This is a genomic window from Microcoleus sp. OTE_8_concoct_300 (assembly GCF_031383065.1).
Lineage (GTDB): Bacteria > Cyanobacteriota > Cyanobacteriia > Cyanobacteriales > Microcoleaceae > Microcoleus.
The window spans coordinates 1-54,229 of the sequence record NZ_JANMZH010000202.1; the positions used below are offsets into that span (position 1 = coordinate 1).

The window sequence follows — 54,229 nt, forward strand, 5'->3', positions numbered from 1 at the left end:
TATTCTTTTTATCATCATAAGTATTGTTTATTTTGCTTTACATTCCGAAAATACTTGTAACATATCTTATAAGATGTAAGCGACGAAGGATGCAGGAGGAAAGGCTGGGGATCGCTGAGCCGGGGCGGGAATTTCGATCGATCGAAATATATTGTGCAGCGAGCCGAACAGCGGATAGAGAGGGTTTGTGTAAAGAATTTAATACTTAAAAATCAGAATTGGTAAGTGGTAATGGGGCAGGAGGAATTAGTTAGAAATACCTAAAGTTGTGGTTGGGAGTGGAGATCGATCGCCCGATCGATCTCCACTTCCATTCAGTATGTAGCAATCTAAAAACCAAAATCTCAAATCTAAAATCCCGTGAATCTGAGACCGCTAACTCAAAAATCGACAGCATACAACATAATATGGACAGGGCTTGTGCAGCAAGAGCAAGCTCGTTTCTCAAACCAAATCCGTCGTTACAGCAATTTAACCTCGCTGAAAACCTGGTTTCTGCGTTAACTGCGCGTAAGTCTAGTATGGATATTTAGCCCCATTCTTACTCTGGTTGTGCCTCACCCCCCTTCAAAAGCCGTTCACTGCATCAATCCAGATTGCCCAAGGCCCTACCCTCAGACTTGGGGCAACAATTTTTGTCATAGTTGCGGGGCTCCCCTGCGGCTAAAAAATCGCTACGTCCCTCTACAAGGCCTCGGTTCCGGCGGTTTTGCAGCGATTTTCACAGTTTGGGACACAGAAACTGAAACCGAGCGCGTCCTGAAAGTGTTGCTCGAAACGGCCCCGAAAGCGCTGAAACTGTTCGAGCAAGAAGCTTGGGTTTTGGCACTTTTGCGGCACCCTGGCGTCCCTAGAGTCGAGCCTGACGGTTATTTTCACGTCCAAACGCAAAATTTTGCAGGCGGCGAGGGAAATCCTGCGGCGAGGCGGCTGCCTTGTTTGGTAATGGAAAAAATTCACGGCAAAACTTTAGAAGAGGTTCTCGACGAGCACCCTCAGGGATGTCCGCAGGAATGGGTGTTTAGTTGGCTGAGTCAAGCTGTGGAAATTTTAGAGGAGTTGCACAGGTGTCAGATTATTCACCGCGACATTAAACCCTCAAATTTGATGCTGCGCGACCCGGAATCGCCCCAAGTATTGCTGAGCAAGGGTTTGGGCGGACTGCAATTGGTGGCGATCGACTTTGGGGGAGTTAAACAGATGGGCGGTGTCGAATCCGTGGGGAAAGATTCTCGGAGTTCGACGCGGTTGATTTCGCCCGGGTACAGTCCCCCGGAACAAATTATGGGCGGCGGTGTGGTGCCGGCGACGGATTTTTATGCGCTGGGGCGGACTTGCATTCATTTGCTGACGGGGAAGTATCCGGCGGAAATTGAAGATCCGATGACGGGTGAGTTGCGGTGGCGCCACATTGTATCTGTGAGCCCGGCTTTGGCGAATTTGTTGGACGATATGGTGCGATCGAATGTGCTGCAGCGTCCGGCGACTGCTGCTGATGTTCGGGCGCGTTTGCAGGAGATTTATGCTAGGAGTAAGGGCAAAATCGCCATCGCCCCTGCAGGTCAAGCTGTTTTGGAATTCTGCCGACAAGTAGTGGTGGGCGGGGCGCAAAAAACTGCAAGTTTGATGGTTTTGCTGTTCGGCGCGATCGCCCAAATGGTGGTAGCTTCTCTGGATACCGGCTGGGAAATGCTGCTGGGTGGCGTTGGTGGAAGTGCGGGGGCGATCGGCGGTTTGGTTTTGGGCTATGCTTCGCCTATCGGCCCGCAAATTGCCAGTTTTCTGAATGAAGGTTTGCAGCAATTAATTCCTAACATGACTTTCGCTGTCGGGCCCGAAGTGCTGCTGTTTGGGTTGGCGGGGTTCGGAACTGCGATCGGTTTGACGGATGCGGGGAGTTTTCGCCAGCAAAAACAGTATTGGCTGTCTGGATTGATGGGAGCTCAGGGCTATTTGTTGGCTGGTTTGTGTTGGATGGAAGCAACAGCTTCTAGTGGTGTGCAGGGGGTTATTTTGGGAGCTTTTGCGATCGCCTCTCTGACGGTGGGAATGGGTTTGCGCAGCCATCAATTAGTTCACGCTTTGGTAGTGGCTGTTTTCTCTACGGGAATGTTTCTGTTTCTGAATGCTTGGAACATTTTTCCGGGGAGTTTCTTGGGGATTTTATCACTGTCTAACGCTAGCTTCGGCTGGCTGCAAGTTTGGGGTTCAATTGTGTTTTTTGGTTTGTTGGGAAGTGCGATCGGGCTTTGTTTGGGAGTCAGTCATTATTTGGTTGTGCCTTTGTTGCGGTGGTTGGGATGGAAGTAATTATTGCATTGATGATTCGGCGGTTGAAACCGCTTCTACACAAACGAAGTCCGCCTGCGCGGACTAAAGGAAATTAGTTGATAATCATAAATAACATTAAATAATAGCCTCAGAGTGCCATGTCAAAAATATTATTAGAATCCTTTCGCACAGCCTATGCAAATATGGAGTTATCGCCCCTAATAACTCCGAAAGAAGTGGAGAACTTCCGAGTAGAATACGGGACAGAAGTGCTTGAAGAATTAGAGCAATTAGTCGAAGATGACCCTTCCGGTAGCGGTAAAATTATTTTTACGGGACATCGCGGCTGCGGTAAGTCTACACTGTTGGCTGAGTTTTGCCGCCAGATGGACGATCGCTATTTTACAGTCTTTTTCTCGATTTCCGACTTGATCGAAATGTCGGATGTTAATCATATCAATATTTTATTTGCGATCGCAGTTCAGTTGATGGATGCAGCCGAAAAACAGGAAATCCCTATCAAAAAATCAATTAAAGAATCATTTTATAACTGGTTTGCCACTAAAACTAAAACAACAATTGACGAATTGGGCGCCAGCGGATCGGTGGGGTTTGACCTGTTTAAGATGATTCAAGGCAAGTTAAAAGCTGATGCGACGATTCGCGAAGAAATCAAACAAGAGTTTATTCGCAAAGTTTCGGATTTGGTTGCAAGAATTAACGAGATTGCTGCCGTAGTTAGACAAGGGGCGAACAAAGACGTAATTGTAGTGATCGATGACTTGGATAAATTGGATTTAGGTGTAGTTCGCCAACTTTATCAAGAACATATTAAAGCGCTTTTTTTGCCAAGTTTTAGGATTATTTTAACAACTCCTATTTCGGCGATGCGAGAGGTCTCTTTAGCCGCTACCGTGGAAACAGAAACTAACAATCAAGTCGTGTTTATGCCAGTAACTAAGCTGTTTAAACGCGGGGAAAGCCGGAAGGCTGATGCTGTTGCAATGGCGGAACCGGCGGCGAGATTGAAAGAGGTTTTAGCTAAACGCTTGGGAAGTGAATTGATCGAACCCGAAACACTGGATCGCGTTGTCGCATACAGCGGTGGAGTATTGCGAGAATTGATTAGAATTGCAAACGAATGCTGCCGCATTTGTTTGCGGTTGGTGCGACGGAATCCAGAAGCTGCGATTAAAATTAATGCTGAGGTGTTTGAGGAAGCGATTAATAAATTGCGGATCGATTTCGATACCCGTTTAGGAACAACTGATTATGAGATGTTGATGGCAACTTACAGAGATTTTAAACCTGCTGACCCGAAAGCACAAGGCTTTTTGGACTTGCTGCATGGGTTGTATGTTTTGGAATATCGCAATGCTGTTTTGTGGTACGACATTCACCCGATCGTGCTAGAATTGTTAAAGCAGCGAGATGATTTTCCGCGTGAATAATTTCTTTTATACTCAACAATTAAACTCGGCGGTTGAAACGGCGGTTGAAACCGCTGCTACACAAACAAAGTCGGCCTACGCCGACTAAGGTAATGTCTGAGTCCAAAGTCGATCCCCCCTAACCCCCCTTAATAAGGGGGGGACAAGAGTGTTCTCTTTCGTTTCCCTTATTAAGGGGGATTTAGGGGGATCGAGACTTCGATAGTATTCTCAAAGTCCCCCTTATTAAGGGGGATTTAGGGGGATCGAGACTTTGATAGTCGATCCCCCTAACCCCCCTTAATAAGGGAAAAGAGTGTTCTCTTTCGTTTCCCTCCGGCGGGAGAGTTAGGGGGATCGAGACTTCGAGAGTCTACTCTCAAAGTCCCCCTTATTAAGGGGGATTTAGGGGGATCGAGACTTCGATACCAATGACAATTAATTATGTCGAATCTCAACAGTCAAAACCAAGATAATTATGAAGATTTACTCGTGTCAATTGAAGCGGGTAAAGATATTCTCAACTTGCTAATCGCGGTTTGCGATGATAGCGACTGTCGCGATCGCCTGATTGCGGATTATGAAGCAGATCTCGAACCGGATATCCGCCGCTATCGCGTAGAATTGGCGAGGGGTGAACCGAGTTTGCGATCGGCGATCGCCAATTTAGTCGAACAAGAAGCATATTTGCAGCAGCGGGGAAAAGCCGTGATCACGGTGACGGGTGTGGAAAAACTGCGGTTTTTTAAACAATTTGGCGAAAGTCGATCGGAACAACAAGTGTTTTTTGGCTATTTGCAATGGACGCGGGAAGCAATGCGGGAGTTTCCGTTTTCGATTGTCTTGTGGGTGACGCGACAAATTGAAATTCTGATTAGTAACGAGTCTCCTGATTTTTGGAGTTGGCGGAAAGGTGTGTTTCGCTTTGATACGAAAAAAACTGCGGCTGTTCCCAAAACGGAATTTGAACCGTTTCGATGCCTAGTTGAAGAGGACGATCGCGAACCGCCGAGTTTGATTCCGCTGGAAGATTTGCAGGATTTAATCGCGCGAACCGAACAGAAAAAAGGACTCCAAGACCCCAGTTTGGCAAGTCTTTATGCGAGTATGGGGAAGATTTATTACAGAAGGATAGAGTCTGGAGAGTGCGAAAATTTTCAGGATGAGTATGAATTGGCGATCGATTATTTTCAAAAGGCGATCGGGCTGCAACAAGAGTTAGAGATGGAACTGGAATTATCAAGTAGCTTGAATTACCTCGCCCAACTTTATCAATCTCAAGGAAGGTACACGGAAGCGGAACCGCTGTATTTGCAAGCTGTGGAAATAGACAGGCGATCGCTTCCTGAAGACCATCCCAGTTTAGCCAATCACCTCAATAATTTAGCCGAACTTTATTCTTCCCAAGGTCGGTACTTGGAAGCGGAACCGCTGTTTTTGCAAGCATTAGAAATAGACAGGCGGTCGCTTCCTGAAGACCATCCCAGTTTAGCTAATCACCTCAACAATTTAGCCCAAATTTATAAATTCCAAGGAAGGTACTTGGAAGCGGAACCGCTGTATTTGCAAGCTGTGGAAATAGACAGGCGATCGCTTCCTGAAGACCATCCCAGTTTAGCTACTCACCTCAATAATTTAGCCGGACTTTATGAATCCCAAGGCAGGTACTCGGAAGCGGAACCGCTGTATTTGCAAGCTGTGGAAATAGACAGGCGATCGCTTCCTGAAGACCATCCCCGTTTAGCTACTCACCTCAACAATTTAGCCGGACTTTATGAATCCCAAGGCAGGTACTCGGAAGCGGAACCGCTGTATTTGCAAGCTGTGGAAATACACAAGCGATCGCTTCCTGAAGACCATCCCAGTTTAGCTATTGACCTCAACAATTTAGCCCTACTTTATCAATCCCAAGGAAGGTACTCGGAAGCGGAACCGCTATTTTTGCAAGCTGTGGAAATTTTTCGCAGCAAGTTGCCCGCAAACCACCCCAACATTCAGATTGGGTGGAAAAATTATGTTGGGCTGTGGCGTCAAGGAATTAGTAAAGGACATTTGACATTTGAGCAATTGCAAAAACATCCTTTCGGGGAACAGTTATTAGCGGAAATTCAGGAATAAATAAAAATATCGCTCTGAGTTACAAATTTTGTTAAAATGTCCAATATGCAGCATAAATTGTAGATTATTTAGTCGATCGCTCGCAGCTTATACCTAGTGCTGAAGCGCATCATTGCAGGGGTGCATTGAGTTTTTGCTGGTGCGTGAGGCGCTGAATTAATTTGCTCGATTTGTGACAATTCCAGGACTTACGCACTCCGACAAAGAAACCGGGTTTTTTACCTAATCTTCGAGTACGAACGAAGTATTTTCGTAAAAAAACCCGGTTTCTGGGTTCCCATGCGTAAGTGCTAAATTCTTAATCGCCGCGCCTCACACACCCTACAATATGGATTGTATATAATTTATTATATTTGATATCATAAGTAATACCCACAAATAATATTATATTTTTGCACTAAAATGTCAGTCACTACTCATCAATTAATTCAGTGGAAACAACAAGGGCGATTAATTGTCGCGCTGACAGCTTATGATTATGCGATCGCCCAACTACTCGACCAAGCAGGCGTAGACATCATCCTAGTCGGCGATTCCTTCGCAATGACAGTCTTAGGCTACGAAACAACCCTACCGCTAACCCTCGATGAAATGCTGCACCACGCTAAAGCAGTGCGCCGCGGTGTTAAACAAGGATTAATTGTGGTCGATTTGCCGTTTTTGACTTACCAAGAAAGTCCCCAGCAAGCCATGCACTCGGCCGGGAGAGTTTTGAAAGAAACTGGCGCTCAAGCTGTAAAATTGGAAGGTGGATATCCAGCAATAGCCGCCACAGTTTCGCAGCTAACATCCGCCGGAATTCCCGTGATGGGACACGTCGGTTTAACTCCGCAGTCCGTACACCAACTCGGCTACAAAAAACAAGGAAAAACAGCCGAAGCAGCCGATCGCATCCTAGCAGAGTCGATCGCCCTTCAAGAAGCAGGTGCCTTTGCGATCGTCTTAGAACACATTCCCGCAGACTTAGCCGCTCAAATTACCCAAAAATTAACTATTCCCACCATTGGTATCGGCGCCGGGCCGCACTGCGACGGCCAAGTTTTAGTTACTTCCGACTTGTTGGGACTTTCTGAAAAACAGCCGCCTTTTGCGAAAGCTTACGCCAATTTGCGAGAAACAATTACCCAAGCTGTGAAAGATTATTCCCTCGAAGTTAGAGAAGGCAACTTTCCCAAATAGGTTCTTAGTGAGGACTTTCCTTCTTAAAAATGAGGAATAAAGTCCTCACTACCAACCTAATTTACACTTTCGGCTGGCCCTCTTCTTCTTTATCCTTCTCCTGATCAACAGCATCATCATCAGATTGACTGATGCCATCCTTAAAACTACGCAAGGTTTTCCCCAAGGCATTTCCTAACTCCGGAATCTTCTTGGGGCCGAAAATTAAAATAGCGACTACCGCAACAATGCCCATTTCGGGCAATCCCAGACCAAACATACAAAATCTCCCGTAAAACTTGCTCGATCGGCAAGTCGATCTGCTGATATCCTTAAAAGTATCTACCTTTTTTCCTGCATCGTGCAACAGTAGAATCAAGTTTTATTAAGCTATCGGCTGCTAAATAGGAATGTTAGAAATATCCCAGCCTTCTCTGCGCGACCAACAGCACCATCTCATCCGCGATTTAGCAGATCGGATGGAAGCAGTATGGCATCGCTATCTCGACCTCGAACCCTACCACCTGCCCGCTGAGTTGGGATACGTAGAAGGGCGCTTGGAAGGAGAAAAACTGATCATTGAAAACCGCTGCTATCAAACGCCCCAGTTCCGCAAAATACATCTAGAACTCGCTAAAGTCGGGCCGCTGCTGGATATCCTGCACTGCGTGATGTTTCCCAGACCGAATTATGCTTTGCCGATGTTCGGTACGGATATAGTAGCAGGCAAAGGCCAAGTTAGCGCCGCGATCGCAGACCTTTCTCCCCTCAATTCCGATCGAACTTTGTCGGAAACCTACCGAACCCAACTAGAAAGTTTGCAGATCAACCAATTTTCTTGTCCCCGCCAAATTCCCGAATGGGGGGATATTTTCTCAGAATTTTGTCTGTTTGTGCGGCCAGAGTCTCTCGAAGAAGAAAGCCGGTTTTTGGATATTGTTCAATCCTACGTTGAAATTCACTGCCAACAGGCAGTCGCTTGCCAGCCAGTCTCTGCCGCCGAAGGATCGAAAATTCTAGACGCTCAAATTTACTATTGCACCCAGCAGCAGCAAAACGACAAAACCCGCCGCGTACTCGAAAAAGCTTTCGGTCAAGATTGGGCCGAACATTACATGACCGAGGTGCTTTTTGATTTCCCTAAATAGCTTAAATGTGTTTACAATACTTCACAGTGGGTGAAAAAAACTTAATCAGAAAATCACCTACTTTATAAGTCATGGGCAAGGAATCACGGGTCAAGGATAAATCATTTTTAAAACCCCCTGGGCGAGGAGTCATCGGTTTAGCGATCGCCGCTACTGTTATTACCACAGGAGTCGGTTTTTGGCAAGTATCTCAAATTAGAAAAGCCGAAGAGTTAAAGGCGGCTGCTGCAACGGCTGCTGCAACTCCCGCCGCCACCCCCACCAGCGTTACCGCTTTGGGTAGGTTGACTCCACAGGGGGAAGTGATCAAATTGTCAGCCCCTTCGGCGTCGGAGGGAGCAAGAATAGAACTGTTGCAGGTGGAAGAGGGCGATCGAGTCAGTAAAGGACAAATCATAGCAGTTCTCGATACGCGCGATCGGCTCCAAGCAATCCTCCAACAAGCCGACAAAGAAGTCAAAGTCAAACAAGCAGAATTAGCGAAAATTCAAGCAGGCGCAAAAACAGGCGTTGTCGGTGCTCAAAAAGCAGAAGTTGCCAAGTTTGAAGCACAAGTGCAAAGAGAAACCGAAGGCGAAGCAGCCAATGTCGCCCGCTTAGAAGCTCAACTGCGAAGAGAAACCGAAGCCGAACAAGCTAACGTCGCCAAATTTGAGGCCGCGCTGCAAAGAGAAACTGAAGCCGAACAAGCTAATCTTGCCAAATTTGAGGCACAACTCAAAAGAGAAACAGAGGTGCAGCAATCAAAATTGGCGAGGCTAGAAGCTCAATTGCGCGGCGAAATTGCCTCTCAAAACGCTACAGTCGATCGGCTAAAAGCAGAATTGAAAAACGCCGAAGCCGAGGAACAACGCAATAAAGAACTCTCAGAAACAGGCGCAATTTCTGCTTCCGCCTACGACACCAAACGCTTAGTAGTAGAGACGGCTCGCCAGAGAGTCAAAGAAGCTCAAGCTATCTTAAATAAAACCGTACAAACTTTACAAGAGCAGATAGTTGAAACGCAAGCCACATTCAAACAAAAATTAGAAACAGGCAAGCAGGAAATCAATCAATCGCGAGCCAATCTCAAACGCAAGTTAGAAACAGGCAGGCAGGAAATTAACCAAGCTAGAGCCACCTTAAATCAAAAGATAGAAACTGGTAGAGAACAAATCAATCAAGCCGAAGCAATACTCAAACAAAAAGCAGAAACCGGCCAAGAACAAATCAATCAAGCCAAAGCAAATCTCGACCAAATTGCCGAAGTCCGTCCCGAAGACGTGCAAGCCGCCCAAGCCGCCGTCGAAAGTGCGATCGCCACAAAACAAAAAGCTCAAGTAGACTTAAACTTAAGCTACATCAAAGCACCCGTATCCGGCTACATCCTCAAAGTTCACACCCGACAAGGAGAAGGCATCAACACTCAAGACGGCATCGTAGAACTAGGCCGCACCGACCAAATGTATGCCGTAGCAGAAGTTTACGAAACCGACATCGCAAAAGTGCGAAACGGCCAGCGCGCTACCGTCAGCAGCCCCGTATTTGCAGGCACTTTGGAAGGAAAAGTCGCTCGCATCGGCAAACAAATCGGCAAAAAAGATGTCCTCAATACAGACCCCGCAGCCGACACCGATGCTAGAGTTGTCGAAGTAAGAATTCGCCTCGATCCCGAATCCAGCAAGAAAGTTGCAGCCCTAACAAACTTGCAGGTTGAAGTCAAAATAAATATCTAAATTTTACGTTGACAGGACTTACGCATGGGGGATCAAGAAATCGGGTTTTTTACCGAAATTAAGGGTTTGAATCAAATATAAGGGTAAAAAACCAGGTTTCTCAACACCCGCGCTTAAGTCCTAAAATTATTCAATCCACTGCCCAAAATCTCAGATATAAAATCGACTGTTATGGCAAAAATACCGCTAGCTTGGGCACAGTTAACCCGCGAAAAAATGCGATTAGTAATCGCCCTAGCCGGCATTGGATTTGCCGACTTGCTAATGTTTATGCAGTTCGGATTTAGAGACGCGCTATTTGAAAGCTCTATCAGCTTTCACTCGAAGTTAAAAGGGGATATTTTTATCATCAACACCCAGTCTACGGCTTTAATAGCCATGAAAAGTTTTCCCCAGCGGCGCTTGTATCAAGCCTTGAGTTTTAACGGCGTTACATCAATTAGTCCGGTATATTTAGGCTTTGGATTGTGGAAAAATCCCGATCCAAACCAGCGCAATACCCGCCAATTGATGGTCATCGGTTTTGACCCAACTCATCCGATTTTGGATATACCGGAGATCCAAAATAATTTGCACAAAATCCAAATTTCGGATGTGGTTTTATTTGACCAAGCTTCTCGCCCGGAGTTTGGGCCGGTAGTGGAATATTTCAAGCAGGGAAAACCTGTTGAAACTGAAGTTGACAACCGCCGCGTTAGGGTAGAGGGGCTATTTACTTTAGGCGCATCTTTCGGTGCCGACGGCAATCTTGTTACTAGCGATTTGAACTTTCTGCGGATTTTTGGGACGCGGAGGACAAGAGGTTTAATTGATATAGGTGTTGTTAAGTTGGAGCCGGGAACGGATGTTAAGGCAGTTGTTGATAAAATGACGGCAACTTTTCCGAAAGACGTGATAATTTTTTCTAAAGAAGAATTTGCAGATTTTGAAAAAAAATATTGGCAGGAAAGTACCTCAATCGGATTTATTTTCACTCTCGGCGCGGCAATGGGATTTATCGTCGGGATAGTGATTGTTTATCAAATTCTTTATACTGATGTTACCGATCACTTGCCGGAATACGCTACGCTCAAGGCAATGGGATATAAGGACATTTACTTTTTGGGTGTGGTGTTTCAAGAGGCTATGATTCTGGCAATTCTTGGTTATTTGCCGGGGTTTGGGGTTTCTGTGGTGCTGTACAATTTAGGGAGAAGTGCTACGAGTTTGCCGATGTATATGACTTTGACAAAAGTTATAACTGTTTTTGTAATGACAGTGATCATGTGTTCTGTGTCGGGGGCGATCGCAGTTAGGAAGTTGCAGGCGGCTGACCCGGCGGATATTTTTTAACGAAGGAGGTTCGGCAACGAAAAAAAGCAACTGGGTTTTTCATCGATAATTTGATATCCTCAATTCTTTTCTCCATAAGGAATTGGATAGCTGTGCAGATCGAGCGCTATGCTGTAGGAGAGCATCCGTCTCGCTCTCGCTCGCGCTCTCCCTCGGTTCTAGGCTATGACCCAAAACCTCAACCCCACAGCTTTGCCTCCCGCCTTTCCCGACCACACGCAACTCCCAGAATCTGACGGCACGTTTGTGAAAAACTTTCAAGAACATCCCCAGAGTATCCTGCTCACAGACTCCCTGGAAATTACGCTGCAAAATCTTCATCCTGACGGACAATATGCGATCGGGCAAGATTGCGGTATCTACTGGCGCGAAACCGACCCTCCAGAAAAGGGTGCCGAAGCGCCTGACTGGTTCTACGTCCCCAGCGTCCCGCCGAGATTAGACGGGCAATACCGCCGTTCTTATGTGCTGTGGCGAGAGTATATTGTGCCGCTGATTGCGATCGAATTTGCTAGTGGCGATGGTTCTGAAGAACTCGACAACACTCCCTTATCTGCTTTACCATCTGGGGGAAATCAGAAACCGGGAAAATTTTGGGTATACGAGCGGATTATCAGGATTCCCTACTACGCAATCTACAAGATCCAAACCAGTGAATTAGAAGTCTATAACTGTGTGAATACTCGATATCACCGCTTGGAACCGAACGATCGCGGACATTACCCGATCGACCTGATGGGAGTAGAGTTGGGTGTATGGTCGGGTAGCTATCAAAATCAGACACAGCAGTGGTTGCGCTGGTGGGATAACCAAGGCAATTTGTTGCTGACGGGGAGCGAGCGAGCTAGACTGGAACGCCAACGGGCCGACGCTGAACGAGAACGGGCCGACGCTGAACGAGAACGGGCCGATCGAGAACGAGAACAAAAAGAGCGATTGGCGACTTATTTGCGATCGCAGGGAATCGATCCCGATCGTATATGAGCCTGGGCTGTTGCTCTATATGGCATTAATTTTATATTTTTAAATATAGTCATTACTATGAACACTTTACCAGTTGTCTCAATTAAAAATCTCAATCATTCCTTCGGCGAAGGACAACTTCGTAAACAGACATTATTTGACATCAACCTAGAAATTTATCCGGGCGAAATTGTGCTAATGACTGGACCTTCTGGGTCTGGTAAAACAACATTGTTAACCTTGATTGGAGCTTTGCGATCGATCCAAGAAGGTAGTCTCAAAATTCTAGACCAAGAATTGCGGGGAACCGGGAAAAATAAATTAGTTAAAGTTCGCCGCGACATCGGCTATATTTTCCAAGGTCACAATTTGCTCAAATGCTTGACAGCTAGGCAAAACGTCCAAATGTCTTTAGAACTGCACAGCCATCTTTCTCGCCAAGAAACTAAGGATAAAATAGAGGGAATGCTGGAAGCTGTGGGCTTGGGAGAAAGAATGGATTATTACCCCGACAGCCTTTCTGGCGGACAGAAACAAAGAGTTGCGATCGCCCGGGCGTTAGTGGGCCAACCTAAATTAGTATTAGCAGACGAACCCACAGCAGCACTAGACAGTAAATCAGGTCGAGATGTGGTAGAAATTATGCGAGGTTTGGCCAAAGAACAGCAGTGCACTATTTTGCTGGTCACCCACGACAACCGCATTTTAGACATAGCCGATCGCATTATTCACATGGAAGACGGCTACCTCGCACAAGATTCATCAACAGCGGCTGCCACAGGCGTTCTTTCGGGAAAATAAAATTAATCCACCTCAACTTATTTCCGAGAACCGGGACGCTTTCCTCCTACCTTAGCAGGACTTTTTGTCCCACTTTTGGCTGGACTTTTAGAACTACTTTTGCCGCTTTTGGGGCTTTTCGCTACTGGCAACTGGCCCTCAGTCTCATTTGTAGGTCTACCGGTAGGCGTTCTCGTAGTCCTAAAGGTAACATTCACCCCTTCATTCGACTGTTCCAGCACCAACATCGGCGTCGGCTTTGCTTTTTGATCCCACTCAATATGAACTATCCGACCTTGAATTGTCGGCTGCCAACTGTCGTGGTCGTCTGAAGGACTCAGATAAGTTTCCAAACAGTCAATAATTTGATTAATTGTCGCCGATGTTGCCTGAGTCGGCAGTTTCATCAGCTTAATTTGAATCCGAAACAGCACTCGTTTTTCTATTTTTACTGCGGGGTCGCCAGTTTCGTATTCGATATCAAACATCGAATCCACTTGCCTGCCGCTGCCGGCATTCCCGTTTTTATCTCCCACTGCACCCTGAGTCGGACGCAGGGCAATACTAATTTTTTCTTTGACTTTTACCTTGATCTGGTTCACAATGGCAAAGTGAAAGACTTCTTCCGCCATCCGCATTCTCAGGTAGTCTAAATTAAAGTCTCGCGAGTGGATAAGGTCGGGATTCTTTTCCATCTTTGATATGGTTTCCAGAGCCATTTTGTATTTTTTCTGGAGTTCTCGAGTTCTAAACTCCTCAAATTTAAGCTTTTTGCTCAAATCGCCGAGTTTTAGCTTGGTAAACAGTGCTAAACCGAGAAGCAATACCAACAGTAATCCCGACGCTCCCATGAAGAGTTGGTCTGAGGACGGATTTCCGGGTTTAGCCTGTTTAGGTTTGGGAGAGGCTACTGCCAACCTTGGTTCTACAAGGATTATTTGGGTTGACATGGGCTTTTAAAGGGTAAAATTTGACGCTATATTTATAACAGGAGTCCAGAGTAGAGCTGGTAGTGCAACTGGCTCAACCAACATTGACATCATTCCACCATCATCTTGGTACAACTGGATTTCTGCAACAGGAGTACGCACCCTCTAATTGATACTTTATCTTTAAGTGCAAGCAGGTTCCCGAAATATCGGAAAATCCCGCCATCGCATGGGCAATAAGAAATCGTGAATTCTCTGTAATATATTATACCAATACAGCTAAAAAAAAATGTTTGTTGGGCGGTCTCCGTTTCTAGCAAAATAAAAAGAAATACACATAAATTAATAGTAACTCTGGGAGCGAGCAGCGGAAAACATCAAGGACAACAGCCGATCGCCCGGACGATCGAGGGGCGGAGGTTGGGAGGGTGCTAATTCCTACTGTGCGCTCGCGGACGCCCTGCAAGCCCACCGGGTGGCTGGCTGTGAAAGTCGAGCTCTCTTTGCGATCGAACAACGTCTCCTTAGCTAAGATTACAGCTAATACCACCCATATTCGATCGTGACTTACGAACCCCTGCACCACAAATATCGCCCTCAGACATTTGCCGAATTAGTCGGTCAAGAGGCGATCGCCCAAACCCTCACCAGCGCCATCCTACAAGAGCGCATAGCACCAGCATATCTATTCACCGGCCCCAGAGGCACCGGTAAAACCTCTAGTGCCAGAATTTTCGCCAAATCTCTCAACTGTATTTCTACGGTTGCCCCCACCCCGACACCCTGCGGCAAATGCAACGTTTGCCAAGAAATTGCCCGAGGTTCGACACTAGATGTCATCGAAATTGACGCCGCCAGCAACACCGGAGTAGATAACATTCGGGATTTGATCGAACGAGCTCAATTTTCCCCCGTACAGTGCCGCTATAAAGTATATGTAATAGACGAGTGTTTGAGCGGTGATTCTCAGATAAAAACTAGCGAAGGTCTGATGCGGATCGACAATCCCAACATCAAAGGAAAACAAGTTCTCAGCTATAACGAAACTTCAGAAGTTTGGGAATTTAAAAAAGTTTTGAGGTGGTTAGACCGAGGGGAAAAACAAACACTGGTGATTAAAACCGCCAACCGAGAAATCAGATGTACTGGCAATCATCCAATCAGGACAGAACAGGGATGGATACAAGCAAAAAACGTAAAAGAAGGAGTGAAGATACTATCCCCTGTGAATGTGGGTGCGGCACCGTCATTCACAAAATTGGAACAGATGGACGCTTGCGGAGATTTGCCAGAGGACATCAATTTTACGGGAATACCTACGGACAAAAATCCTACGACTTGGCCTCTATTCTCGGACAGGCTCAAGCTATCCGGCCTCTCTGTGCGTGTGGCTGTGGAGAACAACTCGAAATACCAGACTTTTTACAAAAAAAAGGCAAAGGGATTAAGAGCATTCAGTCTCATTGGCAGCGACATCCGTATAAAAAAGGACATGGACTTTGGGATGCAAGAACGGAAAAGTTCTTGGCAAATGCCGAAGTTTTGCAACCAGAAACACTCGGACTCATCTACGGAACATTGCTTGGAGACGGTTTTATCACCTACCCAAATAAATATAGCCGATTTCCAAGATTGGGCTGGACACACGGAGAAAAGCAGCGGGAATGGTTGGAATACAAAGCTTCTTGCCTTTCGACACTGCGACCAAAGTTACGAGTTACACCTAACCGAGGATACGGAAATATATCAGTCTGTTGCAACACAGTCTGCCATCCCCAACTTAGAGATGTCTTTGACGCTGTTAAACCCAACGGAAACGGAAAATACGTCACAATGGATTGGCTCGATCGCGTCACTCCCGAAGGACTTGCTTGGTGGTACATGGATGATGGCTCGCTCAGCATTTCCCCAGAAGGAAGTCCAAGCATCCAAATTCATACAGAAGGATATTCTAGGGCAGAAAATCAACTCCTTGCCAATTGGCTTACAGGTTTGGGATACCCAACAACAACTAAATTTTACAGAAGGTCTAACACCTGTAAAACCTACGACTACATACACATGGGTGCTGAAACCAGTAGAAAATGGGTATCAGACTTTAAAAAGTATTCAATCCCTTCAATGGATTACAAGTTTGGAGACAGTCGAATCTGTAAAAGTCGCTGGGGTCGAGAGAGTTTATGATATTGAAGTAGAAGACAACCACAATTTTGTCGCTAACGGTCTTCTGGTTCATAATTGCCATATGCTAAGCACCCAGGCATTCAACTCTCTACTCAAAACCCTAGAAGAACCGCCCGATCGCGTTGTATTTGTCCTCGCCACAACCGACCCACAAAGAGTCTTACCAACCATCATCTCTCGATGTCAAAAATTTGATTTTCGCCGCATACCCCTCGACTCAATGATTGCTCACTTACATAAAATTGCCAAATTAGAAAATATTAACATTGCTAGCGATGCAGTACAAATGATTGGTCAACTCGCCCAAGGAGGTTTACGAGATGCCGAAAGTTTGCTCGACCAACTGAGCTTGTTTTCCGGGCAAGTAACAGTCGAAAAAGTTTGGGATTTAGTCGGTGCCGTCCCAGAGAATGACTTAATGGAGTTGCTGCAAGCTATTAAAAATGATAACCCTACAGCATTAATAGACATGACCCGCCACCTCATGGATCGCGGTCGGGAACCGCTAATCGTGCTGCAAAGTCTCGCGAGCTTTTACCGAGATTTGCTAATAGCCAAAGCGGCACCAAAGCGGTCAAATTTAGTAGCTTTAACCGATGCAACTTGGGGCAAACTTTGCAATTTTGCCCTGAATTGGGAGACCGAGTTAATTTTGGCCGGTCAGAAACATTTGCAAACCCATGAAGTGCAAATAAAAAATACCACTCAGCCGCGTTTATGGCTGGAAGTAACGCTATTGGGATTGTTGCCCTCAGCAATTAGAACTCAGCCACAACCAACAGCCGAACCAGGTAGAAATATTGCTCCATCACAAATTCACCCCCCCCAACCCCCCCTTGCTTCGGGGGGGAGCCAGACATCTAATATTGAACAACCTCCGGCTGCCCAACCTCAAAATCCTCCACCGACTTCGCAGCCTGTGGCTAATCGAACAGAAAGCACACCTCCTGCAGCGATTCCCGCACCTGTACCAATTGCTGAAACGAATCAAACAAATTATTCACCGACTAATTCAGCCGATGAAATCGATTTAAATCGAGTGTGGGAACAGGTACTTGCCCAAGTGCAACCGTTCAGCACTCAAGTCCTGCTTCGCCAACACGGAAATCTAGTAATTTTTACCAATAATACTGCCTATGTTAAGATCCGAGCGCCGAAGCTGCTCAATACAGCTAAAGACAAAGTAGGTAATATTGAAGAAGCTTTTTTGAAAGTTTTTAACCGACAAGTAACAGTAAAAGTTGGATTAACAAATCCCGCTGACACTAATAGTTCCCGCCCCAAGGATTTGCCAACTTCTAACGGACCTGTTGGCGAAAATCCCAGGAATTCTCATCCTGCGGATGATGCGGGCCAACAGGTGCCAAACTCGGCGGGTTCTGAGATTACAGATGATGTTTTGGGTAATGGGGGAGAAGAACAAAAACACCCACCAGCGGCTGAAAATACCGCCGTTAATGTGCCCCTAATTTCCGAATCGCGATCGCCGACCAACGGCTCTACAGACTCTCAGAATGACTCTAAAGCTCAGGCTGTAGCGGTGCGTGATGACGCGCGAAATGTCGCAAATTCGGCTAGGCAATTGGCTGATATATTTGACGGGGAAGTAGTCGATTTGTCCGATGACTTGGAGATTTGGGAGTCGGAAACTTTTAGATTGGAATCTCAACCGGATTCTTCCGAGTTATCTTCTGAGTTAGGTGAGGATGATTTTATAGACTGGTAAATGAGAATTGGGAATTGGGAATTGGGAATTGGCTTGACATATAATATTAAGTCCAGTTGATCTTACATCTTGCACTATTCTTAGGAACGGGCTCTCCGGCCTATTCCACCACGCTCCGCAGTCAAAATCCAGTTTATGCCATAACCGGCTTCTTGGCGGTTATGGCATAAAACAGTTTTCAGGGTTTGGGGCGAGTATGTCGCTCTCCGCTATTTTGATTTGGGTAGGTATAATGCTGTGGATATCTGTTGGTGTCTGGGATTTTCTGGCTTTGGAACTTACAGAAACCGTGTTTTGGGCTAGGCTGGCAGCACCAGTTATCCTTATTGCTATACTAATACTTGCCCTCCTGTTGAGGTAGAGAAAAAATGAGAGAACTTTTGAGCGAATACGATTTTCCTTTTTTATTAGGTATCGATTTTGAATCAGAATGGAAGAGAGTTTTGACCGTAGTTGAAAAACATCCTTGGTTAACTGTTGATGGGTATTTTCAGAATGAACAACAATACCGCCGTTACAAAATTAGAATGGGGACAGTGGCGAGTGAATTTAAGCTTTGGCAAATCGAAAATTGGAATGATAAATATTATATTGACCAAATTTATCGCTCTAGATATTGGCTGAGTCAAATAGACTCCATCAAATCATTTAATTATCGACATACAAGTTATGGGTTAAAACACGCTTGTGAATATTGGTGGGGTAGAAAACAAAGTAAATTTGGTATTAAAGACACTGGAGCTTATGTTGCTAACGGTTGCTTGATTGTAGCAGCTTTAATTTTAGAATGGAAATTCACGGATACTTACCAAGGACATCGATCCCTTAATGTGTATTTCCCGATTAGTGAAAAAAGTCTGAAACGATTGAAACCCGATTATCTAGGTGAAACCCGAAATGACTAAAAATCAACTTCTTTCGCTTCCTAGTTGGGAATTGGGCAATTTTATATTTTAGATATTCATCTGCGTTAATCTGTGTTTATCTGCCTATATCTGCGGTTAAAAAAAAGAAAATTTCTTAACCGCAGATGAAAATTGACAATACAAAAACTTTTAAGCCGACTCCGGTTTTGGGAGGGAAGACGGAAGTACCAACAACTCAGCAGTCGATCGCTTCTCGACCATTTCCTTAGTAATCGTACACCGGGCAACATCCTTGCGCGACGGCAACTCGTACATCACATCCAACATCAATTCTTCGACAATTCCCCGCAGCGCCCGCGCTCCAGTTTTGCGGCGGTATGCTTCCTGGGCGATCGCCCGAATCGCATCCGGCTTAAAGTCCAACTGCACATTATCCATCTTCAGCAGCTTTTGATACTGCTTAACCAAAGCATTGCGCGGCTCAGTCAAAATCGCCATCAGCGTTTCCTCATCCAGCGGCTCTAACACCGCCGCCACCGGCACCCGCCCAATAAACTCAGGAATCATCCCAAACTTCACCAAATCATCTGGTTCCAGTTGCTTGAGTACATCAGCAGCCCGCTTTTCCTTCGGCACAGCTTCTCCTGGCTGAATAAAACCCATTGACTTTTTACCCGTTCTCTGCTCTATCACTTTCTCTAGACCGACAAAAGCGCCGCCGCAAATAAACATGATATTGCTGGTATCAATTTGGATGCAGTCTTGATAGGGATGCTTGCGGCCGCCTTGGGGAGGTACATTCGCGATCGTCCCCTCGAGCATTTTCAACAGCGCCTGCTGCACGCCTTCCCCAGAAACATCCCGGGTAATCGAAGGATTTTCGCTCTTGCGGGCTATTTTGTCAATTTCATCAATATAAATAATTCCGCGCTGCGCCTCTTCCACGTCCATATCTGCCACTTGCAGCAGCCGCAGCAAAATATTTTCCACATCTTCCCCGACATAGCCCGCTTCCGTCAGCGTCGTCGCGTCAGCCACCGCAAACGGCACGTCTAGCATATCCGCCAAAGTCTGAGCCAGCAGAGTTTTTCCGCAGCCCGTCGGCCCGATTAACAAAATATTCGATTTTTGCAGTTCTACTTCTTCCGGCGGGTGCTTGCCGCTATTTTTGGCATGGATAAAGCTAAGGCGCTTGTAGTGGTTGTAAACTGCCACCGAGAGCACCTTTTTCGCCTCATCTTGCCCGATGGCGTTTTCGTCGAGGTAATTTTTAATTTCCCTCGGCTTCGGAATTTGGCTCATCGACATACTTTTGCCCGAGGTAGCGCGGCGCTTTTGCGTCGTTTCCTGCTTCGGAGCCACCGCCGCTGGGGGCACTGCACTTGAGTCAAACAACTCCTCATCTAAAATTTCATTGCACAAGTCCACGCATTCGTCGCAGATATACACCCCTGGGCCTGCGATCAACTTGCGCACTTGCTCTTGAGACTTGCCACAAAACGAACATTTTAGATGGGAGTCGTACTTAGACATAACAGCCTCTTAATTCAGTGCAGTGACATTCTCTCCCGCCGCCGGAAGGTTTTCCTTTTCGATAACTCGATCGACCAAACCGTAATTTTTGGCTTCCTCTGCCGACATAAAAAAGTCGCGCTCTGTATCAGCCTCTAATTTGTCGAGTGGTTGACCTGTGTGGTGCGCTAGCAGTTCATTCAGCTTACGCTTATGATAAAGGATTTCCTTGGCTTGAATCTCAATATCAACTGCTTGACCTTGAGCGCCTCCGAGTGGCTGGTGAATCATAATCCGGGAACTCGGAAGAGACATCCGCTTACCGTGGGCTCCTGCTGTCAGCAGAAATGCGCCCATACTCGCTGCCAAACCGTAACAAATCGTCACCACATCCGGGCGGATTTGCTGCATTGTGTCATAAATTGCCATGCCGGCCGTCACCGAGCCGCCGGGGGAATTTATGTACATTTGGACATCTTTTTCTGGGTCTTCGGCATCTAGATACAATAGCTGAGCCACTATCGAGTCAGCAACTTCGTCGGTTACGGGAGTTCCTAAAAACACAATTCGCTCCCGCAGCAAGCGCGAGTAAATGTCAAAAGCCCGCTCGCCCATCCCCGACTGTTCTAGTACCATCGGCACTACATTGCTGGGGCGGTCGCTGACATCAAAATCGTTATAGCTTGTAATTAGGTAATTGGAAGATTGAGATACAACCATAAGACACCAGTCAAGGATTCTAGACAATTTACTGCTGCTGATGAAAGCTTTAAATTAAGCCGCCAGCTTTTAACTATTATGCCTCGGATGAACGGATATCGGGGGAATGCCTAGTTTTGAGTGTGTGAGATTGCTTTCTGTGTTCGGCTTGGGCGCGGGCGTGACTCTCTCCGCGAGCGGGGTGAATCAGTTAAAACACTCACTTGTCAATCATCACTGTTTCTAGCGGACACTTGAAGCTTGTAGTAAGGATCCTGTGCGCGGTGCGCACCTGGAGCTTGTAGTTAAGGATCAGGTGCGCCGTTAAAATCACGGTTGATTTCATGCCCCCAATTAGGACATTTGAACAGATTAAGTTCTATTCTTCGCCTAGGACTTCCACTTCGACGCTCGTGGCTGCTTCTGCTGAATCTTCAGCGTCTGATTCTTCTGATTCTGCTGCGGGATTCAGAGAGCCTTCAGGTACGAGTTCGATTGTCCCTTTTTCTTCCAACCATTTCAGGGTTTTTTGTTTGAGCAAGTCTTCTCCTACAAATTCCATCAATTTTAGAGGATCAAAATTTCCTTTGGGAAATTGTTTTCTGACTTTTGCTACTTCTTCTAATACTTCTGCGTCTTCCACAGATAAGGATTCCAGCTTGGCTACTTCTGCCAGAGCTAGAGACTGCTTAAGTCGCTCGACTGCTTCCGGGCGCGAGCGTTCCCGCATCGGGCCCATATTTTCTTCAGTAAACAGTTGGTTGATATCTATGCCGTAATTTTTCAATTGGAGGGCTTGTTGATTCAGCAAATAATCGATTTCGCGATCGACCATTGTTTCGGGAATTTCCACTTCTATTAGCTGCACGAGTGCTGCTGATATAGCTTTTTCCTTATTAGCTGATGTCTGGTTTTCTTTGTCTGCTTTAAACCGAGTTTCGAGCGATTCGCGCAGTTCTGCTAAAGTTTCAAACTCGCTGACTTCTTGGGCGAAGTCGTCGTCCAACTCCGGCAATTCTTTTTCCTTAAGTTCTTTGAGAGTAATGGTAAAGACTGCAGGTTTTCCTGCTAGTTCTTCACTGCTATACTCATCTGGGAACTGCACAGAAACTTCTCTAGTTTCTCCTGGATTCATCCCGATCATGCCTTCGATAAAGCCCGGTACAAACTGATTTTCCGACAATTCTACTTGAAAATCTTCTGCTTGACCGCCGGGAATTTCTGCGGGAGTTTCGCCTTCGGGTGCTTCCGCAAATCTACCGGAGAAATCAACCAAAGCCGTGTCTCCCAACTGAGCCGGCCGGCCTTCTACGGGGATTAAAGTAGCTTTGTCCGATCGATATTTTGCCAATACCTCATCTACCTGAGCCTCATCATACTTAGCTTCTTCTGCTTGAAGCTGCAAACCTGTGTACTGACCCAATTTCACTTCGGGTTCTACGTCAACCTTAGCCGAAAAAATCAGAGGCTGTTCTGGATCGAATTTAGCTAGTAATTCTTCAAACTCGCTGCGCAATTCAAAACTGCCAATTGCCGGAATTTTTTCTTGTTCGAGGGCTTTTTGCAGGGAATCATTAATCAAATTTTCCAAAGCCGTCGCCTTCAAGCGAGTCTGGCCCAGGCGCTGCAGCAAAACTTGGCGGGGAACTTTGCCTTTGCGGAACCCAGGAATATTGACCTCGCGAGCAAATTGTTTAATTACTTGCTCGTAAGCTTGTTTTGATTTTTCTGATGGAATTTCGATTTCCAGACCTACTTGGCTGGCTGGAAGTTTTTCCTGGGTTACTTTCATCGGCTTTTTTGATATTTAACAATAGTAATAAAACACATACAAATCTGACTTTGCCTGCATTTTAATTTTGTACGCTTTGACTCGTAACGGCACAACTACAACACCTTTACCGGATGAGACAGTAAGTCATTGCCGGCTACTTTTTTGGCTCTTGCCAAATAGTTTTGGTTTGAGGATACTAGCTTTTGCTGCTAGGAATGTGGAGGTTAAGTCCACTAATTGCCGATGCACCATAGCACATATCGCCCTGTGATGTCAATCTAGTCGGCCGGAGCGGCCAGTTAAAGGCAATGGATGCGCCTGCTAAAATGCAGATAGATCGCAAAACCAAAGCGGATGGGGATTGGGCGCGGGCGATCCTCTTCTGCAAGCTTCGTTAACGGCAAAAGATGCTAAACTGGCATTGGGTATGATCGCACGGATCCATCGGGAAGTCCGACTCGCCCGTTTCGGTTAACTGCACCATGGCTATCCTCTCATGCTCCTGATGTCGCATAACATTAATTAAGTTTGATATTGAGAATTGCAGTTATTTAAATTTTTGATTTCGATCGTGGAAACTATAATTTGTGGAGGAAACTAATTTGTCTCAATCCTATCGAGTTGCCATTTTAGGAGCCACCGGCGCAGTCGGGGCCGAGTTGCTAGAACTCTTGCACAGCAGGAGTTTTCCGATTTCTAACTTGAAGCTTCTGGCTTCGGAGCGTTCAGCAGGCACTACCTTGCCTTTTGGCGGCGAGATGCTGCCGGTCGAAGCAGTTTCGGGGCGATCGTTTGATAATGTAGATCTGGTGCTCGCCTCTGCCGGCGGCTCTACTTCTAAATTATGGGCTCCGCAAGCGGTGGCAGCCGGAGCAGTGGTCATTGACAATTCTAGCGCTTTCCGCATGGATGCGACCGTACCGCTAGTGGTTCCCGAAGTCAATCCCCAAGCGGCGGCAGCTCACCGAGGTATAATTGCTAATCCCAACTGCACGACGATTTTGATGGCAGTTGCCGTTTGGCCACTTCACAAAGTTAAGCCGGTACAGCGGATAGTTGTAGCGACTTACCAGTCAGCCAGCGGGGCGGGGGCGAGGGCAATGGAGGAAATGAAAGCTCAAGCAAGAGCAATTTTGCAGGGGGAAACGCCCAAAACCGATATATTTCCCTACCCCTTAGCATTTAATTTGTTTCCGCACAATACGCCGATTAACGATTTGGGGTATTGTGAAGAAGAGATGAAAATGGTAAACGAAACTCGGAAGATATTTGGTACGGACGAGATTAAAATTACGGCAACTTGTGTGCGGGTTCCCGTACTCCGCGCTCATTCGGAAGCAATTAATCTAGAGTTTGCAGAGCCTTTTAGCGCGATCGAGGCCAGGGAAATCTTAAAGCAGGCAAGCGGGGTTAAGGTGGTAGAAGACTGGCAAGCTAATTATTTCCCGATGCCTGTGGAGGCCAGTGGTAAGGATGAGGTGTTAGTCGGCAGGATTCGCCAAGATATTTCTCACCCCTGCGGGTTGGAGATGTGGCTGTCTGGCGATCAAATTCGCAAAGGGGCGGCTTTAAATGCGGTGCAGATAGCTGAGTTGCTGGCCCAAAAAGATTTGTTGCGCACCCCAGTGGCGGCGGCTTCTAATTAGCGGGAACCCAGGTAAGTGGAAAATTGAAATTGGGGATTTTAGATAAACCTTTGATCTGAAATCAAAAATTTAAAATCAAAAATCAACAGTCTAAAATCGGAGAAAGTGTGGTAAAGTTTGGACGGGTTCTGACTGCAATGATTACGCCGTTTAAGGAAGACGGCAGCGTTAACTATGCGGTAGCAGAACAATTGGCAGTTCATTTAGCCGATCGCGGTACGGATAGCTTGGTAGTGTGCGGCACAACGGGCGAGTCTCCCACTATGACCTGGGATGAAGAGTACCAATTATTTCAGGTGGTACAAAAGGCGGTGGCCGGTAAGGCGTTGGTAATCGCAGGAGCAGGATCGAATTCTACAAAAGAAGCAGTAGCAGCTACGCAAAAAGCAGCTAAACTCGGGTTAGATGGCTGTTTGCAGGTGGTTCCTTATTACAACAAGCCGCCGCAAGAAGGTTTGTACAATCATTTTCGGGCGATCGCGCAATCTGTTCCTGAATTGCCTATAATGTTATATAACATCCCCGGTCGCACTGGTCAGAATATGTTGCCGGAGACGGTGGCTCGATTGGCAGAAATCCCCAACATTGTGGCCGTAAAAGAAGCAAGTGGCAACTTGGATCAAGCAAGTCAAATTCGGTGCTTGACATCCCCTGAATTTGCCATCTATTCTGGAGATGATTCCCTAACTTTGCCCATGTTGGCGGTAGGAGGATCTGGTGTAGTTAGCGTAGCCAGCCATCTGGTAGGAGAGCAACTGCAACAGATGATCAAAGCTTTCGAGGCCGGTCAAGTTCAAGTCGCTACCCAGATTCACTTGCAACTTTTTGACCTGTTTAAAGCTCTTTTTCTCACCACAAATCCCATTCTCGTCAAGACAGCTCTCAAACTTCAAGGCTGGGATGTAGGCTCCACCCGTCCGCCCCTGTGCGATCCGCCTGTTGAGGTGACTCAAAAGTTAAAGGACGTACTGAGCCAGCTAGCCACAGTATCAGCTATCTAGACAGGCGAGAACGAGTTTTCAGACAACTGAATATTGGTTGTGATAAGTCATTAGTTGTTAGTCATTAGTCTTGAGTAATTAACTGTTAGTAATTAGCTAACAGTCAAAAAATAAAGGCTGAGGATTAAAGACTGAAGGCAAAAGACAACTGACTGTGGGGGATAGTAAAACCCCCTGGGGAGTTTTCCATAAATATTTGGAAAATAATTGCCCTAGCAACGAACAAAAGACGAAAGACGAAAGACAACAGACAAATAACAAAAATAACTAACAAAGGATACGCATGATCACAAAAAATACAACTGCATCAGCTCTAAAAATTATTCCCCTTGGTGGACTGCACGAAATCGGTAAAAACACTTGTGTGTTCGAGTACGGCGATGAAATAATTCTTTTAGATGCAGGTTTAGCCTTCCCGACCGATGGAATGCACGGGGTAAATATTGTTCTCCCAGACATGACTTACCTGCGGGAAAACAGCCACAAAATTCAAGGCATGATCGTGACACACGGTCACGAAGACCACATAGGCGGCATCCCTTATCACCTCAAACAATTTGAAATTCCGGTCATATACGGTCCGCGTTTGGCGATGGCTTTGCTAGCCGGAAAATTGGAAGAAGCGGGAGTGTCTCACCGCACAGAATTGAGGACAGTTCGACCGCGGGATACGGTAAGAATTGGCAAGCATTTCTTAGTCGAATACATCCGCAACACTCACTCGATGGCTGACAGTTTTACGGTGGCAATTCACACTCCAGTGGGAATTTTGATCCACACCGGAGACTTTAAAATTGACCACACTCCTGTAGACGGCGAGCATTTTGATTTGCAAAAGCTGGCTGAGTACGGCGAGAAAGGCGTGCTGTGCTTGATCAGCGATTCTACTAACTCGGAAGTACCGGGTTTTACCGCTTCGGAACGTTCTGTTGCGCCAAATTTAGACAGAATTATCGCTCAAGCACCGGGACGGGTGATGCTGACGACTTTTGCTTCGTCGGTACACCGATTGCAAATTGTTTTGGACTTGGCTAAGAAAAACAATCGGTATGTCGGAGTGGTTGGCCGGTCGATGCTTAACGTCATCGCTCACTGCCGCAATCTCGGCTACATCAAATGCGAAGATAGTATTTTCAAACCGCTGAAAGAAATCCGCAATTTGGCTGAAGACAAGGTACTGATTTTAACTACAGGTTCCCAAGGCGAACCGATGGCGGCGATGACTCGCATTGCTAACGGCGAACATCACGAACTGAAAATCAGAAAGGGCGATACAGTCATTTTCTCCGCTAATCCGATTCCGGGAAATACGATCGCAGTGGTAAACACGATCGATAAACTGATGATGCTGGGAGCACACGTGGTTTACGGCCGCGACAAAGGTATTCACGTTTCGGGACACGGTTGTCAAGAAGACCAAAAGTTAATGATTAACATGACTCGTCCCAAGTTCTTCTTGCCGGTTCACGGGGAACACCGGATGCTGATCCAGCACTCCAAGACGGCTCAAAGCATGGGCATTCCCGCTAGTAATATGGTGATTGTTGATAACGGCGATGTCGTAGAATTAACTGAAAATTCGATGCGAGTGAGCGGTAAAGTGCCTTCAGGAATTGAATTGGTAGATTCTTCTCGATCGGGTGTTGTCAAAGCGAGCGTCCTCAAGGAACGTCAGCAGTTGGCCGGAGATGGCGTTGTAACTGTAGCGGCGGCTTTGAATTGGGAAGGCAAGTTAGTTGCTAAGCCGGAAGTACACTTGAAAGGTGTGGTGACATCAGCCGATCGCGAAGTTGTGATCAAATTAATCACTCAAACCATTGAAACAGTTTTGAGCGATCGCTGGTCAGAATTTGTAAAACCTGCTGCTTCAGACTCACAAGTTGATGTGGACTGGGTAGGAGTTCAAACGCAAATAGAAAAGGCTATTCAACGAGTAATGCGCCGGGAACTGCAAAGCAATCCCTTGCTGGTATTCCTGATGCAAATTCCTGAAGAAGCAGTGCGATCGGAAATTGTGCAAACATCTCAACTTTCCATTGAAGCACCTAAACTAGCATCATCAGTACCGCCACCAGTACCAGCCCCTGTGAATACAGTAACAGGTCGTCGTCGTCCTCGGACTGCTGCAAAAGTAGCTTCCGGCGTTTCCTAGTATTAGTAATCCCTGGCGCAAAGCCAGGGATTTGTTTTTCAACCGCAGATGAACACAAACCGATTCAACTACCCCAACTTCATCACCGCCTGAAAAATCTGGCTACTTCCCAAAAGCTCTCCCTCAAATGGCGACCATCGCGTGTTGGCGAATGTTATAAATTAAATATTGCTACTGTTGACCTATAGTAAACTAATTTTTGTAAATTCCGATCAGATAGCGGTAGAAATTGGTAGTATGTCCTATGGACGCTACCGTTTAAAATGACCGCGTTGAAGCATCGGGTTTTTAATCAAGTTTCTTCGTCAAGCGCAACGGATCAGCCCCCAAAAACGTAACGTCTTTAAATAGCGCTTTCAGTATTTTGTTGAAAGCTTTAAGAGATACCTCCCTATCCGTCAGGCTAAAAGCTTGATATATCTGCCATACACAGTAGATTTAGGCGCAATCCTGGATTTACCGAGTTAAATATATCTGGTAATGAGTCATGTCCAAAATTGCCACCCTGATAGCTTTTTCTGTTTTGTTGCTCCCCCTGCCAGGTTTGGCGGCTTACCCCGAGCGCCAAACCTATGAATTGGTGATGGAAAGGTATACCTTGGAACTGCACCGAAATAGCCACCGGGACGCTTGCACTTGGTACGCCAACCCGACAAGCTGGCGAATTTTGCCATCGGGCCAGCGTTCAGTGAGTGTCTTGGAGGTTGGAGAGGGGAAATTGGGGTCGGCGTGTAACGGCATTTTCCGGTTTTTGGTCGTTATCGCCGACTGTGAGTCAGGATACATTACTTCGAGCGAACGACTTGGGTCAATTCCTGCGTGGGAAGTTTATCGTGAGTTGAACCTCCAAGCCGCCAAACAAATCTGCTCTCTGCGCTCCCCTGAAAGTGAGTGATCCGTTAATTCCTGTGGTGATTTTTACATGGTTAAGAAGCAGGAGCGACCCGCTAATTACACTTGGGGGCTAATCGTGACACGGGAATCGCTGCACCGTGGGCGGTGATGGTCATGGCTCTTAGTGGTTTTTCATTCTTTTGGCAAATTTGGATCTTCGCGACAAGTCGAGAGTGGTAATTGTTCACCGCTTTGAATCGTGGTAATCCTCATCCGATTGTTATTTGTGAAGTAGTTCCACCTAATTAAACCGAAAACGCAAGGGTGGCATACTGTCCTCGTGCAGCCCTGGTTTCCCGACTAGAAGCGATGGCGATTGCCAACAACTGACGGGCGCAAATGAACGCAGATAGAGTTGATAACTATCTGCGTCCATCTGTGTTTATCTGCCCCCATCTGCGGTCAAAGAATCAACCACCAGCAACCGCGGGTACAATACTTACTTCATCACCATCTTGGAGGGCTGTTTTGGAGCCATCCAAAAAGCGGATGTCTTCGCTGTTGACGTAGAAGTTGAGAAATCTGCGGGGTTCTCCCTTTTCGTCGCACAGGCTTTTTTTGATGCCGGGACAATTTGTTTCCAGCGATTCAATCAGTTCGGAAATGTTGTCGCCGCCGCATTCTATTGTGGCTTGATTGTTGGTGAATTTTTGCAGGGGAGTGGGAATTAAAACTTTGACGGTCATTTTATTAGTCCTTAGTCAGTAGTCCTTAGTCATTAGTTATTAGTTATTAGTCCTCAGTCATTAGTCCTCTGTGAGCAGTCAGTTGTCATCAGTCAACAGCTTAACAACTAATGACTAATGACTAATGACTGCCGACTACTGACTAATAGCTGTTAAACCGAAACTTGTTGCCATTCTAAGCGTTCGAGGGTGCGGGCGCGTTCTAGGGCGCGCTCGAACGCTTCTAGTTTGGGTTCGAGGGTGATGGGTTCGCCGATGTAGCCTTGAACTGCTTCCTGCGTTTTCAAACCGTTGCCGGTGATGTAAGCGACGGTGGTTTCATCGGGATTGATTTTACCTGCTTCTACGAGTTTCTTCAAGACGGCGATTGTCGTGCCGCCTGCGGTTTCAGTGAAGATGCCTTCTGTTTCTGCTAGCAGTTTCATGCCTTCGATGATTTCGGTGTCGCTGACGGATTCAATGTTGCCGTTGGTTTTGCGGGCGATTTCCAAGGCGTACATACCGTCGGCTGGATTGCCGATCGCGATCGACTTAGCAATTGTATTCGGTTTCACCGGTTTGACGAAATCACGACCTTCGCGGAATGCTTGGGCGATTGGGGAACAGCCGTCAGCTTGGGCGCCGCTGAACCGGACTTTCTTTTCATCAACTAAACCGACTTCGATGAATTCTTGAAAACCTTTGTAAATTTTTGTGAACAGCGAGCCAGAGGCGAGGGGGCCGACGATGTGATCGGGCAATTGCCAGCCTAGCTGTTCGGCAACTTCGTAGCCGAGGGTTTTTGAGCCTTCGGAATAGTAGGGACGCAAGTTGATATTGACAAATCCCCAGCCATGTGTATTGGCTACTTCGCAACAGAGGCGGTTAACTTGGTCGTAGTTGCCGTGAACTGCCATGACAGTTGGATTGTAAATCAAAGTGCCGAGGACTTTGCCTGCTTCTAAGTCGGAGGGGATGAAGACTACGCAGTCGAGTCCGGCGTGGGCGGCGATCGCAGCGGTGGAGTTAGCTAAATTGCCGGTGCTGGCACAGGATACCGTTGTGAAACCCAATTCTCTCGCTCTGCTGAGGGCGACTGACACCACTCTGTCTTTAAAGCTGAGAGTGGGCATATTGACGGCATCGTTTTTAATATAAAGATTTTTTAGACCGAGGCGGCGGGCTAAGCGGTGGGATTTTAATAGAGGAGTCATGCCGGTGCCGACATCGATGACGTTATCTGTAGCGACTGGTAAAAATGAGCGGTAGCGCCAGATCGAGTTGGGGCCGGCTTGGATAGTTTGGCGAGTGACGGTGCGGCGGATGGCGTCGTAGTCGTACTTGACTTCAAGCGGGCCAAAACAGCAATCGCAGACGTGCTTGGCTTGGAGTTCGTACTCTTCGCCGCATTCTTTACATTTGAGGGCTGTGAAGGTTGCTGCTGTGGATTGGGTTCTGGTCGCCTGGGTCATAGCTCAACTCTCTAGTTTTGCGATGTGTTCTAAGTCTTGTGCAAGATTAGCACGGTCAATTTACCCCGTCAACCATACCCGATTTTTTTAGTCGGGATTGATTTTCCAGCAATATTGAGTTGCCGGTCCGAGCTAGCTGGATAGTTCTCAATCACACTCTCAGAGTGGCTTCTAAGCTCTGCCGAGGAATGCAAAAAGAAAGCAAAAGCCTTGGTATTAACCGAACTCAAGAATGAATTCCCTTAAAAACTTATTGCAAAACTTTATAAAGCTTTTTTTTGTTGGTCACTCAAAAATCTCAGGCGGGAACTCTAGGCACCGCGCCTACAACTCAACACTAAGCTGTACTGAATAGAAATCGTCTATTTCAATTCCCTATTCCCCAAAGAGTCAAATCCTGGGACACTCTGCCCCTCCTGGCTTATCCACCGCTGACGGGAGGGATGAGTACAACTTCGTCGCCGTCTTGGAGGATGGTGTCGGGGGAGACGAATTCCATGTTGAGTCCGAAGCGGGTGCGATCGCGCCATTGTTCTAATTGAGGATGTTGGGCGATCGAGCTTTCGAGCACTTGAGACACAGGGGTGTCGGGAGGAAGTTCTACTGTAAGTTCGGAAACGCCGTAGGCTTCACCGAAGGCGGCGAAGAGTTTAACGGTGATGGTAATCGAAGAGTTAGACACGGCTGTTGAGTGCGATCGACGGTTTGGCAATTATCAACTACACCATACAATTAATTAGGAATTAGGCACCCCGAGGCTTAAAATTGAAATCGACAATCTCTAGTTAAGTTTTACCCCATTGGGTAAAGATGACAGTTGATTGCAGCAAAAAGTCCCAACAGCATTGTAGGCCCAGCGCTCTCACCAACCAGGCGTTATGCCATTTGAGATTTTAGATTAAATAATTGAAGGATTGGGAATGACTGATAACTATCATGGTTGGGAGCAAGGGCCTACAGTTCCATTCTTTTTTGAAACGGCTGTTATAAGTAGTTGGCATCCGCTTAGATGCAGCTAGCTAAGGTCTAGTTTGGTGCTGTTGAGGCTACTGCGAGACTATTTTTTGATAAGGCGGGATAGATACTTCCCCGTAATTGTGGCAGAGTACAAAAGCACCGGACTAAATTTAGCGGGCAACAACCCAGACAATGCCCTGCCAACCCGCTTCTGGTGACTAAAGATCAGGTTGTCAAGTGCAGCTTGGAATTGCCGAAGCTTGGCCGTGCTTTCGCCAAGCGTGCCGTTCTATCTAAAAATAATAGTCAAGTTAACGCGATCGAGATATATATGGCAAATAACGATTTTAAAGTGCTTCAAATTATTGAAGCTAAAGGCTGGTATGCCTTTGGGAGTACGAAGCAAAGCCAGCACGTTGAGAGGTGGGTAAGACCGGTGGTGTGTTGGGTTTTAATAGAAGATAAAAAAAAGCGGCGGATTGTGACTGCTACCGCTAGCTATCAGATCCAGATTGACGACAAAGAAGTCGAGTTTTTTGCCCACGAAAGCGAAATTCAAGATCTGGAGAGTCTCCCGAAGTCTGTCTCGGTATCGGAATTTCTGAAAACAGAAGATTGAGAGAAGGGCCAAAGGAGATCCTTTAACAAGTTATTAATTATTCCTTAGTGATTCCTTAAACTTGCTGTCGGATGCTATTTGAATTAGAGGCAGAAGCTCTAAATTGGGCAAAGGGGGAGATGGAAGGCGAGAATTTATACTTTTGCCTTGCCGAAGGCATCTTGTGCCGAATGCCTGAAGTAGCCCAAAAAATAAAGAAGCCGGAAGATTGCAGGCAATGCCAACGCGCTTCCGACCTTGCTGAATAACAGGGTATACATATGTTTTTAAAGTATGGCAGGCAGGCTTTGGAGATATCAAGAGGACTATTGCAATCACCCACTTTTGCTTTAGACTGTGTTTGCAAAGCTCCTAGTATTTTAGGCTGAAAAGTTAAAAATTCAGATGGTGCCAAAGGCACTGAAGTAGCCCAAAAAATAAAGAAGCCGGAAGATTGCAGGCAATGCCAACGCGCTTCCGACCTTGCTGAATAACAGGGTATGCATATGTTTTTAAAGTATGGCAGGCAGGCTTTGGAGATATCAAGAGGACTATTGCACTCACCCACTTTTGCTTTCAGGCTGTGTTTGCAAAGCTCCTAGTATTTTAGACTGAAAGTTGAAAATTCCGAGGGTGCGAGCGTTACAGGTTAAGGATTATAGCTATTTATCTGTAGCGGGTGCTACAAAAAATGGTGGCATTGGCCGACGATCGCACATTCTCCTTAAATTGTTTGCACTCAAAGCTGAAAGTTCGATCGCCCGCTGCAACTGCTGCGACTTTAAACCCCACTAGCAACAGGTTCACGCTTCTGCTGCGACATCCGCCGCCCCACCAGCGCCATCCGCACGCCGCCGGCAGGCCCTAAAGTCACCCCTCGGCGTTTGGCCTGTACGGGCTTTTTCTCGGCTAATACGAGGTTGAAATCCCGCAAAATGGTTGCCAGCACCAGTTTCATCTCCAACTGCGCCAGCGCCAAGCCGATACAGCGGCGGCTGCCGCCTCCAAAGGGCAAATACTCATAAGGCGAGAATTGCCTCTCCAAAAACCGTTCCGGTTTAAATTGCAGGGGTTCTGGATACAAATCCTCCCGTCTGTGGGTCAAATAAATAGAGCCGAGGACAACCGTGCCCGGTTCGAGTTGATGTCCCATCAGTTCCACGGGCGTGAGAACTTCTCGCGCAAACGTCAGCATTCCCACCGGGTAAATTCGCAGCGTCTCCTGACAAACTGCACTCAGGTAAGGTAAGCGGAAAATCTCCATCGGGTCGGGATTTTCCCCCAAACTGTCCAATTCTTGCAGCAACTTCTGGCGCACCGAGGGCAAGTGGTGAATCCAGTAAAACGCCCAAGCTAGGGCCGTTGCTGTGGTTTCGTGGCCTGCAAACAGCAGCGTCATCAACTCGTCGTGCAATTCTTCATCGGTCATTGGTTGGCCGTTTTCGTCGCGCGCGGCCATCATTAAGCTGAGAATGTCGGTGCCGTTGGCGTCTGGTTGCAGTCTGCGTTCTTCTATTTCGGCATAGATCAGAGCGTCAGCTTTACGCTGTCGCTGTTTCATTCGTCCCCAAGGACTCCAAGAGCCCCAATCTTGCTGCATCCAATTCAGAAACAGTATGCTCGATCGCACGGGAGAACCAGTCATATCGACGACTGAGGCAAGTAGTGGTCTAAGTGCTTGTAACCGCGGCCCGTCATCTAGGCCGAAGACAGCTTGCAAGATTACCCGCATGGTGACTTCCTGCATCGCGCTGCGAGCCACAAAAGGTCGATCGACCGACCACTTGCTGGCAACATCTTGAGCGATATCGCAAATTAGTTGCCCGTAATTCCGCATCCGTTCCCCGTGAAAAGGTGGCATCAATAATTGGCGCTGGCGTTTGTGCCTTTCTCCCGAGAGCATAATCATGGATTGTTCTCCCATCAAGGGTTTTAGGATGCTGTTCAGGCTGCCTGGAGCGTGAAACGCGTTGCTGTTGAGCATCTCCTGGATAGCTTGGGGGTGGTTGATCATCACCAATGGTTCCCCGTTGTTCACTTGAGCTGTGAAAATGTCGCCGTATTGTTTGGCACATTTATCCATGTATGTCAGGGGATCGCTGATCCATTGAATTAGCTGCACAAAGGGTGGAGCTTTGGGGCCGTTAGGTAGTGTCATCGGAATTACCTGGGTTTTGGTCACAGGACTTAGCAGCATCAACAAATCTCAAAGGGTTTGAAGGTTTATTCAATCCCTCCCAACCCTTTTTTTTAAGGGGAGAAGTGCGTCAGTCCCATCTCCAATAATTTTAATAGCTTATTCTCTAACCGTGTTCAAAATGTCCTTCCCAAGCTCTGTAAAACGCACAGTTTTGATTTGCCAAGGAGCATAACTGGTTAAAGTTTGGCGCACGCCCCCGAACAAACCTAACATCTGACAACTCGACAGATTTTGCAATTTCTGCCGCGAATTTCCGGAGGCTCGCAGATCGACGGTAGCTATTCCGAGACCGCGATCGATCCTGAGCCGATAACCAACCAAACCAAGACTATCGAAAATCTGCTGCTTTAACACTTCATTAACGGCCAATGACATTAACTGGTTGTCTGGGCCTGTAACTGTTTCCGGCTTCAGATTTTGACACAGATTGTCTACCTTATAAACCGTAACGGTGACAGCCTTCTCTGAGACTGCCGCATTGTCTAAAACTGAGGCTACAGATTTAGAGGGCTGGGGTGCTTGAGTCGATCGATTGTCAATTTGATTTCCCGTTAGCTGTAGGTGTCGGAACTGACGGGCCCTTGCTGGGGGTTTGCTCTGGTTTTCTGCCGAGTTAGCTGCATCTGAGCTAGAACAACTGCTAGCGCCGAACAGAATTAATCCAGTTGCTAAATACCCCAACTGTTTGCAGATACGGTTCATAGTTTTGAATACTCTACTAAAGCTCAGTGTATAGAGGGGAATTTTTGGTAGTAGAAAGCACTTAATCCCTGATTACACTCACTTAGAAGTATTTCTGGCAGTACGGAGAAGAAAACAAGTGAAGAGTTCTTGTTAAGACTTTTATTTTTGTGTTAGATAACGTAAGAGGGGTATTACCCCTTAAGTGTCCCACCCTGCGGTGGCCGTATCTCCGCAGATCCAGCTCTCGAGCGAGTTCGCAAGTGATATCAAATACCTTGTCAGTTGTGTGATGTACGGTTGCAACTCGATTCATCTCAATGTCTGAGGTGAAAAGCCTCTTTCCAGTTGGCGAAAGCCTGAGTTTGATTAGTAGTAATCAGGACAGAATTCAGACTTGCGCGCGCATTTTAAGCTCGCCTTCGGAGCACATTCCCTGTAACGGGGCCGAAAGCCAAGTTACAGCGAAGGCGCAAGTCCCGAACCATATTAGGACTTACGCATCAAGACCAAAGAAACCGGATTTTTAACCAGGGCTAACGGCTGCAATGAAGTGTTTTCGTAAAAAACCCGGTTTCTGGGCAAGTCGCGAACGAAATAATTCCGAAGTCAGCGGATCTGTAATAGGACTAAGGCCAACTGGCACACTCGAATCGACTTGTAGGGTGCTCTACTACTTTGATTATGAACGGATTATCAATCGTTTCGGATTGTAGAGCACCTTACTAATTGTGACACTTGCGTCCAGGACTGTTTAATGAACTGGCGCTTCAAGGGTGTTATCGCAGGATTTGGGAATTTTTGTGTCAAATCCCATCAAAAAGAGTCAGAACATCATGAAACAGCAATTATGGACAAAAGTTTTGGCGGCAACAGCTTGCGCCCTCAGCGGGCTGACGGTTGCTTTTCAACCGAGTTACGCTCAGCGAACACCGAGGGAAAGTGGGTTTAGGTGCAGCACCTCGACCGGTGCGCCGGTGACGGTGTACCAAAACCCTCAAGGTGCCGTAGAGCCTTGGATTGAGTGGACTTCCCATTATTTCTCCGGTTCTGGCTACTCACCGGCAACTCGGTGTCAATTAGTAAGTCAACGTCTCGAAACCTATCGCCGCCAACGGGTGCTCAAGTATATTACTGCGGGCCAGATGAACGGCCAAAATGTCATTTGCACGGCTAATCAAGTCAATGGGCGGTGTCAAAATTTGATTTATACCCTCAGACCCGGTCAAGACCCGATCGGCTCTTTGTATAATTTGTTGGCTTGGCGCCAAGGATATGTCGGGATGCCGTCTTTTGATGAAAGCAGTAAAATTCCTTACATTGATGTCAGGGGAAAGCTAGAGGAAAACACTGCCGATGAGGCGCAACTGCCCCCTTTTTCCCCGCTGTCGGGACTGCCTTAAAGATTGGTAAATTTTCAATCCCATCGCCAATTCCGGGGGTTGATGTGGAAAACTTGGCGCGTCAAACAACGGTACGCATCCAGACGGGGAAATCTTCGGGTTCGGGGATGATCGTCCGGCGGCAGGGGCAAACCTATACGGTGCTCACTAACTGGCACGTTGTGGCGATCGTCCGGGGCGATCGGACTATTGTCACCGACGACGGCCTCCTCCACCGACGGCTGGGAGTTCCTAGGCGGCGGGGCGATACCGATCTGGCGATCGTTGAGTTTCTGTAGGCGATCGAGTATAAAGTAGCACCGAGCCGGCGCCGAGCCGGCAGCGGTGGGAGAGCCACTGCGATCGGCCGGATTCCCTGCAGGTGCACAGGTGTGGGCTGTAGCGCGGGGGTTCGTAGAACTGCTGCTGCCCACACCTGTGCCTCAAGGTTTTAGCTTGGGCTATACAAATGAGGTTAAAATCGGTATGAGTGGCGGTCCGATTTTTAATGCCAAAGGTTTCTTGGTTGGGATTAACGGTCGAGGCAAGTATCGAGATCCAGATTTTGGAGTCTATGCTTTTGAATATGCAACTGAACCGACAGCGGAATTGTTAGAGGTGATACTAAACGGCAGTTTCATATACTTTTGGTGACATTAAAGACATATTGGACAAAAAAACACGGTTTTCTTGTCTTTCGTGGGCTGTGACTGGTAAAATAAGTATCAGAAGAAGGCAGTCCTGACTCGCTCCCCAGCCGATGTACGCCCTAAAGCTAGAACTAAAACTCAACAATTCTGAACGTACAAGGATGGCGCGACACGCCGGTTACGCTCGATTTTGCTATAACTTGGCTCGTACCCTTTACTTGGGTGTGATGGATATCAAAGTTAGCCGTACTCGAAAAATTGCCCTCATCAAAAAAACTTTCACAAACTTCATCAAAAAACAACCAGAATATCAATGGACTAAAACTTTATCATCTCGCGTTTATCAAAATGCTTTTATTGCCTTCAATAACGCTCTCGAACGTTTTTTTAAAGGTAGAGGTGACTTTCCTAATTTCAAACGCAAGAAATCCGGGGACTCGTTCACGCTCCGACAGCAGCAATGGGCCAGTATTTCTGAGAGCTGGCAATCGGATAAAAATTCCTACCCTGGGAACGTTTCGCCTGAAAGAAGCTATCCGGTACAACTGTTGCTCTCAAACATTTACCATCAGCCGCACTGCGGATAAGTGGTACGTCAGTTTTACAATAAAAGCCGACAAAATCCCCCCTTTGTATCACTCAGTCTCCGAAACTATCGGCATAGATTTAGGAGTTTCCACCTTTGCCACCTTGAGTGACGGTACGGTATACCAACTGCCCAATTCCCTAAAAAAAGCGAAAATCAAGCTAGGGAAACTACAGTACCGTCATCGAAACAAGCAATTAGGCAATAAAAAACTTGGGATTAAATCCTCGAAAAATGCTCAGAAATTTTATCGCAATCAGGCTAAAAAACACGCCGATATTGCTCAGAGGCGACGAGATTTCTTGCAGAAAACCACGACAGAAATCAGTCAGAAGTATGCCCACATCCGCATCGAAGATTTAAATATTTCTGGGATGGTGGCAAATCACAAACTGGCTTCTTCAGTTGTAGACTCAGGATTTTATGAATTTCGACGCTTTCTCACTTATAAATCTTCCATTTACGGCACTATTGTCGAACTGGTAGATAGATGGTATCCCTCATCTAAAACTTGCTCCAGGTGCGGCCACGTTCAACCGATGCCACTTCAAGCGCGAGTGTTTGTTTGTGAGGCTTGTGGTAACAATTGTAATCGAGACTTGAATGCTGCGATTAATTTAGCCTCAGTCTCAAAAAATCGAGTAAGGATGGCTAGTCCTGAATTAACGCCTGACCAGGAGAAGGAGCCGACTCCCTACGCAGACACAGGAAATAAGTTTTAAGTGTCCGAGATGTCAGTCTTGTCCGCTTTATGTCAATCTTATGTAGCAGAAGATGGTTAAATCGAGTTGGGGAATTCCTATTAGTATATATTTGCAGTTCGTCTCGTCTCATCTAGGGAGTTAGCGATGAATTCGTGGGGTTTACGGTTTGACGCGCTGACAATCATCTTGACCGGTGCAGTAACGGTGGCTGCGGTTGTCGGCCAACAATATGCTGCTTGTGCCAAAACAGCCCAAGAAATTGCCCAGCTAGCGATATTAACAACGGTGGAAGTCAACAATACGCTGGGTTTTTCTGCTAGTGGCTCTGGAGTAATTATTGCTAAACAGGGCAATATTTATACTGTTCTGACGACGAATCACGTAGTGGCAAGCCTCGCCCAAGAATACAGCATTCGCACTCATTTAGAAAAAAATTATAGAGCAATCAGAATACAGCGCCTCCCGAAAAATGACAGGGATATAGACTTGGCATTGGTACAGTTTCAGAGCCGAGAACAGTATCCAGTAGCCCCAATGGGCGAGTCGGAACGTGCTGTTGTCGGTTCTAGTATTTACGTTGCTGGCTATCCGCTGCCCATCGCCTTTGAATCTGAAAGAAAACTCGAGTTTACGGGCGGTCTTGTCTCTTCTCGTCTCGATCGCACATCATCGGGGTACGGACTGCGCTATCAAGCTGTGACCAGGCGCGGTATGAGCGGGGGGCCTGTATTTGATGCTGATGGCAGAGTTGTGGGAATTCACGGCCAGGGAGATACTGTCGGCACAGTGAGGAGCCAGTGGAACGGTCAGATTGAGGAGATTAAAACCGGGTTGAATTCAGCGATTCCGATCGATGCTTTTACGGCGTTGCTATCACAAACTAAGCCTAACGGCTGGGATATTCTCAGCAATATTTCTATCAGCCGCGCCTCTAGCGAAAGCCAACCGAACCTCGGTCAGGGGGGCTTTGTGTGCGATACCTCCACGGGGGAGCCGGTGACTGTGTATCAAAATCCCCAAGGGTTCAGGGAGCCTTGGATTCGCTGGAATTCTAATTTCTTTTCTAGTTCTGGCTACGATCCTCTGACTCGCTGTCAACAAGTGACTCAGCGCCTGGAAAATTACAAGCGCAACCGACAGCTAAATTATGTCACTGTCGGTGTGGTAAATAACCAGAAAGTGATTTGCACGAGCAGTCGCGTTAACGGCCCCTGCGAAGGTTTGATCTACACGCTCCGTCGCGATCAAGATCCTGCTCCTGCACTCAGCAGTTTTTTTGTTTGGCTGGCGAATCAAAAGGCTAGACCTTCTCTTTTTGAAAGCAGCACTGTGACTTATATTAATGTCGGGGAACGGCTGGGGTTAGACATTAGCGAACCCTAATTGGTACTCAGCAATGATTTTTTTCCGGCTCGATCGCCCTGATTTGTTTCTGGAAAAGTGGGGCGCTCTCAGCTTAAATTTTGAGATATTTTATTTATTTATGATTCGATATAGCAGAAATGATGATTTTTTGCAACAAGGAAGCTATAAAATTACTGTTACATTAATCCAATCTAAATTTTTCAGGTATAAAGCATGACTGCAACTACGCCGAAGGCAACGTCAGCAATTCCCAGTTTTTGCGAAGGAATCCAGTATTTCTCCGAGAGTGTGCCGGGTTTTGAGACTTACGGGAAAGCACCTGCGATCGCCGAGGGGAGCAAGTCGATCGCCGATCCTGCCGATCCCGTCGCCGTCTTTCAAACGATGCTGGGAGCAGACGCCCTGCGCTACCTGACGCTGCAAGTTACCGCCAGCAAGGCATCGGGACATCCGGGGGGTTTTGCTAGCCAAGCTGAGGCTTATGCCGCTTTGGTGATGCTCGGACACAAGAACATTGTCACCGAAGTCGGCCATCACGCGCCGGGATTTTACAGCGCCATGTTTCTCGATCGATCTTTGGAGGATATGGGAATTGTTAACGTGCAGCAAGTGCGCGATAAATTCAGAGAAAAAGACGGTTTGTTAGGACATCTTTCCGGTTTCATTCCCGGCCTTTTAGCACCGGCGGGTCCCCTCGGACAAGGGCAGCATTTCGCAATGGCTGGAGCGCTTTTGCACCGCGAAAAACTGTTTGCTTTCACAATGGGCGACGGCGGCATGGGCGAACCCTATCCGATGAGCAGCATGGGGCATTTCCACACTGCTTATCCCAGCGTTACTAACTTTTTGCCTGTGTTGGTTTGGAACGGATATTCTCAGGAACATCACAGCATGGTTTCGACTAAAACTAATGCTGAAATGATTGCTTATTGGCAAGGCAACGGTTTTGAAGAAGTTATCTTAGTTGATGCTAAGGAATTTGACGATAAAAATCAACCGGAAGATTATGTTGACAGCACTGCTTTTTCGCTCGAACAGCGCATGGCATTTACCAAAGCTGTTTTACAAGGAGTTGACAAAGCGGCAAAATCTGCTCTCGGTGGCAAATTAACTGCGTTTATTATCAAACAGTTGAAAGGTGCCGGGGTCCACGCGCGCGGAGCAAAATCTCACAACCTTTATCCGAAAGATACGCTGGATGCTCCGCACATTATCAGTGCTTTAAAAGAGCGCGCTTTGACTGCTGCTGCTTGGGAGTTGGTGCGGACAAATTGCGAGCGTGCGGGCGGCGGACCGGCGGCGAAAACAGTTGTTACTGAGTTTACATTGCCGCTGGCAGATTTAGGCGAATTGCCTTTAGAAGAATTTGCAGTTGGGGGAGAACCGAAGATTTCGACAACAGCAATGGGGGTTTTGGTAGGGAAAGTGGGCGAGCGCGATCGTACTTTTCTTGTCACTAATGCTGACGGCAACGAAGCATCGGCAATTGCCAATATCAACCAAGCTCTCAAGATTATTCACCCGACGACAGATGACCTGTACAATCAATCGCCAAACGGTCAAGTTTACGAACCTTTGAGCGAGGATGCTTGCGCTGGTTTAGCCGTAGGTTTATCGCTATTCGGAGCGCGGAGTTTGTGGTGTTCCTACGAATCTTTTGCCATAAACGGTTTACCAATCTGGCAAACTGTAACCCAAGCAATGGCAGAATTGCGCCGTCCAACTCCGGCAACTGTCACCTTATTTACAGCGGGTGCATTGGAACAAGGCCGCAACGGTTGGACGCACCAACGGCCGGAAATTGAGGCTTATTTTGCGGCGATGATGCGGAACGGAAATGTGTTTCCTTTGTTTCCACCGGATGCTAACAGCATTCAAGCCTGTTACGAGTGGGCTTTGACTGCTAAAAATAAGGGAGTTGTGATTACTGCAAGCAAGTCGCCGCTGCCAATTCGCACTACTTTTGAACAGACTCGCCAAGGTTTGCAAGACGGTGCAATAGTGCTGCACGAAGTCGATTCCCCGCAAGCTGCCCACAATCAAGGGGGGAGCAAGAAAGTTGTGTTTGCAGTTGTCGGCGACATGACGTTAATGCCAGTGTTTGAAGCGGCGGCATTTTTGGAAACAGAAGGGATTGGAGTGCGGATTGTTTCTGTTGTGAATCCCCGGCGTTTGTACCGTCAAGGCGATGTTGCTTGGGATACTTGTTCGGAAGCTGACGGCGGCTTTTTGAGCGATGAGAAATTTGCCGAATTGTTTGGCGGAGATGCCTTGATTGGCGTGACAGGCGGTGCTTCTGGGATGTTGGAACCTGTGATGCTCCGCAGCAATTGCAAGCGGGATACTTTCGCTTGGAAGCGGGGGGAAACTACTGCTAGTGCTGGTCAGTTGATGGCGTTTAATGGGTTGACTGCTGAGGCGTTGACTAAAAGGGCGATCGAGCTAGTTCATTAAGTTAGAATGTGAGTGAATGCCCCTGCCTGGTTTGTGCTGGGTAGGGGCTAGTAATATTTAAGTAGGATGGTGATACCTGTGACTGCACAACTTTTAGAAGAAACAGTTACGCTTGCCGAACAGCGATTGCTTCTCCCCGCTTATTATACTTGGGAGCAATTTGAGGCGATCGAATCTTTGATGGCCGACTCTCCGGGTTTGCGGATAACTTATCTTGATGGGTGGATCGAGTTTATGACACTGGGCGAAGAACATGAAAGCTTTAAAAAAGCGCTCGCTATATTACTGGAAGCATACTTTTTTGACCTCGGAATTGAATTCTTTCCTGTAGGGAGTGCAACTCGCAGAGACCGGGCAAGAGATGTATCATTTGAACCAGACGAGTCTTATTATATAGGTTCAAGAAAAGAGCATCCCGATTTAGCCGTGGAAGTAACGATTACTAGCGGTAGCACAAATAAACTAGCTAAATATCTGCGACTTCGCATTCCAGAAGTCTGGTTTTGGGAAAATAATCGGCTTGCTGTCTATCGGCTGCGCGAGGATGATTACGAGCAAGTTTCAAGAAGTGAGTTTTTGCCGGAGTTGGATTTAGAATTGTTGGTACGCTGCGTTTTAATGCCTTCAAGGATTGAGGCAAGGAGAGAGTTTATTCAGGGAATTCGTCCGCAGTAATATAGAATAGTTAGTAGTCTCTATGCTATTACGGATCGGTGATATCCGTTTTTTTGGTACTCGATTTATCACTATCTCTGCTACTGATATCTGCGGAATATATCCATCCTTGTACAATAGCTTTAATAACATTACTACTAAAAATACTATTATCCAGAAGAGTATCGACAGCAGATATACTACCAGCTTTGAGAGCACTAGCTACGCGAGACTTTAAAGCAGGAGGAGTTTCATCGTTAACATAGGCTACTTTTTCTTCCTCAGTAGCAGTAGGGTTTGACTTCTCTAGTTGCATGAGAAGTTGCTGAATTTCGACAGCAGCTTCAGCAAGTGTTTGTTTTCTTTCACCTCCTTGATTAATGGTTCCACCAACATAATCACCACCAATGTAAAAACCTCCCTCCTGAACAATAATCTGACTAAACTGATTCACTAAAGAAGATCGTGTACTATCTAAAGCTTTTCTGAACGCATCAATAGTAGCAATTGTAATTAAGCCCAGAATAACTATCAAGGCCTGCTGTAACTCAGCAGCCATCTCAATCTTGACTAACACACCAATTATAGAAAGAAGTATTATTGAAAGATACACCGCAACCGAAGTTTTAAGTCGCTTTTCAAATTTGAACGCACTAATTAAATCTAGTTTATTATCTTCCATTTTTCTGCTCCTCAGACTGATTATCCTTATCCTTTCCATTATAGAGAGGTTCATTTGAATCTTTGGAAAACCCTTTCAACCCGTCTAAAAAGTCGCCGATTTCTCCCAAAGAATAGCCTAAAGGTTTAGCCAATCCTAAAATTAAAAATTGCGAGCCTGCTAAAGGAACAGTTTGTATTAATAAAACGCCTATTCCAACTGAAAGAACACTAGCTGCCATTTGTTGGTTTCGGTGAAAAATGTCTTTTTCTTGTGCTTTTTGAAGTTGAACTTCTGCCGATTTTTGTGTGTAATTTAATTGCCTTTCTTTTCTATCCAATTCATGAAGTTTCTGTCTCATTTCTATCAATACTTCGTATTCTTCTGGTGTTTTCGCTAGTGCGAATTTTTCAACCAGAATCTCTTTATAAACTTGGATGTCCGATTGATTTTCCTGTTTTATGCTCTCTCCACTCTGCATCTGATAAGGCAGCAAAGTGATATTTCTTGGTTGATCTAGTTTTTCATCGGTCATTTCCTACCTCTGCATTGGCAAGTAGTTAGGTACAATACCAGTTGCTCCTATAATTTCTGCTTTATATGGAATTATGAACATTTTAAGATCCTCATAGTAGACTTTTAACGCAAAAACTTCAAGGCAGAAAAAGTTGGAAAAAGTTGGATCTTTCTCAAATTGGCACAAACAATTCGGAGGCGAGGTCAAAAAAGTTGGAAAAAGTTGGAAAAAGTAGGGTATAGTAACGGTATTCATATCATCGGCCTACCTATGAACATTTCTCAGATGTTGCAATCCGTCGATGAAACTGTCTGCGCTAAAACAGGCAAACATTTAAACGACTTGCAGCGGAGAATTATCGCGGGAATACTGAATCGTCAAAAGTATGCTGGGGTTGCAGAAACATACGGTTACAGTGACAAGCACGTTAAAAAAGTCAGTCACGAGCTTTTGCAAATGTTATCTGATGTCTTTGGCGAACAAGTTAAAAAAAGTAATCTTGAATCTGTGCTAGAACGTCACATAAATGTAAATATAAGTTTAGGCAATAAAAACACTGGGAATAAAAACAATGTCAATATAGGTTACACCAACAATTGCCCCGATGCTTCAGCTTTTACCCCAGATGAAAGTCAGCCTGCAACTCCTGACTTCCAGCAGCAAAGCAATAATTACACTGGCCTCGCAATAATTAAATTAATTGATAAGTTGCGTCAGTTTGGTTTGACGGATGAGCAAATTGCAGAAGCGCTAAATCTACCCTTGAATGAACTCGATAGAGTGGATTGAGAAAAGTGAATATAAAGCGTTATCTAGTTTCCATTTACGGAATTATTTGCAAAATGCTACTCGCAGGGATAGATCGAGAGATGTATCCTTTGAACCAGACGAGTCTTATTATATAGGTTCAAGAAAAGAGCATCCCGATTTAGCCCGGGAAGTAACGATTACTAGCGGTAGCACAAATAAACTAGCTAAATATCTGCGACTTCGCATTGCTGAACTTTGGTTTTTGGAAAATAATCGGCTTGCTGTCTATCGGCTGCGCGAGGATGATTACGAGCAAGTTTCAAGAAGTGAGTTTTTGCCGGAGTTGGATTTAGCATTGTTGGTACGCTGCGTTTTAATGCCTTCAATAATTGATGCAAGGACAGAGTTTCTTAATGGGGTTAGGCAAGTGGGTTGAATGCTGAGGAGTTGGTAAAAAGTGCGATCGTCTAGGAGGGCTTCGCTAAGGACTTGATTGGTTAAGCTAAAATGTGACCGACAACCATTGGCTCTCACAAACAACCTTTGCGCGATCGGCTCCAACGATTGGTTAGACTTGTAGATGTAAAGTTACTAAATTATTCCTATCTCTCTTCTCTTAATCTGCGTGAATCTGCGTCAATCCATTGTCATCTGCGGTTAAAAATTTCTCTTTTTTTTACCGCAGATGAGGGCAGATAAACACAGATTAACGCAGATGGATTATCTCAAGTCCGGTTGCACGATCCTTGATTTTTGGCTGTTGAGTAGATTTGACGCCCGACGATGCTACCGGATTTGATATGATACGCTTCTAGAGCTATACGTGCAGCTTTAACCTCATGCTGAGGGGATAATTTATTCTGAAGTTTTTCCTGGTTTGCTGTTAAATAAGTTTGCTTTGTTAGCTGGGAATGTAGCGAGAGCGCTAGAGGTTGTGCTGCGACGGGATATCAATATTATGTGAAATATGTGTCTTATTTTTATTGCTTTTTTCCCCGCAAGCCATCAACCAAAAACTCATCATCGATCGATCGCCCGCAGCTACAAACTCATCCCGCGAAACCAGATAGCTTTCTATTTCCGACTCTGAAATCAACCCCTGTTTGACCATCTGGAAAATGGGACCGGAGTCAAGCAAAGGTTGAAACGCCTCAATTCCGATGATATCGCTGTGGCTGACAACGGCTTCTAAATCAACGCTAACAAACCCAGCTTCTTTGAGAATGCGGCACAGATTTCGCCCGACGCATAAATTGCCGCCCCGCGATGCCATCACCTGCTTGAATTTCTCCCTGACAATCTCGACTGACCAAGGCGGATTTGTCAGCCAAAACAGATCCGCGTCGCTATCAATAATCACCAGTTTGCCGCCCGGTTTCAAGATGCGGAATATTTCTCTAGCTGCTGCGACGGGCTCTGGGAGGTGAACGAACAGCAAACGGGCGATCGCAAAATCGAAAGTGTTAGCCGCCAAACCAGTATCCGCAACTGATGCTTGGATGCGATTTACTCGATCGCCCCCTTTGTCCTGCAAATATGCTACTGCTTTTTCGTGCAGTACCGGGTCAATTTCTACCGCTGTTACCGAACTGTTTTGCAGCAATTCTAACAGTTTTTCGGTGAAAAATCCCGGCCCGCTACCAGCTTCCAAAACATTCATCCCGTCGGCTAAACCGAACCACTTTAAAGTGCGCGCTTCCTTTTCCCAACTGAGGAGAACTTGAGCTTTTAACCGCTGAATTTCTCCCTCAAACTCCAGATTGTACGTGTTTGCTTGATACGAACCTTCTGCCGTCATAAAATCATTCCTCTTACCGCGAAACTGGCGGCTGTAAAACTTTAGCATCCTTTGCTATTTCCGCTGACTCCAAAACCTGCTCTAAAACCGGAGGAGGAATCGGCACTTCTTCAACTACCTGATGCTTTTCCAAAGTCAAACGAGACTGCGACGAACCAGACAATCTTTTCAACAATTTCGGTGTCGGATCGTACAGCAAATAAATAATTCGATCGCCTGCTTGCCAAATCTGGGTCGCCGACACTACTTGCAAGTACCCTTGCCTTTCCAGCAGCAGCGGCGCTAACTCCCCGGCTTGAACCAAAGCTTGCAAGTGAGCAATCTGAAACTGCAATCCCTCACTTTTTAACTCAGTTTCCCCCAATTTTACTTCGCCGTCGCTCAAATATTCGTTCCAATCCTTCAGCGACAAATCCGATACAAAAGCTTGATTAATTTTAGCCTGATTTGCCGGCGTATTTGCTTGCGGATCTTTGGGGAATATTGCCAAAACCCTCGGGGGTGCAAACTCTTCGGCCGCTCGCTGAGCTAACACTAAGTTTACCTCGCCGTTGTTAGTCATGGCCAGAAAAGTTCCCATCGAATCGAGTCCGGCTTCCTCTAACACGCTGTGGTCGAGAGCACTGCTCAAAAACACCCGCAAACCTTCTCGTTCTGCTTGCGCGCAAGCTTCCGGGTTGGTGTCGATAATTGCCACCGATTCTCCGCGTTCTTGAAACAAGCGAGCAATTAATCTGCTCAAAGGATTTGATCCCACAATTGCAGCACCGGTTGCGGATTTTGAGGTGATGCCCAAAAGTTGAGCGATCGCTCCGGCCGTTAATCCCTGGACGAAAACTGTCATAATAATTGTTAGGAAAACTAAGGCTTTAATCGAGTCGCCACCGTTGATTCCCCGCTGGGTGAGCAAAATTGCAAATAAAGATGCGATCGACGCAGAGACAATTCCCCTCGGCGCTACCCAACAAACAAATAATTTCTGCCGCCAATTCAGTCCGCTGTTCCAAGTACACAGCCAAACGTTGATCGGCCGTACTACCCACATTAAAGCTAAAACAGTAAACAAACTTCCCCAACCGAGGGCGACCACACTAGCGAGGGATAAATCGGCCGCCAGCAGCACGAACAGCATGGAAATAGCAAGGACTGTGAGTTGACCTTTAAACCTCCTCAGCAGCCTTTCTTCCGGCACAGCAGCGGCTCTGAGGACGATGCCGGATAGGACTGTTGCCATCAGTCCCGATTCGCTGCGGATTTCTTCTGCTAAGCCGAAAAACCCCCACAAACCGGCTAAAACTACTAAGTTTTTGAGGTCTTCTGAGAGAAATTGCGATCGCTTGAGAATGAATCCCAGCAGCCAACCTCCCGCAACTCCGACGACTGCGCCAACGAAGAGTCGCACGATTAAATCTCGGAACAAAACCAGCAAATCAGCATTGCCGTTCAAAATAATATTCAGCACCAATACTGCCAGAATTGCCCCGACAGGATCGATTAAAACGCCTTCTGCTTCTAGCAAGGCTGCAACTTGTTTGTCAACGGATACTTGTTTGAGCAAAGGGCCGATTACCGTCGGGCCAGTGACGACTACTAGAGAAGCATACAGAAATGCGATCGGCCAGGGAAATTCCCCCAACCAGTGTGCGGCCATTCCGCCGCCAATTAGCGTAATTAAAGTGCCTACTGTAACTAAATTGCGGATGCTGCCGGAAAGTTTGCCCAAATCTCGCAATTCCAAATTCAAGCCACCTTCAAACAGAATTAAGGCTACGCAAAGGGATACCATAACTTCCAAACCGCTGCCCAGCAGATTGGGGTGCAGCACTCCCAAGCAGTCTGGGCCGGCTAAAATGCCAAACAACAGCAAAAAGACGATCGCCGGAACTTTCAGATAAGCGGCGAGAACTTGAGCGCTGATGCCACAGATGACGGTCATGACCATCAACTGGGTGATGTTAAAGGGGATTTCCATAGATATAATTGTTACAGGCTGCCCGCTCAGTTTTAAAGGTTCGATCGCGGGTAATTGCAGTGCAGGCGCTATTTTCGGCGCAGCTTACAAACTCGGCACGGCCCTGGATTTTTCCCAATAAGATTAAAAAACCTTGATAGTGGCTATAACTTTATCAGATAATTCTCTGGGCGTCAAAGATGGCAGTAAGCTGTAGCTAAGCGAGAGATTGTCTATTATGTTCGAGAGTCTAATGGAGATGCAGGGAGAGAGGGAGAGGATTTGACGAGTTTTGATGTGGAGTCAATCTCAAATCTCAAATCTCAAATACCAAGTTTTGGCGGCTTTTCAATTACAGAGGGGTCAATCGATTTTAGATTTTAGATGTTAGATTTTAGATTGAAGCATTGACCCCACGGATAGATTCGGGGGGCAAGTTTCATCGGATAAAGGTTTTTTATTTCTGGGTTCTGAGTCTCCGAAGGAATGAATCCGGGGGCTTGTATCCTGGATGCTTTCGGTCAAACCCCCAGATTCATTTGTGGAGTCAATCTCCCATCTAAAAAACTCTAAAATCGCCTGATTCATCTGTAGAGTCAATCTAAAATCTAACATCTAAAATCTAAAATCTATTATCGATTGGCATTCTGCCACCTGCGAAAAAACTCCGATAGAATTGCCGGCGAAATTCGCCCTTCCAGCCAATCTAAAGCCTGGTTTTGGTTCGGTGCTGCCCGATAAAATTTGCACGCATCTATCAGCCGAATCGGAGAATTTAGGACAGTAGATTGAGAGCGCCACTTTTGCGCAAACTCGGCAATAATAGCCGGAGAAAGTTGTTTTTGCAGCCAATCTAAAGCTTGGTCTTGTTCTGCTAAACCGCGATAAAATTTGCCGACATCTATCAATCGCAAATTAGTGTCTTGAGGTAAGGTAGTTGCCCGCCATTTTTGAGCAAATTCCCCTAAAACAGAGTTAGAAACTTGACTTTGCAGCCAAATTAAGGCAGTATCTTGGCTAGCGCTAGCTTGATAAGACGAGAATACCTGAGTCAGCCGCACGCCTGATATGGGAGCCGGTGTCGGAGCCGGTGTCGGAGTTGGTACCGGAGCCGGTGTCGGAGTTGGTGTCGGCGCTGGAGGGGGGACAACTACTTTGGGAGATTTTCGCATCAAAGCAGCCCAGGTTTTGATGCCTGCAATGCCATCTGCATTGAAACCTTGAGATTTCTGAAACGAGATGAGCGCCGCTGTGGTAGTGGGTCCAAATTTACCGTCCATCGCGCCTTGATAGAAACCTTTAATTCTTAATTCCTTCTGGATGTCTGCAACTTTATAACTTACGGCGCCTTCTCGGACGCTTTCAAAAATATTGGTGTCTACATTGCCCGAGATGCCGGAAACGGTGCCTGTATCGCTGTATTGCCAAAAAGTCCAAGTTTTCCAGCCGCCGGGAACCCAAGGTTCCTCAGCAGTGGTATAGTGAGCAATCCACAGTGGGTAATCGGCAAACCGTTTTGTCCCCAAGTTGTCCCAAAAACCGGGGTAGGTGTAGATAATCGGCCGCATCAAGGTGGCTTTTTCGACTGCTTCTAGCCAAATTGCGGCTCGATCGCACAATTGATCCCCACTCAAACCCCCTGTAGTTTCCAAATCCAAGACTGCAGGCAAATCCCCCGCTTCTAGTTTTACAGTTTTCAAGAACAAATCTATTTGTCCTTGAACGCTGCTTGCGGGTCGAAAAAAGTGGTAAGCACCGCGTTGAATCCCCGCCGCTTTCATAGCCGCCCAATTGCGGGCGAAAGTTTGGGCAACGAACGTTGCACCCTCGGTCGATTTGACAAAACTGAAGGCAATACCATCCCGGGCAACTGCTTGCCAATTGACATTGGGCTGGTAGTCGGAAACGTCTATACCGCGAATACTCATATTACGGAGAGTTGAGAAAAGCTGGTTGGGTCTGAACGATTAAGGCTAGATTAAATTGTAATGCTAAGTCGCTAAGTGTTTTTTTTCAGTGGAGATTGTGCGAATGAATTTCGATCGAATAGAGCCCGGCCCTGGTCAAGAGTCTGTTTGGGATTACCCGCGTCCCCCTCGCCTTGAGGAATCGACCAAACACGTACAGATTGTTTTTAATGGAGTGACGATCGCCGACACGCGCCGCCCTCAGCGGGTATTGGAGACAAGTCACCCTCCTGCCTACTATATCTCCCCCGAGGACATCCAAATGCAATATTTGCACAAAACTTTACGGGGTTCTTGGTGCGAGTGGAAGGGACAAGCCGGTTATTACACTGTGACGGTAGAGTCGAAAGAAGTAGTAAATGCTGCTTGGTTTTATCCCAATCCTAATCAGGTTTTTGCAGCTATTAAAGATTATGTGGCTTTTTATCCCAGCAAGATGGATGCCTGTTATGTGGACGGGGAATTAGTGCAATCTCAACCAGGGGATTTTTACGGCGGCTGGATTACCAAAGATATTGTCGGACCGTTTAAGGGAGGGCCCGGAACTTGGGGGTGGTGAGGGAATGTTGAGATTGTTTCCTTCCTGGCAACGCTTCGCGGTTTTGGGTTTTGAGTTGAGGACTGGCGCCGACAACTGGTTTATAGCAGAAAGAAGAGGTGGGGCGGGGATAAATCTACCAAGAAATGAGGTTTCATACAGCAAGTGCGTCAGGAAAGCCGATTTGACATTGTTTATGGGAAATTTGAGATTTACTCCACAGATAAATCTGGGAGATTGAACTCGGCTCTCCAATCTTTGCCTCTCCACGACTCCTGTCGGAAACTTGTCTCCGTTTTTGGGCGGGGTGAGTCCTAGTAATTATGAACCTGCCCCTTCTTCGCTAATTTTTCTTTTCTTCAGCATAGCTGCTCCTGATACTTTTAATCTAGACAATTTCAGATATCCTGAGACAACCCATATCTAACAATCGTATTGCTAGGAAAGGTGGTATCCCACAGGGCGATCGCATAACGATAACGATTTGTTTTTTTGTTGAGGACACCAGTGGACATTAAGAACTACTCCAGAATAAGGCACGTCTATATCGGCTAGTATAATCGGCTTTTCATGGTAAGTAGCAATATGGCTACAAGTTGTTTTTGTCCACTATTTTTTGTCCACTATAGAGAAGCAACACTTTTAGTTATTGACATTTTCTTGGCATTCATGAGAGTCTAACAGAAGATATGCTGATTATTCCGAGAATATTTAATAAAAACTTGTTCAGTTAAGTGCTTATCTTCTCTTCTCTTTGTCTGTATCCTGTGTGTCAAGAGCGGTTCATTAAAAAAAGTCTCGTTCATAAATCGGCAGAGGATTGCCGTACTAACGGCATATCAACTCTGCAGTCGGGAGTTTGGAGAGTGGGGTTTGCATTGCGCGCCCTACTTGCAATTTGTTAAGCTAGATTTGAAATTTAAAATTTTGAATTGTGATGTTAGACCGGATAACAGTCATTGAAGGCGATATTACAAAGCAAGAGGTAGATGCGATAGTCAATGCAGCTAACGAAACTCTTTTGGGAGGCGGCGGTGTAGATGGAGCAATTCACCGGGCGGGCGGCCGCGGTTTGTTGGAAGAATGCAGAAAATTGAATGGCTGTGCGACTGGTGAGGCTAAGATTACTGGCGGTTACAGCCTTCCTTGTCGCTGGGTAATTCACACCGTCGGCCCCGTTTGGAAAATTGGCCCCGTCTCGGAAATTGGTACGCGTCGAGAGGATGAGCTGTTAGCTCGATGTTACCGCAACAGTTTGACTTTGGCCCAGCGGTACAAAATCCGCACAATTGCTTTTCCCGCTATCAGTACGGGTGCGTTTTGTTTCCCGATCGACCGGGCAGCCAAAATAGCCGTATCTGAAGTTAAGCAGTTTCTCGCCAATAATAGCTCGATCGACCAAGTGATGCTGGTTTGTTTCGGTCAATCCGCATATCAGTGCTATTTGAAGGCCGCCGAGGATATAGCTTAAGTCGATCGAGCTCCTATATCTCCCAGCTTTTACGAAATAGGAGTGCATCTTGCCCATAAAAATCACTACTAAAAATCTTAGTAATGATTTAATCATTATATTATTCAGTGAGTACGAATGAATAAAGTAAATACACCCCTGGCACGAACACAGAAGTCTGATACTGCCAACTCATGTCCTCAACAATACAGCCAATGCTACTATATTAAGCTAATATCAGCCAATAGCGGACTGTAGGTTTCTTGCTGCTTTATTGTTTATTTGGATCTGCGCTGTGTCTGTTGAATTTATCGCGCCATATAACTCACCGCAAAAAACACCAGAAAATTTATCTTTAGAGTCTACTCTTAAGGATCTGGCTGTATTCAATTTTCAGGTTGAATCCTCATCTCTCGCCAAAGACGTAGCTCGGTTGTTTCAAGCTCACCCCCTGCTTCCGGGAGTTATCTTGACCGTAAACGGCGAATTTTTAGGGATGATATCGCGTCGGCGATTTATGGAACGCATGAGCCGCCCTTACGGAGTAGACATATTTGCTGACAGACCGATTAAAGCCTTGTATCAAATAGATCAAACCGAGCTGTTAATTTTACCAGGAATAGCCTTAATTGTCATGGCAGCTCAGCGAGCCGTGCAGCGGCCGCCGGAACTGCTTTACGAGCCGATTGTTGTGCAGTTAGAACCTCAAGTTTACCGCCTTTTAGACGTGCATCAAGTATTGGTAGCTTTATCTCAAATTCACCAACAAGCTACTTGGTATATTAGCGAACTTTATTACAATTTATCGGTCACGCAATCCGAGCTAGAAGCAGCTAATTTTCAATTAAAAGCAGCTAATTCCGAATTGTATCGCCTGGCCAACTCAGATGGCTTAACTCAGGTTGCCAACCGCCACTGTTTTAACGAATACTTAGAGAAAGAATGGCAACAATTGGGAGAAGCAGGAGCAGAACTATCTTTAATTTTATGCGATATTGACTTTTTTAAGAAATACAACGATACTTACGGACATCAGGCGGGAGATGCTTGTTTGCAACAGGTAGCCAAAACTATTGTTGAGGCTGTAAATTACGCAGCAGGCGAAGTTTCGGAGGAGACGATGGTAGCTCGTTACGGAGGTGAAGAATTTGCGGTAATTTTGCCTGGGATTGCACCCGACCTTGCTGTCTCGATTGCAGAGGAAATTCGAGTCTGGGTGAAAAAACTTGAAATTGAAAATATTAAATCACCAGTGTCTTGTTGGGTTACACTGAGTTTGGGAGTAGCTAGTACGGTTCCTCGACCGGAAACTTCAAAAAAAGATTTGATTGCAGCAGCAGACCGTTCGCTTTATCAAGCTAAAGACGCAGGGCGCGATCGAGTAATTTTAGATGCTATCAAATTAGATAAGTAGAAGAGGTTGAGTTGAGGAATTTTTGCCTTATAAAATTGCAGGAATGGCAAAAATTGAGCGAAGAAAAAAATATTGCTACTCAGAGGAATTAGCAGCACATCTGCCACAGTCAGTAATTTTTAAAGGTTTGCGATTTTACCCTGATGGCGGTTCCGAACTCTCTATTGCCATTTTTGAGTAGGGAGGAGCTTTATTTTCTCTGATGCCAGGGGGTGAAGTCCAAATCGGATACGAAGCCGACAACTTTCGCCCGACAAACGAGCAAATCGAATCATTTCAAGATACTGCTGAGGAATACGGGTTCGATCGAGACATCTACTCTTACGTATAGCCTTTCTCAGTAACATGAGGTGCTCTCGCGGCCTCCGTGGGCATAGGGCATAGGGCATAGGGCATAGGGCATAGGGCATAGGGCATAGGGCATAGGGCATAGGGCATAGGGCATAGGGCATAGGGCATAGGGCATAGGGCATAGGGCATAGGGCATAGGGCATAGGGCATGGGCATAGGACTTGCC

At 46.4% G+C, this 54,229-nt stretch carries 48 protein-coding genes and 1 pseudogene; 33 read left to right on the top strand and 16 right to left on the bottom strand.

Going from position 1 to position 54,229, the window contains the following annotated elements; translation table 11 throughout:
- The first annotated feature begins 552 nt into the window (after positions 1-552).
- The 4 genes from ACUVJL_RS09790 (at position 553) to panB (ending at position 6,998) form a co-directional block, all read left to right on the top strand.
- Positions 553-2,310, top strand: a complete 1,758-nt coding sequence (locus ACUVJL_RS09790) for a serine/threonine protein kinase (protein ID WP_445245662.1) — start codon at positions 553-555, stop codon at positions 2,308-2,310.
- Positions 2,311-2,429: 119 nt separating this feature from the next.
- Positions 2,430-3,722 carry an AAA family ATPase gene (locus ACUVJL_RS09795; RefSeq protein WP_445245663.1) on the top strand — a complete coding sequence of 431 codons (1,293 nt, stop codon included), beginning with the start codon at positions 2,430-2,432 and terminating at the stop codon, positions 3,720-3,722.
- Positions 3,723-4,145: 423 nt separating this feature from the next.
- On the top strand, positions 4,146-5,819 hold the full coding sequence (locus ACUVJL_RS09800; protein WP_445245664.1) for a tetratricopeptide repeat protein: 1,674 nt from the start codon (positions 4,146-4,148) through the stop codon (positions 5,817-5,819).
- A gap of 402 nt (positions 5,820-6,221) precedes the next feature.
- Positions 6,222-6,998, top strand: a complete 777-nt coding sequence (gene panB / locus ACUVJL_RS09805; RefSeq protein WP_445245665.1) for a 3-methyl-2-oxobutanoate hydroxymethyltransferase — start codon at positions 6,222-6,224, stop codon at positions 6,996-6,998.
- 61 nt (positions 6,999-7,059) lie between these two features.
- Here panB and tatA read toward each other — a convergent pair whose 3' ends face one another.
- Positions 7,060-7,257, bottom strand: a complete 198-nt coding sequence (gene tatA, locus ACUVJL_RS09810) for a twin-arginine translocase TatA/TatE family subunit (RefSeq protein ID WP_445245666.1) — start codon at positions 7,255-7,257, stop codon at positions 7,060-7,062.
- A 130-nt stretch (positions 7,258-7,387) separates the two neighbouring features.
- On the opposite strand from tatA, the gene ACUVJL_RS09815 reads away from it, so the two are divergent.
- The 5 genes from ACUVJL_RS09815 (at position 7,388) to ACUVJL_RS09835 (ending at position 12,936) form a co-directional block, all read left to right on the top strand.
- Positions 7,388-8,125, top strand: a complete 738-nt coding sequence (locus ACUVJL_RS09815; protein WP_445245667.1) for a phycocyanobilin:ferredoxin oxidoreductase — start codon at positions 7,388-7,390, stop codon at positions 8,123-8,125.
- A 71-nt stretch (positions 8,126-8,196) separates the two neighbouring features.
- The gene (locus ACUVJL_RS09820; RefSeq protein ID WP_445245668.1) at positions 8,197-9,840 is read left to right on the top strand and encodes an HlyD family efflux transporter periplasmic adaptor subunit; all 1,644 of its coding nucleotides are present in this window, start codon (positions 8,197-8,199) and stop codon (positions 9,838-9,840) included.
- 171 nt (positions 9,841-10,011) lie between these two features.
- A complete protein-coding gene (devC, locus tag ACUVJL_RS09825; RefSeq protein WP_445245669.1) occupies positions 10,012-11,172 on the top strand; it encodes an ABC transporter permease DevC in 1,161 nt (386 codons plus the stop codon).
- Positions 11,173-11,337: 165 nt separating this feature from the next.
- The gene (locus tag ACUVJL_RS09830; protein ID WP_445245670.1) at positions 11,338-12,156 is read left to right on the top strand and encodes a Uma2 family endonuclease; all 819 of its coding nucleotides are present in this window, start codon (positions 11,338-11,340) and stop codon (positions 12,154-12,156) included.
- Positions 12,157-12,213: 57 nt separating this feature from the next.
- On the top strand, positions 12,214-12,936 hold the full coding sequence (locus ACUVJL_RS09835; protein WP_445245671.1) for a DevA family ABC transporter ATP-binding protein: 723 nt from the start codon (positions 12,214-12,216) through the stop codon (positions 12,934-12,936).
- A 17-nt stretch (positions 12,937-12,953) separates the two neighbouring features.
- Here ACUVJL_RS09835 and ACUVJL_RS09840 read toward each other — a convergent pair whose 3' ends face one another.
- Complete coding sequence (locus ACUVJL_RS09840; RefSeq protein WP_445245672.1) at positions 12,954-13,865, bottom strand: hypothetical protein; 912 nt, start codon at positions 13,863-13,865, stop codon at positions 12,954-12,956.
- 292 nt (positions 13,866-14,157) lie between these two features.
- Positions 14,158-14,394: a hypothetical protein gene (locus ACUVJL_RS09845; RefSeq protein ID WP_445245673.1), complete on the bottom strand. Its 237-nt coding sequence runs from the start codon at positions 14,392-14,394 to the stop codon at positions 14,158-14,160.
- Positions 14,395-14,406: 12 nt separating this feature from the next.
- Here ACUVJL_RS09845 and dnaX point away from each other — a divergent pair, with 12 nt between their 5' ends.
- Together dnaX and ACUVJL_RS09855 are read left to right on the top strand one after the other, a co-directional pair.
- Complete coding sequence (gene dnaX, locus ACUVJL_RS09850) at positions 14,407-17,754, top strand: DNA polymerase III subunit gamma/tau (RefSeq protein ID WP_445245674.1); 3,348 nt, start codon at positions 14,407-14,409, stop codon at positions 17,752-17,754.
- Between the two features lie 368 nt (positions 17,755-18,122).
- Complete coding sequence (locus ACUVJL_RS09855) at positions 18,123-18,659, top strand: hypothetical protein (protein ID WP_445245675.1); 537 nt, start codon at positions 18,123-18,125, stop codon at positions 18,657-18,659.
- A gap of 150 nt (positions 18,660-18,809) precedes the next feature.
- Here ACUVJL_RS09855 and clpX read toward each other — a convergent pair whose 3' ends face one another.
- The 3 genes from clpX to tig form a co-directional block, all read right to left on the bottom strand.
- Positions 18,810-20,153 (bottom strand): ATP-dependent protease ATP-binding subunit ClpX, encoded by a 1,344-nt coding sequence (gene clpX / locus ACUVJL_RS09860; protein ID WP_332954843.1) that lies wholly within the window; start codon positions 20,151-20,153, stop codon positions 18,810-18,812.
- Positions 20,154-20,162: 9 nt separating this feature from the next.
- Positions 20,163-20,852 (bottom strand): ATP-dependent Clp endopeptidase proteolytic subunit ClpP, encoded by a 690-nt coding sequence (clpP, locus tag ACUVJL_RS09865; RefSeq protein ID WP_445175246.1) that lies wholly within the window; start codon positions 20,850-20,852, stop codon positions 20,163-20,165.
- Positions 20,853-21,210: 358 nt separating this feature from the next.
- A complete protein-coding gene (tig, locus tag ACUVJL_RS09870) occupies positions 21,211-22,623 on the bottom strand; it encodes a trigger factor (protein ID WP_445245676.1) in 1,413 nt (470 codons plus the stop codon).
- 584 nt (positions 22,624-23,207) lie between these two features.
- Here tig and ACUVJL_RS09875 point away from each other — a divergent pair.
- The 4 genes from ACUVJL_RS09875 (at position 23,208) to ACUVJL_RS09890 (ending at position 28,299) form a co-directional block, all read left to right on the top strand.
- Positions 23,208-24,251, top strand: coding sequence for an aspartate-semialdehyde dehydrogenase (locus ACUVJL_RS09875; protein WP_445245677.1), 1,044 nt, complete (start codon positions 23,208-23,210; stop codon positions 24,249-24,251).
- A 107-nt stretch (positions 24,252-24,358) separates the two neighbouring features.
- Positions 24,359-25,252 carry a 4-hydroxy-tetrahydrodipicolinate synthase gene (dapA, locus tag ACUVJL_RS09880; RefSeq protein WP_445245678.1) on the top strand — a complete coding sequence of 298 codons (894 nt, stop codon included), beginning with the start codon at positions 24,359-24,361 and terminating at the stop codon, positions 25,250-25,252.
- Positions 25,253-25,535: 283 nt separating this feature from the next.
- On the top strand, positions 25,536-27,404 hold the full coding sequence (locus ACUVJL_RS09885; protein ID WP_445245679.1) for a ribonuclease J: 1,869 nt from the start codon (positions 25,536-25,538) through the stop codon (positions 27,402-27,404).
- A gap of 487 nt (positions 27,405-27,891) precedes the next feature.
- Positions 27,892-28,299, top strand: coding sequence for a hypothetical protein (locus ACUVJL_RS09890; protein WP_445245680.1), 408 nt, complete (start codon positions 27,892-27,894; stop codon positions 28,297-28,299).
- Between the two features lie 409 nt (positions 28,300-28,708).
- Here the strand turns inward: ACUVJL_RS09890 and ACUVJL_RS09895 are convergent, their stop codons facing one another.
- The 3 genes from ACUVJL_RS09895 to ACUVJL_RS09905 all read right to left on the bottom strand — a co-directional run bounded on the left by ACUVJL_RS09895 (position 28,709) and on the right by ACUVJL_RS09905 (position 31,117).
- Positions 28,709-28,984, bottom strand: a complete 276-nt coding sequence (locus ACUVJL_RS09895; RefSeq protein ID WP_172188035.1) for a MoaD/ThiS family protein — start codon at positions 28,982-28,984, stop codon at positions 28,709-28,711.
- A 152-nt stretch (positions 28,985-29,136) separates the two neighbouring features.
- Complete coding sequence (thrC, locus tag ACUVJL_RS09900) at positions 29,137-30,435, bottom strand: threonine synthase (RefSeq protein ID WP_445245681.1); 1,299 nt, start codon at positions 30,433-30,435, stop codon at positions 29,137-29,139.
- Between the two features lie 421 nt (positions 30,436-30,856).
- Positions 30,857-31,117: a MoaD/ThiS family protein gene (locus ACUVJL_RS09905; RefSeq protein ID WP_445245682.1), complete on the bottom strand. Its 261-nt coding sequence runs from the start codon at positions 31,115-31,117 to the stop codon at positions 30,857-30,859.
- Positions 31,118-31,606: 489 nt separating this feature from the next.
- Here ACUVJL_RS09905 and ACUVJL_RS09910 point away from each other — a divergent pair, with 489 nt between their 5' ends.
- Positions 31,607-32,011 (top strand): hypothetical protein, encoded by a 405-nt coding sequence (locus ACUVJL_RS09910; protein ID WP_445245683.1) that lies wholly within the window; start codon positions 31,607-31,609, stop codon positions 32,009-32,011.
- 612 nt (positions 32,012-32,623) lie between these two features.
- Positions 32,624-32,785 (top strand): hypothetical protein, encoded by a 162-nt coding sequence (locus tag ACUVJL_RS09915; protein WP_445245684.1) that lies wholly within the window; start codon positions 32,624-32,626, stop codon positions 32,783-32,785.
- Here the strand turns inward: ACUVJL_RS09915 and ACUVJL_RS09920 are convergent.
- Together ACUVJL_RS09920 and ACUVJL_RS09925 are read right to left on the bottom strand one after the other, a co-directional pair.
- Entirely contained in the window at positions 32,772-34,148 is a 1,377-nt protein-coding gene (locus tag ACUVJL_RS09920) for a cytochrome P450 (protein ID WP_445245703.1), read from the bottom strand. The two genes, ACUVJL_RS09915 and ACUVJL_RS09920, sit on opposite strands and share 14 nt — an antisense overlap.
- A gap of 138 nt (positions 34,149-34,286) precedes the next feature.
- A complete protein-coding gene (locus tag ACUVJL_RS09925) occupies positions 34,287-34,892 on the bottom strand; it encodes a hypothetical protein (RefSeq protein WP_445245685.1) in 606 nt (201 codons plus the stop codon).
- Positions 34,893-35,707: 815 nt separating this feature from the next.
- Here ACUVJL_RS09925 and ACUVJL_RS09930 point away from each other — a divergent pair.
- The 8 genes from ACUVJL_RS09930 (at position 35,708) to ACUVJL_RS09965 (ending at position 42,687) form a co-directional block, all read left to right on the top strand.
- The gene (locus ACUVJL_RS09930) at positions 35,708-36,274 is read left to right on the top strand and encodes a COP23 domain-containing protein (RefSeq protein WP_445245686.1); all 567 of its coding nucleotides are present in this window, start codon (positions 35,708-35,710) and stop codon (positions 36,272-36,274) included.
- Between the two features lie 44 nt (positions 36,275-36,318).
- Entirely contained in the window at positions 36,319-36,552 is a 234-nt protein-coding gene (locus tag ACUVJL_RS09935; protein WP_445245687.1) for a hypothetical protein, read from the top strand.
- Positions 36,553-36,598: 46 nt separating this feature from the next.
- Complete coding sequence (locus tag ACUVJL_RS09940; protein ID WP_445245688.1) at positions 36,599-36,907, top strand: hypothetical protein; 309 nt, start codon at positions 36,599-36,601, stop codon at positions 36,905-36,907.
- A gap of 106 nt (positions 36,908-37,013) precedes the next feature.
- On the top strand, positions 37,014-37,490 hold the full coding sequence (locus ACUVJL_RS09945) for a hypothetical protein (RefSeq protein ID WP_445245705.1): 477 nt from the start codon (positions 37,014-37,016) through the stop codon (positions 37,488-37,490).
- Complete coding sequence (locus ACUVJL_RS09950; RefSeq protein ID WP_445245704.1) at positions 37,438-38,211, top strand: RNA-guided endonuclease InsQ/TnpB family protein; 774 nt, start codon at positions 37,438-37,440, stop codon at positions 38,209-38,211. The genes ACUVJL_RS09945 and ACUVJL_RS09950 overlap by 53 nt, the downstream gene beginning before the upstream one ends.
- Positions 38,212-38,337: 126 nt before the next feature.
- Positions 38,338-39,576, top strand: coding sequence for a COP23 domain-containing protein (locus ACUVJL_RS09955; RefSeq protein WP_445245689.1), 1,239 nt, complete (start codon positions 38,338-38,340; stop codon positions 39,574-39,576).
- A gap of 195 nt (positions 39,577-39,771) precedes the next feature.
- The gene (locus ACUVJL_RS09960; RefSeq protein WP_445245690.1) at positions 39,772-42,012 is read left to right on the top strand and encodes a phosphoketolase; all 2,241 of its coding nucleotides are present in this window, start codon (positions 39,772-39,774) and stop codon (positions 42,010-42,012) included.
- Positions 42,013-42,090: 78 nt separating this feature from the next.
- The gene (locus tag ACUVJL_RS09965; RefSeq protein WP_445245691.1) at positions 42,091-42,687 is read left to right on the top strand and encodes a Uma2 family endonuclease; all 597 of its coding nucleotides are present in this window, start codon (positions 42,091-42,093) and stop codon (positions 42,685-42,687) included.
- Between the two features lie 28 nt (positions 42,688-42,715).
- Here the strand turns inward: ACUVJL_RS09965 and ACUVJL_RS09970 are convergent, their stop codons facing one another.
- Positions 42,716-43,348 (bottom strand): hypothetical protein, encoded by a 633-nt coding sequence (locus ACUVJL_RS09970; protein WP_445245692.1) that lies wholly within the window; start codon positions 43,346-43,348, stop codon positions 42,716-42,718.
- Positions 43,338-43,862 carry a hypothetical protein gene (locus tag ACUVJL_RS09975; RefSeq protein WP_445245693.1) on the bottom strand — a complete coding sequence of 175 codons (525 nt, stop codon included), beginning with the start codon at positions 43,860-43,862 and terminating at the stop codon, positions 43,338-43,340. Before ACUVJL_RS09975 ends, ACUVJL_RS09970 begins: the two co-directional genes overlap by 11 nt.
- 204 nt (positions 43,863-44,066) lie before the next feature.
- Here ACUVJL_RS09975 and ACUVJL_RS09980 point away from each other — a divergent pair, with 204 nt between their 5' ends.
- Positions 44,067-44,633 (top strand): hypothetical protein, encoded by a 567-nt coding sequence (locus ACUVJL_RS09980; RefSeq protein ID WP_445245694.1) that lies wholly within the window; start codon positions 44,067-44,069, stop codon positions 44,631-44,633.
- A gap of 52 nt (positions 44,634-44,685) precedes the next feature.
- Positions 44,686-45,030, top strand: a pseudogene (locus tag ACUVJL_RS09985) (Uma2 family endonuclease); the annotation flags it as partial.
- 489 nt (positions 45,031-45,519) lie between these two features.
- On the opposite strand, the gene ACUVJL_RS09990 reads toward ACUVJL_RS09985, so the two are convergent.
- Together ACUVJL_RS09990 and ACUVJL_RS09995 are read right to left on the bottom strand one after the other, a co-directional pair.
- On the bottom strand, positions 45,520-46,440 hold the full coding sequence (locus tag ACUVJL_RS09990) for a class I SAM-dependent methyltransferase (protein WP_445245695.1): 921 nt from the start codon (positions 46,438-46,440) through the stop codon (positions 45,520-45,522).
- Positions 46,406-48,364: a cation:proton antiporter gene (locus tag ACUVJL_RS09995; RefSeq protein ID WP_445245696.1), complete on the bottom strand. Its 1,959-nt coding sequence runs from the start codon at positions 48,362-48,364 to the stop codon at positions 46,406-46,408. The genes ACUVJL_RS09990 and ACUVJL_RS09995 overlap by 35 nt, the downstream gene beginning before the upstream one ends.
- On the opposite strand from ACUVJL_RS09995, the gene ACUVJL_RS10000 reads away from it, so the two are divergent.
- Positions 48,327-48,485: a hypothetical protein gene (locus ACUVJL_RS10000; RefSeq protein ID WP_445245706.1), complete on the top strand. Its 159-nt coding sequence runs from the start codon at positions 48,327-48,329 to the stop codon at positions 48,483-48,485. The genes ACUVJL_RS09995 and ACUVJL_RS10000 overlap by 38 nt on opposite strands.
- Positions 48,486-48,975: 490 nt before the next feature.
- Here the strand turns inward: ACUVJL_RS10000 and ACUVJL_RS10005 are convergent, their stop codons facing one another.
- Positions 48,976-50,271 (bottom strand): GH25 family lysozyme, encoded by a 1,296-nt coding sequence (locus ACUVJL_RS10005; protein WP_445245697.1) that lies wholly within the window; start codon positions 50,269-50,271, stop codon positions 48,976-48,978.
- Positions 50,272-50,374: 103 nt separating this feature from the next.
- Here ACUVJL_RS10005 and ACUVJL_RS10010 point away from each other — a divergent pair, with 103 nt between their 5' ends.
- The 5 genes from ACUVJL_RS10010 (at position 50,375) to ACUVJL_RS10030 (ending at position 54,043) form a co-directional block, all read left to right on the top strand.
- Complete coding sequence (locus ACUVJL_RS10010) at positions 50,375-50,869, top strand: DUF427 domain-containing protein (RefSeq protein ID WP_445245698.1); 495 nt, start codon at positions 50,375-50,377, stop codon at positions 50,867-50,869.
- A gap of 916 nt (positions 50,870-51,785) precedes the next feature.
- The gene (locus ACUVJL_RS10015; RefSeq protein ID WP_445245699.1) at positions 51,786-52,319 is read left to right on the top strand and encodes an O-acetyl-ADP-ribose deacetylase; all 534 of its coding nucleotides are present in this window, start codon (positions 51,786-51,788) and stop codon (positions 52,317-52,319) included.
- 274 nt (positions 52,320-52,593) lie between these two features.
- The gene (locus ACUVJL_RS10020; protein ID WP_445245700.1) at positions 52,594-53,712 is read left to right on the top strand and encodes a GGDEF domain-containing protein; all 1,119 of its coding nucleotides are present in this window, start codon (positions 52,594-52,596) and stop codon (positions 53,710-53,712) included.
- Between the two features lie 22 nt (positions 53,713-53,734).
- The gene (locus ACUVJL_RS10025; protein WP_445245701.1) at positions 53,735-53,893 is read left to right on the top strand and encodes a hypothetical protein; all 159 of its coding nucleotides are present in this window, start codon (positions 53,735-53,737) and stop codon (positions 53,891-53,893) included.
- A 21-nt stretch (positions 53,894-53,914) separates the two neighbouring features.
- A complete protein-coding gene (locus ACUVJL_RS10030; RefSeq protein ID WP_445245702.1) occupies positions 53,915-54,043 on the top strand; it encodes a hypothetical protein in 129 nt (42 codons plus the stop codon).
- Positions 54,044-54,229: the final 186 nt, after the last annotated feature.

Bases quoted from the DNA above. Each gene is read 5' to 3' on its own strand.
- ACUVJL_RS09795 (WP_445245663.1), top strand. From the start codon at position 2,430: ATGTCAAAAATATTATTAGAATCCTTTCGCACAGCCTATGCAAATATG.
- ACUVJL_RS09800 (WP_445245664.1), top strand. From the start codon at position 4,146: ATGTCGAATCTCAACAGTCAAAACCAAGATAATTATGAAGATTTACTC.
- panB (WP_445245665.1), top strand. From the start codon at position 6,222: ATGTCAGTCACTACTCATCAATTAATTCAGTGGAAACAACAAGGGCGA.
- tatA (WP_445245666.1), bottom strand. From the start codon at position 7,257: ATGTTTGGTCTGGGATTGCCCGAAATGGGCATTGTTGCGGTAGTCGCT.
- ACUVJL_RS09815 (WP_445245667.1), top strand. From the start codon at position 7,388: ATGTTAGAAATATCCCAGCCTTCTCTGCGCGACCAACAGCACCATCTC.
- ACUVJL_RS09820 (WP_445245668.1), top strand. From the start codon at position 8,197: ATGGGCAAGGAATCACGGGTCAAGGATAAATCATTTTTAAAACCCCCT.
- devC (WP_445245669.1), top strand. From the start codon at position 10,012: ATGGCAAAAATACCGCTAGCTTGGGCACAGTTAACCCGCGAAAAAATG.
- ACUVJL_RS09830 (WP_445245670.1), top strand. From the start codon at position 11,338: ATGACCCAAAACCTCAACCCCACAGCTTTGCCTCCCGCCTTTCCCGAC.
- ACUVJL_RS09835 (WP_445245671.1), top strand. From the start codon at position 12,214: ATGAACACTTTACCAGTTGTCTCAATTAAAAATCTCAATCATTCCTTC.
- ACUVJL_RS09840 (WP_445245672.1), bottom strand. From the start codon at position 13,865: ATGTCAACCCAAATAATCCTTGTAGAACCAAGGTTGGCAGTAGCCTCT.
- ACUVJL_RS09855 (WP_445245675.1), top strand. From the start codon at position 18,123: ATGAGAGAACTTTTGAGCGAATACGATTTTCCTTTTTTATTAGGTATC.
- clpX (WP_332954843.1), bottom strand. From the start codon at position 20,153: ATGTCTAAGTACGACTCCCATCTAAAATGTTCGTTTTGTGGCAAGTCT.
- clpP (WP_445175246.1), bottom strand. From the start codon at position 20,852: ATGGTTGTATCTCAATCTTCCAATTACCTAATTACAAGCTATAACGAT.
- tig (WP_445245676.1), bottom strand. From the start codon at position 22,623: ATGAAAGTAACCCAGGAAAAACTTCCAGCCAGCCAAGTAGGTCTGGAA.
- ACUVJL_RS09885 (WP_445245679.1), top strand. From the start codon at position 25,536: ATGATCACAAAAAATACAACTGCATCAGCTCTAAAAATTATTCCCCTT.
- ACUVJL_RS09890 (WP_445245680.1), top strand. From the start codon at position 27,892: ATGTCCAAAATTGCCACCCTGATAGCTTTTTCTGTTTTGTTGCTCCCC.
- ACUVJL_RS09895 (WP_172188035.1), bottom strand. From the start codon at position 28,984: ATGACCGTCAAAGTTTTAATTCCCACTCCCCTGCAAAAATTCACCAAC.
- thrC (WP_445245681.1), bottom strand. From the start codon at position 30,435: ATGACCCAGGCGACCAGAACCCAATCCACAGCAGCAACCTTCACAGCC.
- ACUVJL_RS09920 (WP_445245703.1), bottom strand. From the start codon at position 34,148: ATGACACTACCTAACGGCCCCAAAGCTCCACCCTTTGTGCAGCTAATT.
- ACUVJL_RS09925 (WP_445245685.1), bottom strand. From the start codon at position 34,892: ATGAACCGTATCTGCAAACAGTTGGGGTATTTAGCAACTGGATTAATT.
- ACUVJL_RS09930 (WP_445245686.1), top strand. From the start codon at position 35,708: ATGAAACAGCAATTATGGACAAAAGTTTTGGCGGCAACAGCTTGCGCC.
- ACUVJL_RS09945 (WP_445245705.1), top strand. From the start codon at position 37,014: ATGTACGCCCTAAAGCTAGAACTAAAACTCAACAATTCTGAACGTACA.
- ACUVJL_RS09955 (WP_445245689.1), top strand. From the start codon at position 38,338: ATGAATTCGTGGGGTTTACGGTTTGACGCGCTGACAATCATCTTGACC.
- ACUVJL_RS09960 (WP_445245690.1), top strand. From the start codon at position 39,772: ATGACTGCAACTACGCCGAAGGCAACGTCAGCAATTCCCAGTTTTTGC.
- ACUVJL_RS09970 (WP_445245692.1), bottom strand. From the start codon at position 43,348: ATGGAAGATAATAAACTAGATTTAATTAGTGCGTTCAAATTTGAAAAG.
- ACUVJL_RS09975 (WP_445245693.1), bottom strand. From the start codon at position 43,862: ATGACCGATGAAAAACTAGATCAACCAAGAAATATCACTTTGCTGCCT.
- ACUVJL_RS09990 (WP_445245695.1), bottom strand. From the start codon at position 46,440: ATGCTAAAGTTTTACAGCCGCCAGTTTCGCGGTAAGAGGAATGATTTT.
- ACUVJL_RS10000 (WP_445245706.1), top strand. From the start codon at position 48,327: ATGACCATCAACTGGGTGATGTTAAAGGGGATTTCCATAGATATAATT.
- ACUVJL_RS09995 (WP_445245696.1), bottom strand. From the start codon at position 48,364: ATGGAAATCCCCTTTAACATCACCCAGTTGATGGTCATGACCGTCATC.
- ACUVJL_RS10005 (WP_445245697.1), bottom strand. From the start codon at position 50,271: ATGAGTATTCGCGGTATAGACGTTTCCGACTACCAGCCCAATGTCAAT.
- ACUVJL_RS10010 (WP_445245698.1), top strand. From the start codon at position 50,375: ATGAATTTCGATCGAATAGAGCCCGGCCCTGGTCAAGAGTCTGTTTGG.
- ACUVJL_RS10015 (WP_445245699.1), top strand. From the start codon at position 51,786: ATGTTAGACCGGATAACAGTCATTGAAGGCGATATTACAAAGCAAGAG.
- ACUVJL_RS10030 (WP_445245702.1), top strand. From the start codon at position 53,915: ATGCCAGGGGGTGAAGTCCAAATCGGATACGAAGCCGACAACTTTCGC.